This is a genomic window from Luteimonas terrae, assembly GCF_031457535.1.
Lineage (GTDB): Bacteria > Pseudomonadota > Gammaproteobacteria > Xanthomonadales > Xanthomonadaceae > Luteimonas > Luteimonas terrae_A.
Window position 1 is genome coordinate 1 of sequence record NZ_JAVDWO010000006.1, and the last position, 57671, is coordinate 57671.

Below are 57671 nucleotides of genomic sequence, written 5' to 3' on the forward strand. Positions count from 1 at the left end.
CGACGGGGCACGCAGCCCAAACTCGCTGCGCTCAGACATGGGCTGCTCTTCGACCCCGCCGCCCTGCGATGCTCGGCTCGCTTTACGGCTCGATTCAAGTCAAAAGCCAAGGCAAGAAGCAAAGGCCCGAGCCGAAGCAGAAGCCCAAACCACAGCCAGAGCTAGAGCTAGAGCGAAAGCAGAAGCCGAAAGCCGAAAGGCAACTCAGGATCCAGATGGATGTTCGACTCTCCAGACATGCGTCTGTCAAAAACCGAAGCTATGACGACAATGGATTCCCGAAGCTAAACGCAGTCGCGCGTGCCGTTAAGCCCTCGCAAAATCGAATGCAATTACATCGGCGATCCGCCCCGTCCCCGACATCGCCATCATCAGGCGATCGACTCCCAGCGCCACGCCGGCGCAATCCGGGAATCCAGAATCCAGCGCGGCCAGCAAGGCCTCATCGATTGCCGGCAACGCATCACCCCGCGACCCACGCACCGCATGATCCCGCTCGAAGCGCGCTCGCTGTTCCGCGCCGTCCGCAAGCTCGTGATAGCCGTTGGCGAGTTCCAGCGCCCCGAGATACAGCTCGAAACGCTCTGCCAGCTGTACGCCATCGCGATCGGCGATGCGCGCGAGCATGCATTGCGAGGCCGGATAGTCGTGAACGACGAGGATCCGGTCGGCGGGGTTCGCCGGCTGGATGCGATGCGTCATCAGCAGGTCCAGCCAGTCGTCGCGGGTGAGGCCGTCCGGATCGATCTGCACGCTACCCAGCGCAGCCTGCAGTTCGGTGTCGGACGCGGTCACCGGATCGAGGCCCAGCGTGTCCAGATACAGGGTGCGATACGTCGTCTGCATCACCTCCGCACGCCGGTCGACGAGCGCGAGCGCGCCCTGCACGAGGGCCACGGTTTCGTCGGCCAGTTGATGCTGGTTCCAACCGACGCGATACCACTCGAGCATCGTGAACTCGGGATTGTGGCGGCCGCCAGCCTCGCCGTCACGGAACACGCGACCGAGCTCGTAGCAGTCGCCGAAACCTGCAGCGAGCAGGCGCTTGAGCGGAAATTCCGGTGACGTGCGCAGCCAGCGTGTGCCCGGGCCGGCCGACACGTGCCCGCCGAATTCGGTACGAAAACTGGCGACATTCGGGTCGGTGTTGCCGGCCTGCGACAGCATCGGTGTCTCGACTTCGAGCACGCCCCGCTCGGCGAAAAAACCGCGCAGACTTGCGTTAAGTCGCGCGCGCAAGCGCAACGCATCAAAGCGTGCCGACGGCAGCATCGACGCGCTCACCCCTGCGACTCGAGAAACGCGAGCAGCGCCGCTTCGTCCCAGATCTCGATGCCGAGTTCCTGCGCCTTCGTCAGCTTCGAGCCGGCTGCTTCACCGGCGACGACCAGCGAGGTCTTCTTCGACACGCTGCCGGCGATCTTCGCGCCCAACGCTTCGAGCTGCTCACCCGCGGCGTCGCGGGTCATCGCCTCCAGGCTGCCGGTCAACACGATGGTCTTGCCGTCGAGCGGGCCGGTTGCCTTCATGACTTTCGCGGGTGCCGCATCCAGCAGGCGGCGCATCGCGGCATCACTGGCGCGCAACTTGGCCAATGCATCCGCATCGGCGAGGAATGCCGAGAGATTGTCCGCGCCTGCGGACGACAGGCCGGCGCCTGTCCAGCCGCTGGCGTTCGCGCGCAACAGCGCATCGAGTGTGCCGTAGGTATCGGCGAGGCGCTCGGCGCTCTTGCCACCGAGCTTGTCGACCGGCAGCGTCGACAGCAGGTGGGCAAGGCCGAGCCGCTCCCGTAGCGCCGCCGATGGCGCGGCCTCATCGGTGAATGTGATGCCTGCCGCGAGCAGCGCATCGACGACCTCGACATTGCCGGGCTGCTCGAAGAATGTCGCGATCGAGCGCGCGACTTCCCCGCCAATGTCGGGCAGCGCCTGCAGCAGCACGGCGGGCGTCGTACGCACGAAGTCGAGCGTGCCCAGCCACTGCGCGAGCGATTTGGCCGTCGTTTCGCCCAGATGCGGAATGCCGAGTGCAAACAGGAAACGCGGCAGCGTGGTCGTGCGGCTGGCGTCGATGCCGGCGACCAGGTTCTCGGCCCACTTCGTCGCGAGCTTGCCGCCGGAATCGACGGTCAGGTGGGCGCGCAGGAACGCCGCGTCCGTCCACACTGGCGCCTCCTCCACGAGCACCGCTTCGCCCTTGGCATCGAGCGCCAGGGCGCCCCTGCTGTCGGCAATCGCCTGCGTGAAGTCGGCCCCGGTCGCTGCGTCGAGCGCGGTTTTCATCCGCACCAGATCCTCGACCGTCAACGCAAACAGATCGGCCGGCGAATGCACGAAACCGAACTCGACCAGCGCTTCGGCCTGTTTGTCGCCGAGACCTTCGATGTCCATCGCGCGCCGCGATGCGAAATGGCGCACGGCTTCCTTGCGTTGCGCGGAACAGGTCAAACCGCCGGTACAGCGCCACGCGGACGCGCCCTCCTCGCGCACGAGCTCCGAGCCACAGACCGGGCACGTGGCCGGCATCATCCATTCGACCGCGCCGGCGGGCCGCCGATCCTCGATCACGCGCACGATCTCGGGAATCACGTCGCCGGCGCGGCGCACGATCACCGTGTCGCCTTCGCGCACGTCGAGACGGCGGATCTGATCTTCGTTGTGCAGCGTCGCATTGGTGACCGTGACACCGGCGACCTGCACCGGCTCCAGTCGCGCGACCGGCGTGATCGCACCGGTGCGGCCGACCTGCACTTCGATCGCACGCAGCACCGTCGACTGTTCCTGCGCCGGGAACTTGTGCGCCAGCGCCCAGCGCGGCGCGCGCGACACGAAGCCAAGATGGTCGCGCCAATCAAGTCGATCAACTTTGTAGACGACTCCGTCCACGTCGTAAGGAAGCCGGTCTCTTAACTCTAAAATTCTTCGATAGAAGGCAAGACAACCGTTAGCCCCCAAAACGACACTCGTTTCCTTAGCCACAGGGAAACTGAATCCCTTGAGAAGCTCCAGAACATCTGACTGGGTGCGGGTCAACGTCATTCGCTCAAGATCAACCCCGCCGTAGGCATAGAACTGCAAGTGACGTTTGCGGGCTTCACGGGGATCAAGCTTTCTTAGAGTCCCAGCAGCTGCGTTCCTAGGATTTGCGAGAGATCTACGCCCCTCCTTAAGCGCTTCGCGGTTGTATCCCTCAAGCTGGGAACGAGGCATGTAGATTTCTCCTCGGACTTCAACACGGCCCGGCACTGGCGTAGCTCCCCGTAGTTTCAGAGGAACTCCACGCACTCCGCGAACTGTATGGGTTACGTCCTCGCCTTCCACTCCATCGCCACGAGTCACTCCTTGGACTAGAACACCGTCTTCATAGACCAGACCAATCGCCAACCCATCAAACTTGAGCTCCGCAGAATATTGAACTAGCTCATCAGTCGACAGATCCAGTCGACTTCTAACCCGCCTGTCAAACTCAAGCAGCTCTTCTTCAGTGAAGGCGTTATTGAGCGAAAGCATTGGATAGACGTGCTTCACCGAAAGCAGTGACTTGACGGGGGCGCCCACCGTCTGAGTTGGCGATTCAGCGCAAATAAGTTCTGGGTGATCGCGCTCAACTTCCGCGAGTTCGCGCAGCAGGGCGTCGTAATCGGCGTCCGGGATCGACGGATCATCGAGCACGTAATAACGGTGATTGGCGTCTTCGATCAGCGCGCGCAGCTCGGCGACGCGCTCGGCGGGGGATGGAGTTGGCATAGTTGAATTGTAGGCTGCCAAGCTGCCGTTGCAGGCCTGCGCGGGGGCGTGGTGAGGACTTCGCTGGCGAACGAATCGCGCGCGAGCGGGCTCCTTCGGGCAGAGGCGTAGGCAGCGATCCACGATTGCGCACCTCCGCGACGGGTCATGGTCGGCTTTGCACGCCGCCCTTGTAGGAGCGCGCTGGCGCGCGATGGGGCGTTTCGCAAAGAGCCAGTCGCGCGCGAGCGCGCTCCTACAGGGCGCTGGGCGCGCGAATGCGCGCATGCAGGACCGAGGCGTAGGCGGCCAGTCGCGACGCCAGCGTCCCGGTGTGCAGTTCGAACAGATGGTTGTCGAAATCGTGGAAATACAGCGATTCGCCCTCCCCTTCGATCCGGGGACGCGGCGGGCGGATGTCGACACCGATCCGCTCGAGCCGCGCGCGGTAGTCGGGCAGGTCTCCGGCGGCGACCTGGAACGCGACGTGGCGGTAGCTGCGCTCGGCGGGCGGCTCGCCCTCCATCGTCGCGATCCACACGCCGCCGAGCACGAAGAACTTCTCGCGTGAAAGCGAATGCGGTCGATCGCCGCTATCGTAGACCTCGCGCGCGCCCAGCCCCTCGACCAGCAGGCGGGCCGTGCGGTCGAGGTCGTGGACGACGAAGGTCAGGTGGCTGATGCCGGTGATCGACATCGCGCCGACTTTACCAGCGCGGGCTGCGGGTCACCGCGGGCACGTCGTGTTCGCGGTCCCAGCTGCGCAGTTCGTCGCGCAGGCCGGCGATGCGCTGACGGCCCAGGGCGTTGCGCTGTTCGTCGAGCAGCACGCCGTCGAGCAGTTCGGCCATGCGCTCGGCGGTGGGCAGCATCGCGTCCCAGGCGTCGAGGGCGCGAACCGGCGCCGGCAGGGTCAGGAAGAACGCGATGGCCGGGGTTTCGAGGCCCTGGATCTCGCTCATGTCGAAGCTGCCGGGGCTGCGGATATTGGCGACGCTGAAGATCGGGCCGCGCTCGGGATGCCCGTCGACGAGGCGATGGAACACATTCATATGGCCGTAGGTCAGGCCAGCCTTCTCGGCGGCGACCACGATGTCCGGGCCGCGCAGCACGTTGCCAGCGCGCGCGGCGATGTAGAGCGTCACGATCTTGTCGAAATCGTCGCTGGTGCGCTTGCCGAGTTCGCTGTTTGGCGAGACGGCGCCGACCGTCTGGTCGAGCAGGTCCATCTCTGCCTGCACCGCGTCAGTGTCGCCTTCGGCACGTGGCACGCCGGCCTCGCCGAGATCCTGTTCCAGCTGCGCGCCGAGCGTGGGCTCCAGGCGCTGCTCGCGATCGTCGGTGCTGGCGACGCGGCGACCCTGCCCGTTGCGCGGGCGGGTGCCGAAATACCACATGGCGCCCATCAGCAGCAGGCCTGCGACCAGGATTCCGATACGCATCATCCAGTCGTCGGTCATTCGCGGTGTTCTCCTTCGGGGTCGTTCATTATGCGCAAGCGCCGGGCACGTTGGGCATGACGGCACATGATGACAGTCTCTAGGCGGCGCCGGCCAGTCGCGCGGCTTCGGCCAGATCGACCGAGACCAGCCGGCTCACGCCCGGCTCGCGCATGGTCACGCCGCTGAGCTGCGAAGCCGCTTCCATCGTCGCCTTGTTGTGGCTGACGAACAGGAACTGCACCTGCTCGCTCATCTCGCGCACCATCGCCGTGAAGCGGCCGACGTTGGCTTCGTCCAGCGGCGCGTCCACCTCGTCGAGCAGGCAGAACGGCGCCGGATTGAGCTGGAAGATCGAGAACACCAGCGCGACCGCGGTCATCGCCTTCTCGCCGCCGGACAGCAGCGAGATGTTCGACACACGCTTGCCGGGCGGGCGCGCCATGATCGCCACGCCGGTATCGAGCAGATCCTCGCCGGTCAGTTCCAGGTAGGCGTGACCGCCACCGAACAGGCGCGGATACAGCGCCTGCACGCCGGCGTTGACCTTGTCGAAGGTGTCCTTGAAACGGCCACGGGTCTCGCGATCGATCTTGCGGATCGCCTCTTCCAGCGTGTCGAGCGCAGAGGTGAGGTCGGCGTCCTGCGCATCGAGGTACTCCTTGCGCTGCGCAGCCTCGGCGTGTTCCGCGATCGCGGCGAGGTTGACCGGCTCCAAACGGCGCAGGCGCGCGTCGAAGTCGGTGACGATCTTTTCCCAGTCCTTCGCGTTCGCGGAATCTTCGAGACCGTTCAACACCTCGTCGACGACGAATCCGCCCTCGACCACCTGCGCGGACAGCTGGTCGGCTGCGATCACCAGCGCCTGCTGGTCGAGGCGGCGCTGGCCGATCGCTTCGCGCTGGGTCAGGGCCTGCGCGTCGCGCTGTTGGCGGACCTGCTCGAAGGTGCGCAGCTCGTTGTCCACGCCTTCGAGTGCAGAACGCGCCTCGGCCAGCGCGCGCTCGGTACGCACGCGCTCTTCCAGCGCGACCTGGCGTTGCTGCTCCAGCGTGTCCACCGGCGAATCGCCCGTCGCCAGCTGCGCCGACAGTTCGCCGAGGCGGCTGTCGATCTGGCCGCGCTGGCCGCCCATGCGCGCCAGCGCCTGGGTCAGCGAGGTGATCTGGGCGCGTTGGGATTCGATGGTCAGCGCGAGCGCATGCGCGGTATCGCGGGATTCGCGCGCGGCCGATCGCAGCTGGTCGCGGGCCTCGACCAGGCCGCGACGCTCGGCCTCGAGCGCAGCGCGCGCGGCTTCGAACTCGCCCATGCGCTCGACCGCGTCTTCGAGACGACCCCGCGCGTCGCGGGCCTGCTGGGCGGCGGTATCGATGGTTTCGTGCAGTTGGGCGAGATCGGTGTCGATGCGTTCGATGCGGTTGCGCGCGGCTTCCACCCGTCCCTGCTGGCTCTGCACCTGGCCGGCGAGTTCGGAGACGGCGCGGTGCGCGACATACAGCGCGCGCTGCGCTTCCTCGCGCTGCTGTTCGACGCCGAGCAGATGTTCGCGGCCTTGCGCGATGCGCGCTTCCAGAGCCTGCTCCTGTTCCTGCAACGTCGCGATCGTCTCGCGCAGCGTCTGGATCTCGCGCTCGCGCAGCAATGCACCCTGCTTCGCCGCGCCCGAGCGCGACACGCGCACCCAGCCCGCGCCGAGGCGCTCGCCGCTGCGGGTGATCACCGAATCGCCGTCGCTCAAGCCCACCTGCAACGCGCGCGCTTCGGCCAGCGTCTCGGCGACATGCAGGCGCGCGAGCAGCCGGCGGATCGCGAGCGGGCCCTGCACCTTCGCGGCCAGCGAGGTCGGCGCGAAGACTTCGTTGGCGGTCTCACCCGACACCAGCGCCAGACGGCTTTCGCCGAGTTCGCCCAGCGCATCCACCAGTTCGGCCGGCACACCGTCGCCGTCGACGATCACGCCTTCGATCAGCTGGCCGAGTGCGCTTTCGACCGCGAACTCCCAGCCCGAGTCCACCCGCAGCCGCTCGCCGACGCGCGCCGAAGAGTCCAGCCCACGCTGGCGCAGCCATTCGACCGCCGCGCCCTGCTCCTGGCCCAGCGCGGCGTTCTGCAGGGTTTCCAGCGACGACAGACGGCCGCGGGCTTCCTGGGCCTGCTTGCGCACGACGGACAGTTCTTCCTGCGCGCCGCGCTGCGCGTCCTGCAGATCGACCGCCGCGGCCTTGCGCGTTTCAAGATCGTCGCCGAGCGTGTCGAGCGCGGCCTTCTGCTCGTCATGGCGGATCTGCAGATCGGCGAAGGTCTCGCTCAGCGCTTCGAGATCGATGCCGCCGCGCTCGGCCTGCAACTGCTCGCGCCGGCGGTCGGCTTCGAGCGACTGCTTGTCCAGGTAATCGACGCGGGTGCGCTCGATGTCGCCTTCGCGGGCTGCCTCGCTCTGCTCGCGATTGTGGGTGTCCCAGCGCGTCTGCCAGTCGGCCAGCGCGGTCTCGGCTTCGCGCAATGTGTCCTGGCGGACCGCGTCGTCGTCCTGCAACTGGGCCAGGCGCGGCTCGGCGTCGGCGATGCTCTCGTGCAGGGTGTCGAGTCGCAGCTGGTCCTGGTCGATGTGTTCGCCGATCTCGGCCAGCTGCGCCTGCGCTTCGTCGCGTGCCTTGAGCAGGCGTGCCGACAGCTCGCGCTGGTGCTGGATCTGTTGCTCGACGCGCGCCAGTGCGCCGCTGACCTCGTAACTTTCGGCTTGCGCGCGGTTGAGGGCTTCGCTCGCCTCGTTGCGGCGCTCGCGACCGGTCTCCAGTTCGCGTTCGGCTTCGCGCTGCTCGGCGATGATCTGCTCGAGCTTGGTTTCTTCCTGCGCCAGGCCTTCGCGCAATGCGCGCAGACGCGAATCCAGCGTGCGCCATTCCAGCGCCTTCCACTCGGCGTCGCGGATCTTCCGCTCGGCCTGGATCGCGGTGTACTGCTCGGCCTGCTTGGCCTGCCGCGCCAGGTGCTGCAGTTGCTTGCCGACTTCCTCACGCAGATCGTTGAGGCGGTCGAGATTCTCGCGGGTGTGGCGGATGCGGGTCTCGGTTTCCTTGCGGCGCTCCTTGTACTTGGAGATGCCGGCGGCCTCTTCCAGATAGACGCGCAGCTCTTCGGGCTTGGCGTCGATGATCTGGCTGATCATGCCCTGCTCGATGATCGAGTAGCTGCGCGGGCCCAGACCGGTGCCGAGGAACAGATCGGTGATGTCGCGGCGGCGGCACTTGGTGCCGTTGAGGTAGTAGCCGCTCTGCCCGTCGCGGCTGACGGTGCGCTTGACCGAGATCTCGTTGAACGCGGCAAACTCGCCGGCGATCGTGTGATCGGAGTTGTCGAACACCAGTTCGACCATCGCCTGCGACACCGGCTTGCGCGCGGTGGAACCGGCGAAGATCACGTCGGTCAGCGAGTCGCCACGCAGGCGACTGGCCGAGGACTCGCCCATCACCCAGCGCACCGCGTCGATGATGTTCGACTTGCCGCACCCGTTGGGCCCCACCACGCCGGTCATGTTGGTCGGCAGGTGCAGCGTGGTCGGATCGACGAAGGATTTGAAACCGGCGAGCTTGATCGTGGACAGGCGCATGCGGGCTTTGGTGGCCTCTTGGCGCCCGTCAGGGCGCGATGGATGACGGATAGCGTGTCATGCGATACGCGAAATTTCCATCGCAAGCGGTTGATTCCACAAGCAAGGAGCGCCGCTCGCGCGCGCAAGCGGTCAGTATAGCGAGAGTTCCGGCGCGGCGATTCCCGGCCTCTGTGTCGTCGCCGAACGGGCCAGGACGGCGCGTTCCCTCGAAGACGGAAGCCGAATACCGCTTCTACAGGACAGTGGCGGCAGACCTGCTGCCCTCACCCGACGCGCGATGCGCGTCGACCTCTCCCGGAGGGAGAGGTGCAGGTCCTGCGTCGCGAAGCTCAACCCGCCTGCTGAATCAATCGCTCGCCGCTCTCGACATCGAATGCATGCACGCGGCCGACCGGAATCGTCAGCGCCAGGGTTTCCCCCGGCACCGGCACGCGGTCGGGCGGCAGACGCGCGATCAGCGTGTGGGTGCCCAGGCGCAGGTTGACGAAGACTTCGCTGCCGACCGGCTCCACCACTTCCACCACCGGCGACAGCACTGCATCCGCATCAGTCGCGGGCAGCAGGTGCTCGGGGCGGATGCCCAGATCGACGCTGCGACCGTTCCACTCGGCCGGGAAGCCGGCCTCACCCAGCGCGAGCGTGATGCCCTCGCCTGCGTCGAAGGTCCAGCCGCTCCCGCCCTGCGCCAGCGAGCCGCGCAGCACGTTCATTGCCGGGCTGCCGAGGAAGGTCGCGACAAACAGGTTCGCCGGCCGCTCGTACAACGCCATCGGCGTATCGATCTGCTGGATGTGGCCGTCCTTGAGTACGACGATGCGCTGGCCCAGCGTCATCGCCTCGATCTGGTCGTGGGTCACGTAGATCATCGTCGTGCCCAGCTTGCGGTGCAGCCGGGCGATCTCGACGCGCATGCCGCTGCGCAGTTTGGCGTCGAGATTCGACAGCGGCTCGTCGAGCAGGAACACCTGCGGCTGGCGCACCAGCGCGCGTCCCAGCGCAACACGCTGGCGCTGGCCGCCCGAGAGCTGGCCGGGCTTGCGGTCGAGCACCTGGTCGAGTTCGAGCACCTGCGCGGCTTCGTCCACGCGTGCGGCGATTTCGGTCTTGGACTGGCCGCGCAGCTTGAGACCGAACGCGAGGTTCTCGGCCACGCTCATATGCGGGTACAGGGCGTAGCTCTGGAACACCATTGCGATGTCGCGGTCCTTCGGCGCCACGTCGTTGACCACGCGCTCGCCGATGGTCAGCGTGCCGTCGCTGATCGCCTCCAGCCCCGCGACCATGCGCAGCAGCGTGGATTTGCCGCAGCCCGACGGGCCCACCAGCACCAGCAGCTCGCCGTCGGCGACCTCGAACGTCGCGCCGGCCACACCGACGAAACCGTTGGGGTAGACCTTCCGTACCGCGTCGAACCGCACCTGTGCCATGCACGCTCCCGTGAGTCGCAAACCCGTCGTGGACCGCATCGTGGCGCCGATTGCGTGAACCGCGCGCCGTGATGCATTTGCGCTATTCTGGCATGTAATCGTTTCCAATCCAGCCGGCGCACGTGTGGGAGGCACAGCGTGGTGCAACGATCGACCGGATCCACCTCCGTACGAGGCGCATTACCCGCGTCGATTGACAGCGCTGGACATCCCCGGCCTGATGCCTCGATATCGTGGACGTTGCGATCGGCACACCTCCGGCGACACACTCCGTGATTCCCTATCCCGAACCCGAGACGGACCCGGCGCCCATGCACGATTCCCTGCTGTTGTTCGGCGCCACTGGTGATCTGGCGCAACGCTACCTGTTCCCGTCCCTGCTGCATCTGCAGCGCGACCGGTTGCTGCCGGACAACTTCCGCGTGATCGCGATCGCGCGCAGCGAGCATGACGACGCCAGCTTCCACGACTGGCTGCGCGAGCGCCTCGGCGACGAGTACGACACCTCGCTGGTCGACGAGCTGCTGCGCCGGATCCAGTACGTGCCCGTGGACCTCGGTGATGCAGACGCGATGGCCGCCGCCTTGTCGCGCTTCGCCGACCGTCCGACGGTCAGCTATCTGTCGACGCCGCCGAACCTGTTCGCATCCGCCTGCCGCGGGCTCAAGGCTGCCGGCCTGCTGGAAGCGCCGTCGCGGCTGGTGCTGGAGAAGCCGATCGGCCACGACCTGGCCAGCGCGCAGGAAATCGACGCGACGCTGAAGTCGGCGCTCGACGAGTCGCGGATCTTCCGCATCGACCATTATCTGGGCAAGGCGCCGGTGCAGAACCTGCTCGCGCTGCGCCTGGGCAACACCCTGTTCGAGGCGACCTGGGAACGGCGCTGGATCGAGTCGGTCGACATCATCGTCGCCGAGACCGCCGGCGTGGACGGCCGCGAAGGCTACTACGCCGATTACGGCGCGCTGCGCGACATGGTGCAGAACCACATGCTGCAGTTGCTGGCGCTGATCGCGATGGAGCCGCCGGCGGCGATGGATACCGACAGCATCCGCGAAGAGAAGAAGAAGGTGCTGCGCGCATTGCGACCGATGACGGCCGCCGATGCCGCGGCCGACAGCGTGCGCGGCCGCTACGCGCCCGGCGTGGTCGACGGCCAGGCCGTGCAGGGCTTCAAGCATGGCGGTCATGACGACGTGGAGACCTTCGTCGGCCTGCGCGCCTGGATCGACAACTGGCGCTGGGCCGGCGTGCCGTTCCGCCTGGTCACCGGCAAGCGCATGCCCTCGCGCACCACCGAGGTCGTGGTGACGTTCAAGCCTGTCACGCACTGGCTGTTCGGCCCGGGTGAGCGCAAGCGCGCCCGCGCCAACCAGTTGCGGGTGCGCCTGCAGCCGGAAGAGACGATCGAGCTCGGCCTGATGGGCAGCCTCGCCGCGTCCGAATGGGCCGCCAACGAACTGCAGCCGATGTCGCTGGACCTGGCGATGCTGCCGCCCAAGCGCCGCATCGCCTACGAGCGCCTGATGATCGATGCGCTCAAGGGCGACCAGACGCTGTTCGTGCGCGACGACGAGGTCGAGGCTGCATGGCGCTGGATCGACAGCGTCAGCGCTGCATGGCGCGAGGCCGGCACGCCGGTGCGCGACTACCCGGCCGGTAGCTGGGGCCCGGTCGAGGCACAGCCGTTCCTGCCGCGCACGCTGACGACCCACAACGGGCGCAAATCGTGACGGCTGCGCTTGCCCTGCTCGCCGACATCGGCGGCACCAATGCGCGCTTCGCACTCGCCGATACCGCCAGCCCGACGCCGCTGCAGCTCGACACGATCCAGATCTTCCCGGTCGCCGACTTTCCGTCGCTGGCGGATGCGGCGCTGCATTACCTCCAGCAGACCGGTCACGACGGCAAGGCCGCGTTGCCGCGCGCCGTGCTCGCGGTCGCCGGTCGCGTCGATGGCGACGATGCACGCATCACCAATCACCCCTGGGTGATCTCGCGCACGCGTACCCAGCAGCGGCTCGGCATCGAAGACGTCGTGCTGACCAATGATTTCGCCGCCCAGGCAATGGCGATTCCGTTGCTGCAGCCGGGCGACTACAGCGCCATCGGCGGCGTGCCGTGGGCGGTGCCGAAGGATCCCGCCGGCCCCTGCACCTATGCGGTGATCGGTCCCGGTACCGGCCTGGGCGTCGGTGGTCTGGTGATCCGCGACGGCAGGCACTATCCGCTGGAGACCGAAGGCGGCCACGTCAGTTTTCCACCCGGCACGCCGGAGGAAACCGCGATCCTCGAACGCCTGTCGGCGCAATTCGGCCGCGTGTCCAACGAACGGCTGATCTGCGGGCCGGGGCTGGTCAACATCCACCGGGCGCTGAGCGAGATCGCTGGCGTCGATCCGGGCCCGATGCAGCCGTCCGACATCACCGCGCGTGCGAAGGATGGCGATGCCCGCTGCGCACGCGCGGTCGACGTGTTCTGCGCGGTCTTCGGTGCGATTGCAGGGGATCTCGTGCTGACGCTCGGTGCCTGGGATGGCGTGTTTCTGACCGGTGGCCTGGTGCCGAAGATGCTCGATTCGATCCGCCACTCGGGCTTCCGCCAGCGCTTCGAACACAAGGGCCGGTTCTCGCCCAACATGGGACGCGTGCCGAGCGTCGCGGTGCTGCATCCGCATGCCGGCCTGCTGGGCGCCGCCGCAATCGCCACGCGCAGGGCCGCGGCGTGACCCCCGCCTCGCCGCCGGCCTTTGGCATTGCCCGCGGAATCGGCGACGATGGGCGCATGCAGTTGCACGCCTACGAATCGGCCACCCAATGGACCTGGGGCGCCGCGATCGCGATTTCATCCGCCATTGCCCGCGACCTGGAGCAGAAGCCGCGTGCGCGGCTGCTGCTGTCGGGCGGCAAGACGCCGGGGCCGGTGTATGCGGCGCTGTCGAAATCACCGCTCGCCTGGGACCGCGTCGATGTCGCGCTGGTCGACGAACGCTGGCTGCTGCCCGACGATCCCGACAGCAACGCGCGCCTGCTGCGCGAAACGCTGATCCAGAACAAGGCGCAGAAGGCGCGGCTGGAAACCATCACCCGCGCCGGCCGTCCATTCGACGAGGCCGTCTCCACCGCCAATCTGCATGCGCGCCAGCCCGCGGGCGTGGTCGTGCTGGGCATGGGCGATGACGGCCATACCGCCTCGCTGTTCCCCGGCATGATCGATCTCGAATCCGCGCTCGCCTCCGCGTCGCCGTATGTCGGCGTCGATGCCGGCGGCAGTCCCGGTGCGGGCACGTGGCAGCGTCGCGTGAGCCTGACGCCCGCCGGCCTCGCACCCGCCCATACCCGCATCCTGCTGATCCGCGGCGAGAAGAAGCGCGCCCTGCTCGATCGACTGCTGCAGAGCGACGACGCGACCGAGTTCCCCGCACGGATCGCCTTTACGACGCCGGGCGCCACGCTGCACGTCCACTGGTGCCCGTGACGCGCGCCCTGTTCGACCGTTGCGCGCAGTGCGATCCGCGCGCCCCCGCCCATCCCCCGGGCACCCGTTCCTCTCATCGCCGCCGCCCATGAGCCTGCATCCCGTCGTCCATTCCGTTACCGAACGCATCCGCAAGCGCAGTGCGCCTTCGCGGCAGGCGTATCTCGAAGGCATTGCGCGCATGCGCGACGCAGGTCCGCTGCGCGGTCACCTGAGTTGCGCCAACTTGGCGCACGGCTTCGCCGCGTGCGGGCCGGTCGACAAGTCCCGTCTGCGCAACGGCCCGACCGCGAACCTCGGCATCGTCACCGCGTACAACGACATGCTGTCGGCGCACCAGCCCTACGAACCGTATCCGGAGTTCATCCGCGAAACCGCGCGGGCGCTGGGCCATACCGCGCAGGTCGCGGGCGGCGTGCCGGCGATGTGCGACGGCGTGACCCAGGGCCGCGCCGGCATGGAGCTGTCGCTGTTCTCGCGCGACGTCATCGCCCAGGCCACCGCCATCGCGCTGTCGCACGACATGTTCGACAGCAGCGTGTATCTGGGCATCTGCGACAAGATCGTGCCCGGCCTGCTGATCGGCGCGCTGGCCTACGGCCATCTGCCGGCGATTTTCATTCCCGGTGGCCCGATGACGCCCGGCGTACCGAACAAGACCAAGGCCGAGGTGCGCGAGCGCTACGCCGCCGGCGAGGCTACGCGCGAGGAACTTCTGGAGGTCGAATCGGCCTCCTATCACGGCCCCGGCACCTGCACCTTCTACGGCACCGCGAATTCCAACCAGACCCTGCTCGAGGCGATGGGCGTGCAGTTGCCGAGCGCGGCCTTCATCAATCCGGGCACGCCGCTGCGCGAAGCCTTCACCCGCGAAGCGGTCGAACGTGCACTGTCGATCACCGCGCTCGGCGACGACTATCGTCCTCTGGGCCAGCTGATCGACGAACGCGCGATCGTCAACGCCGTCGCGATGCTGATGGCCACCGGCGGGTCGACCAACCACACCATCCACTGGATCGCGGTCGCGCGCGCGGCCGGCATCGTACTGACCTGGGACGACATGGACCAGCTGTCGCAGACCGTGCCGCTGCTGGCGCGCGTGTATCCCAACGGCGAGGCCGACGTGAACCGCTATCACGCGGCCGGCGGCAACGCCTACGTCTTCCGCGAACTGCTCGACGCCGGCCTGATGCACGGCGATCTGCCGACGATCGTCGACGGCGGCATGGCGCGCTACGGCGAGGAACCCAAGCTTGACGGCGGCCGGATCCGCTACGAACCCGGCCCGCAGGTCAGCGGCGATGCTGGCGTGCTGCGCCCGGTGTCCGCACCGTTCGAAGCCCAGGGCGGCCTGCGGCTGCTGCGCGGCAACCTCGGGCGTTCGCTGATCAAACTGTCGGCGGTGAAGCCGGAGTTCCGCAGCATCGAAGCGCCGGCCGTCGTGGTCGACGCGCCGCAGGCACTCAACCGCCTGCATGCCGCCGGCGCACTGCCGCGCGATTTCGTCGCCGTCGTGCGCTACCAGGGGCCGAAGGCCAACGGCATGCCGGAACTGCATTCGCTGGCGCCGCTGCTGGGGATGCTGCAGAACCAGGGCCGACGCGTGGCACTGGTCACCGATGGCCGCCTGTCGGGCGCTTCGGGCAAGATTCCAGCCGCGATCCACATGACCCCCGAAGCCGCGCGCGGCGGACCGCTGGCCTTCGTGCGCGAAGGCGACATCATCCGCCTCGACGGCGAGGCCGGCACGCTCGAAGCCCTGGTCGATCCGGCCGAATGGCAGGCCCGCATCGCCGCGCCGGATACCGCGCCCGCACCCACCGACCACGGCCGCAACCTGTTCGGCTTCAACCGCGCGAACGTGTCGCCGGCCGACCAGGGCGCGCTGTCGATCTCCTGTGGCCCAGCCACCACCGACGGCAGCGCGTGGCACTACGATGCCGAATACGACCTGGGCGCTGATGCAGCAGCGCTCGACGCCCCGCACGATTCCAAGGACGCCTGACACGATGCCCAACGTTTCCACCATGTCCGAGCGCCAGCAGCGCGCCGCCGAGTTCCTGCGCAAGGCCGGCGTGCTGCCGGTGATCACCGTGCACACCCTCGACGAAGCGCGCGCGATCGCCGATGCACTGCTCGAAGGCGGCTTGAACACGCTCGAGCTCACGTTGCGTACGCCGGTCGCGATCGACGCGCTGGCGATGCTCAAGCGCGAGCGCCCGGGCATCGTCATCGGCGCCGGCACCATCCTCAACGCCGACAACATCCGCGCCTCGATCGATGCCGGCGCGGATTTTCTGGTGACCCCCGGCACGCCGCCAGCGCTGGCCGATGCCCTGGCCGAAGCCGACATTCCGGTGGTGCCCGGCGCGGCGACGCCGACCGAGTTCATGGCGCTGCGCGAGCGCGGCTTCCGCAACTGCAAGCTGTTTCCAGCCAGCGCGGTCGGTGGCCTGGCGATGCTCAAGGGCCTCGCCGGTCCATTGCACGACATGCGCTTCTGCCCCACCGGCGGCATCTCCGAATCCAACGCCGCCGAATTCCTGTCGCAGCCGAACGTGCTGTGTATCGGCGGCTCTTGGATGCTCGACAAGGGCTGGCTGGAAGTCGGCGATTACGCCCGCGTGCGCGAAACCGCGGCGCGCGCCGTGCAGATCGTGCAGGACGTCCGCAGCCACTGAGCCGCGCCTGCAGCGCCCGCACCCGGCGGGCGTTGCAGATCCATTAGGACAAGGCGGCCTGCAGTTCCTCGGCCGTGCTGCGATCGATGACGCCCGCCGCGACCGCATCGTCGAGCGAGGCACGCGTGGCATCGGCCCAGTCGCCGCCGTAGCCTGCAAGGCCCTCTACCCAGATCTCCAGCCGCCCGTCTTCGTTCAACAGACGGATCATTTCGGCGCGGTAGGCCGGGTCATCGTTGCGGATCAGCACGTTGCCTAGCGCAAGCTCATAGCTCATGTCGAAGCCGTTGCGCTCATAGTCGGCGCGCGCGTTCTCCTGTTGTTGGGCAGCATCACCGAACAGTTCGGGCGATGCGTTTTCGGCCACGGCATAGGCGCTGCCGTAGTTGCCTTCGAGATAGTCACGCAGCATGGCCTCGCGCGCCGCTGGCGAGGTTGGCAGCGCGGACTGGAGGCCGAAGATGTCCCAGGCGAAGTCCGGCTTGTCGCCCGCCATCGCATCGGCGAAGCCCTGCACCTGATCGCCGGAGATGCCGGCGGCCGCTGCGAGATCGGCGAATGCGCCCAGATGGCCGGGCGAGGCCGCCACATCCGGGTGCGCGATGACCAGCGCCTGGAACGCTTCGGCATCCAGACCCAGCGCGCCGGCGACCTCGTGGGCGGTCTCGCCGGCGTGGAGCATCGCATCGATCACGGCAGGCTCGATGCCGGCCGCTTCCATGTAGCCACGCAGTTCCTCGCGCGTCTGGTGCTTGTCGATTGCATCGCCGACGAAGCCGCCGATCGCGGAGATCACCGCGCCGATGCCGCTCACCATCGAGCCTGCCGCGGTACCCGGGCCCGGGATCAGCGCGACCGCGCTGCCGAGCATGCCGAACACATCGCCCATCGCCGCGACCGCATAACCGACGTTGCCGTCCTCGGCCGCCTTCTGCACGTTGATCGCCACGGAGGTGGCGCTTGCGAGCACGCCGAGGCCCGGCGCGAGGCGCGCCGCGAACGTCGCGAAGCGCGCGGCGTCGTCGCCGTACTGCGCCAGGCGTCCGGCGTCCGCGACGTGCTTGGCCGCACCGGCGAGCAGATTGAGGCCGCTTTCGCCCGCCGATGCAAAGCCCTGCACCGCTTCGAGGTATTCGCCTTCCTGCGTGCTCTGGCTGGCCTTGATCGCACCCATCACCACACCGACGCCGGCCATCGCGTGTGCGAACGGCGATGCCTCCCCGAACTCGTCGCCAAGTTTCTTCAAAGGGTCAAAGTCGCCGGCGGCGATGGCATCCATCATCGCCATGCCGTCCTGGAAGCTGCTGATGCCCCCCTTGACGCCGTCGAACAGCCCCTTGGCGTTCTGCAGTGGCGCGAACGCCTCCTTGAGGTCGGCCACCGCGGCCTGCAGGTCGCCGTCGTGACGGGCGACGATCTCGACCGTCGCCGCACTGGCGATGCGTTCGAACAGTTCGCCCTGCAGGGCTTCGGTGTGCGCGGAGAACGCACCCGCCAGCGCCGAATCCGGCACGCCCTGGATCTCACCCAGCAGCGCCAGCGCAAGCTCGCCATGCCCGGAATCGGCCAGCTGGCCCAGCGTGTCGACCATCTGCGCGGCGACGGCCGGATCGCGCACGGCCGCGGCGAGCAGCGTCTCCCGATTCGCCTCGACGTGGCTGGCCAGCGCCTGCCCGGCATCCGCTTCCGCGGCATAGATGTCGGCATGCCCGTCGGCGCTGCGGAATGCTTCGATGAAGTCCGCCTGCTGCTCGGGCGTCAGCGGTCCGGCGCGCAGCAGATGTGTGGCGAGCTCCTCGTTGAGTGTGTCGGCTTCGGCCTTGGCATCGTTGTAAGTGTTCTGGAGTTCTTCCAGCGCGCTCGCGGCCTCGCGCGTCTGCTGCGTGCGGCCGACATTGTCGATGCCGAGTGCACTGGCGACCTCCCGCCAGCCGGCGTTGTCTGCCGCCGAGTGACGGATCTGGCCTTCACTGAGCACGCCGCGCTCGATCGCGACGCCGAGTGCGGTGGTCAGCCCGCTGCGCGCGGAATCTGCATCTGCGCCGGCGAGCATGTAGCCGCCCTCCGCGTCACGGCTGAAGAGTCCCCAGTTCGGCGCGGTCGCCGCATCCAGCACACCCGCGTCGTTGGCCAGGCGCACCAATTCGCCGAGATAGGCGGGTTCGGTCGCGTGTTGCGAGGCCAGCGTGCCGAGCTGGTAGGGCGCGCCGAGGGCGCCACTGCCGATGTTCTGGGCGGCGAAGTCCTCCTGCGCACGCTGGACCTGCTGCGCTTCGATGCGCGCGATGTCCATCGGCGGCATCCCGGCCGGGAGTTGCGGCAGCGACGGACCGGACGGGGTCGTGCCGGTCAGCGCCTGATAGGTTTCACGCGTCTCGACGCCGCTGCGCAGCTCGACGGTATCGGCGACCGCCTCGCGACCGAAGGTCTCGTGCAGGCGCACCAGATTGCCCGCATCGAGCTTGGTCGCCAGATCGTTCAACAACGTCTGCCGGTCGCTGGCCGGCAGCGCCTGCACCTCGGCGTTGAACGCGTCCGCCTGATTGGCGTCCATCGCCGCAACCGTCGCGTTCGCTGCTTCCGGCGTCGACGTCCGCAGCGTCTCGACGCGCGGCGGCGGAGGTGGGGGCGGTGGGGTGTAATCGGACTGTCGGATCGACTGGACGGACATGCGGGCGCTGCTCCGGCTCGGATTGCGGACCCGATGACCCTAGCAGCCTCCCCGACCCGGAACAGGTGGGGCTCACCCTAGTCGTGCGCACGGCCGCGCATTCAGCGCGGCCTGCGGTTCAGTCCAGACGCCGCGCCGGCAGCGTCAACGCGGCGCGCTCGCCGGTGTCGATGGCCGACTGCCCGAGCACGACCGTGTAGTCGCCGGCGGCGATCCGCCAGCTGCGATCGTTCGGGTGGTAATCCGCGAACAGGCGCGGCGCAAGCGCGACCTCGACCTCACGTGTTTCGCCCGCGTCCAGTTCGATGCGGTCCCAACCGGCCAGTCGCAGCGGCGTTGCATGCCCCTGCGGAAGATGCACGTACAGCTGCGGCACCGCAACGCCGTCGCGCTCGCCGGTATTGCGTACCGTGAAGCGCGCGACGATCCGTTCGCCGTCCGCGCGCACCTGCAGGTCCGATGTTGCGAATGTCGTGTACGACAGACCGTGGCCGAAGGCGTAGCGCGGCGACAGACCCTTGGCCACAAACCAACGGTAGCCGACGTTGGCACCTTCGATGTCGTAGTCGATGGTGTCTTCCGGCTTCTGCGCCGGATTGAAACCCAGCCCGGGAATCGTCGGACGCGGCAGCTGCGAGACATCGACCGGCCAGGTCACCGGCAGATGCCCGGACGGATTCACCGCGCCGGTCAGCAGGCGGGCGATCGCTTCGCCACCGCGGATGCCGGGATACCAGGCCTGCAGCACGCCGGGCACCGCTTCGATCCATGGCAGTTCGACCGGCCCATTGGTCTGCAGCACGACCACGCTGCGCGGGTTGGCCGCAGCAACGGCGGCGATCAACGCGTCCTGCCCGTCGGGCAGGCGCATGTCCGGCAGATCCACCGATTCCGCGGCCCACTGCGTGGCGAAGACGATGGCGACATCGGCCTCGCGCGCGAGCCGCGCGGCGGCTGCGCGGTCGCGACCTTCGGCGTAGTCGATACGCGCATCCGGCAAAGCCTCGCGCAATGCGAGCAGCGGCGAGGACGGCTGGAACATCACCGGGCCCGGCCAGGTCGTCGGCTGCACACCGGTGACGGCACTGGTGCCGCGCGAGGTCCAACCGACCATCGACGAGCCGCCGCCCGCGATCACGCCTTTATCGGCATGCCCGCCGATCACCGCGATGCGGCGCACACCGGGCGCGAGCGGCAGTACGCCGTTCTCGTTGCGCAGCAGCACCGCGCCCGCTTCCGCCGTGCGCTGGGCGACATCGAATCCCATCGCATCGAGCGCCGCATCGACCGGCTGACGCTGCGGCGGGTGCTCGAACGCGCCGACGGCGATGAAGCTGCGCAGGATGCGGTGGACCATGTCGTCGAGCCGCGCCTGCGGCACCACGCCGGCGCCAACCGCCATGCGCAGCGGCACGTCGAAATACACGGCCTTGTCGAACACCTCGCCCGCCGACTGCTGGTCGAGGCCGGCGTTCGCCGCCTTCGACGCGCTGTGCACCCCGCCCCAGTCCGACATCACGTAGCCGGGGTAACGCCAGTCGCGCTTGAGCACGTTGTTGAGCAACTCGTCGTGTTCGCAACCGTAGGTGCCGTTGATGCGGTTGTAACTGCACATCACCGAACCGGGCTGGCCGATCTCGATCGCGACATGGAACGCGAGCAGGTCGGATTCGTGCATCGCACGGTCGCCGATCTCCGCGCTGTGCGTGTTGCGCGCGGTCTCCATGTCGTTGAGCGCATAGTGCTTCATCGTCGACAGGACATGCTGCGATTGCACGCCGCGGATGGATTCGCCGACCAGCGTGCCCGCGAGCAGCGGATCCTCACCGGCGTACTCGAAATTGCGGCCATTGCGCGGATCGCGCTGCAGGTTGACGCTGCCGGCCAGCAACACGTTGAAACCCTGCCGCCAGGCTTCTCGGCCCATGGTTTCGCCGCCCTTGAAGGCGATGTCGCGGCTCCAGGTCGACGCGGTCATCGGGCCTGACGGCATCGCCGTCGCGTGATCGCCCGTGCGTGCGCCGCCGGGATTGGTCACGCCGAGGCCGGCATCGACCAGGGTCTGGGCCGGAATGCCCAGGCGCGGAATCGGCGCCACGTAGCCGGCCGCAGTGAGCGCCTCTTCCGGCTTCTTCTCGCCGATCGCGAAGCGGCTGCGGATCAACGCGAACTTTTCGTCCTGCGTCATCGCCGCGACCAGCAGCGCGGCGCGCGCGTCCGGCGACTTGCCGGCATCCATCCAAGGCTGCGGACTGGTCGCGTCCTGCGCGAACGCCGGCGCGGCGGCCAGCAACGCGCACACCAGCATGCGCGTCGACATCTGGGTCTTCATCGAACTCCCCTCCCCTCGAAATGTTTCTGTAGGAGCGCGCTGGCGCGCGATGGAAATCCCCGCGAATGCCACATCGCGCGCCAGCGCGCTCCTACAACAATTGCCGCGAACGCTCGCGTCCGCAGGCCTCGTGTCTCAGCCCGCGCCCGCGACCCGTACCTTCGCGCCTGCACGCGTGATGCGCAGTTCGTTGCCGTCCCACTGCGCGGCCTGGCCGTCGATCGTCGTCGCGCCCGGCACGCTCTCGTACGGCCACTGCAGCACCAGGCCGCCCTTGGGCAGACCGCTGCCGGCCGCAACATCGAGCAGGAGTGCATCGCCATCGCGGCGCAGCGAATAGCCCACCGTGCCCTGCGGTGTACGCATGCCACGCAAGGCGACGCCCTCGTTCAACCACTCGGCGGGTACGCCGGCGGCCAGCACCAGGCTGTCGTCGACTTCGCGCACGTAGGCGAACATATCCAGCGCCGAGCGGACGAAATCCGACCCCACCCAGGCATGCGGCAGATCGCCGAGGAAGAACGGCGTGCGCGGCGTCGGGGTCACCACTTCGCCCCACTGGTTCCACGGCTGCGGCGCGCGATGGCCGAAGAACCACTCGCGCACCTCGTTCGCACGCTCGCGCCAGCCCAGGCGTACGAACGCGGCGACGTTGCGCCACTCGTAGGGCGTGTAGTCCTTCCACTGCTCGCGGCCGTCGCGGCGGTCGGTGAACTTGGTCCAGTAGCGCTCGAAGGTGTTGGTCAGCAGCGGCTCGGGCAGGCGGCCCTGCTCGCCACCCGGGGCCAGCGCAATGGTCGTCGAGGTCGCATCGAAATCGCCGAGCTCGGCAGCGCCCGGCAGGAAGTCGATGCCGTGCTGCTCGGCGGCGCTGCGCAGCGAGGCGTCGAGGTCGACGCGGAATTCGTCACGCGACGCGGCCATGCGCTTGGCGTCTTCCGGCTTGCCCAGCGCTTCGGCGATCTCCACCGCATCCTTGTAGCCGCGCAGCGCCCAGAAGTTGTCCCAGTACGAATGCATCGGCTTGGCCGAGTAGCCTTCGTGGCTGATCGAGGCCGGCATCATGCCGTAGAACGCCGCGTTGAGCTTGCGGTTTTCCTCGGTGCGCTCGCTGGCGCGCAGTTCTTCCATGTAGGTGTACGCGCCCAGCACGTGCGGCCACATCTTCTGCAGGAAGGCGTCGTCGCCGGTGTAGCGCCAGTACTCGGCGATGTTGAAGATCAGTTCGCCGTGGCTGTCGTTCTCCGGCACCGGATCGCTGCCGCGATCGTCGACGCAGCACGGCACCTTGCCGTTGTCGAACTGGTAGGGCGCGTACCACTCCACGTAGTCCTTGACGACTTCCGGGCGGCCCATGCGCAACAGGCCCTCGGAGATCATGGCGCCGTCGCGGATCCAGCTGCGCGCGTAGGAGCGCGTGCCCGGCTGCAGTCGCGGCCCGATGCGCGAGATCAGCATGTGCGCCAGCGACGTCCGCAGCGTGTCGGCCAGATCCTTGCCGGCGGCCGGCACATCGAAGCCCACTTCGTCGAGCTTGCCGCGCCACTCGCCCGCCACCGCGTCCTGCATCGACTGCGCGTTCCAGTTCGCCGGCGCACTCGTCATCTCGCCGGTCATCGGAATCAGCAGATCGAATTCGCGCGACTCGCCCGGCGCCAGGCGCACGGTGTAGATCAACGCGCCGGACGCGAACGCCTGCGGATCCTCGACCTCGGTCGTCGTCGGCCAGGTGCCGGTCGCCAGGTGTTCGACGTCCATGCCCGCATCGAACGTGGTCGCGAACGCGGCCTGCGCCGGCTGACGCGCGAACACGCGCGGCTTGCCGTCGACGCGCACGCCGTCGGTGGTCACGGCGAGCTGGCGCAGCGGACTGACGCCGCCGATGATGTTGAGGAACTGGGTCGGCGGATTGACCTGCATCGGGCGCACCGCGAGCGCGAGCTGGTAATCGCGCGCCTCGCCGCCGGGATTGCTGAGCCGGTAACGCGCGACCAGCTGCGAATCCTCCGGCGTGCCGCGGGCAAACCCGGTCACGCGCAGGCCCAGCGCCTCGTGACTCCAGTCGACACTGGGAATCGGCAGGTAGTCGTCCTGCAGGGTCTGCGCGGTCTGCGCGTCCGCCCAGGTCACCAGCGTATCGCCGACGCGCACGAAGGGTTCGATCGAGAACCCGCCGGCGGCGACTTCGATCGCACCGTCCTCGCCGATCAGGCCCTGCTGCAGGCCACCATCGAGTCCGAGGATCGTCCAGTAGGTCTGCTCGCCGCTGAAACCACGCGGAAACTGACCTTTGGGCCGGTCGGCCGCGACGGCTTCCAGCACGTCGTTCGGATGCTCGGACATGCCCAGCGGCTGCACCGCGACCTCCGCCAGCGCGAAACCGTCGACCGGGCCCTCGCGCAGATCAAGGCCGATGTAGCGCGCCTCGGCTTCCGGCAGCGCCAGCCAGTCGATGTCGCCATTGCCTTCGGTCACCTCGCGCATCTGGGTCCACTGCTCGCCGTCAGCGGACAGCGACACGGCGTAGCTCGACGCGTGACGACCCGGCTGCCACTGCAGGCGCAGTCCGCCGAACTCGCGCAGCGAACTGAGATCGAGCACCACGTTCTGCGGCGCCGCGGCGGTGGTCCATGCGCTCTGCGCGTTGCCGTCGACGACGTTGTCCACGCCGTCGGGCGTCGTCGTCGAGGCGGCGCTGGCCGTCAACGGCGAGGTGTCGTCGGGCGGCAGGGTCTCGAACGTGAGCTGGTCGAAGCAGACCGTGCCCTTGCCGCCGGCGTTGTTGTAGATCGTGAACTCGAGCTTCTCGCTCGCGCGCAGCGTCTTGTCCGGCTCCGGACCCCAGGCCTTGTCGATGTGGCGCTTGCGGTAGCGGATATCGGTCCATTCGCTCGGGAAATCGTACTTCGGCCGGTTGACCCACCACACGTTGTCACCGCTGGCGTCGACGACCTTGAACTGCAGATCGTTGGCCGGCGACTCGCCGCGCATGCGGAATGCGAAGCGGTAGTTCTCCGGATATTCCATCTTGAGATCGCGCTGGATGCCGACATGGCCGGACACGCCGTTGTAGTCGTAGTCCAGGCACAGCGCCTTGCCGCCGTCGACATCGACCTGGCGCAGCGTGCCGCTCACCTGGTTCGACGTCACGACGGTCCACGTCGATGGATCATCGAAGTCGTCGAGGATGCGGATGCCCTCGCCCGCTGCAGGCGCGGCGGCGTCGCCGGTCGGCGACGGAGAGACGTTGCAGGCCGCGAGCGCGGCGGTCAGCGCGGCGATGCCGGCGACGCGTGCGATGCGGGAACGGTCGGACGACGCGATGGCGACGTCAGCCAGCGTCATGTCGGTGTCGGCAGGCGCGCGCGTGGCGCGGGTGTCGAGGATCTTCATGCGGTGCGATGGCTCCGTGGTTCGATTCGGGGTTTTGTAGGAGCGCGCTCGCGCGCGATGGGAATCCTTCGGGAACGCCACATCGCGCGCGAGCGCGCTCCTACAAATTCAGCCTTTTACGCTGCCGAGCAGCAGGCCCTGGATGTAGTAACGCTGCAGCGCGAGGAACAGCAGCAGCACCGGGATCACGGTGACGACGGCGCCGGCCATCATCATCTCGACGTCCTGGATGTGTTCGCGCGACAGCGCCGCCAGCGCGACCGGCAGCGTGTAGTTGGTCTGGTCGGTCAGCACGATCAGCGGCCACATGAAGTCGTTCCACGCGGCCATGAAGGTGAAGATGGTCAGCGTGACCAGTACCGGCTTGAGCATCGGCAACACGATCTGGAAGAAGATCCGCAGCTCGCCGGCGCCATCAATGCGCGCCGCTTCGAGCAGTTCGTCGGGAATCGAACGCGCGTACTGGCGCACGAGGAAGATGCCGAACACCGTCGCCAGTCCAGGGATCACCACCGCGCCGAAACTGTTGACCAGGCCCAGGCCCTTCATCATCAGGAACAGGGGCAGCATCGCCACCTGCGCGGGGATCACCAGCGCGGCGAGCAGGATCTGGAAGATCCGCTCGCGTCCCTTGAAGCGCAGCTTGGCGAATGCGTAGCCAGCCATCGTGTTGATCAGCAGCGCGCCGAGGGTGATCGCCGCCGAGATCATCAGGCTGTTGGCGAAGTAGCGGCCCATGCCGGCGCGTGCGAACAGCTCGTGATAGTTGTCGAAAGACATCGCCGACGGCAACAGCGGCGGCGGAAATCCGCTGGCTTCGCCGGTGGGCATGAACGAGACCGATAGCATCCACGCCAGCGGCGCCAGCGCGACGATCGCCAGTGCGACCAGCGCACCGTTGACCGCCCAGGCCGACCAGCGCGTCGCGCCGACTTCCTGATACGCCGCGATCCGGCTCATACCAGCTCCCGCTTGCGCCCGAAGCGCAGCAGCAATGTGGTGACGCCGAGGATGATCAGGAACAGCATGAACGCCACTGCCGATGCGCGACCGAGGTTCCACCACATGAAACCTTCCTCATACATGAAGTACAGCACGCTGACCGTGCTCTGCAGCGGATCGCCACGCGTCATCACGTAAGGCTCGGCGAAGAGCTGGAAGTAACCCGACACGGTGATCACCGCGACGACCAGCAGCACCGGGCCGAGCATCGGCAACGTGACGTGGACGAACTGCTTCCAGCGCGAGGCGCCGTCGATACGCGCGGCCTCGTACAGGTCCTCGGGAATCGCGGCGAGGCCAGCGATGAAGATCACCATGTTGTAGCCGAAGTTCTTCCACACCGCGAACAGGATGATCGTCGGCATGGCCCACGCCGGATCGCCCAGCCAGTCGACCGGCGCGATGCCGATGTGGCTGAGTGCCCAGTTCACCAGGCCGTAGCTGGTGTGGAACAGATAGCGCCAGATCACCGCGACCGCGACCAGCGTCGTCACCACCGGCGCGAACAACGCCGTGCGGAACAGACCCTTGAAGCGCGCTGCCTTGGCGTTGAGTAGCAACGCCGCGCCCAGCGAGACGCCGATCGACAGCGGCACGCCGATGACGACGAAGTACGCCGTATTGCCGAGCGATTTCCAGAACAGCGGCGTCTGCAGCAGGTCGAAATAATTGCCGAGCGCGACGAAGCGCAGGTTCGACATGTCCGACAGCGCGTAGAGATCGAAGTCGGTCAGGCTCAGCAGCAACGCCGATGCCACCGGAATGCCGAAGAAGATGCCGAGCACGATCAGCGCCGGCCCGGCGAAAATCCAGCCTGCGGTACTAGCGCGCATGGGCGGCCCCGGAATTCGTCTGCTCTGGTGGGCGGGCGCTCGAGGCGTTCCCGGTAGAGCCGTTCGCGCGCGAGCGCGCTCCTACGGACGCACCTTCTTCTGCCTCGCGCTCACGCACCCAGCGGCGTTTCTCGAGCAGGGTGTCTACGCGCGCGTCGAGCGCCTGCAGCGCCTGGTCCTGCGCCATGCCACCGCGCACCACGCGTTCGCTCATCAGGCGCATTTCCTGCACGATCCGCTCCCACTCCAGCACCTTGGGCGTGGGCTCGACGCGTTCGAGTTGGTCGCGGAACGCCTGCGCATACGGGTCCTCGCGCAGCTGCGGAAACTCCCAGGTGCTGCGACGCGGCGGCAGGTTGCCGATCATCGCGTGGAAGCGCTGCTGGATCTCCGGCCGCGACAGGAATTCCATCAGCTGCCAGCTCGCGTTCTTGTTCGGCGAGTCGCGGAACATCACCAGCGAGGTGCCACCGGCGATCCCCGCACCCGGACCGTCCGGACCCGGCAGCGGCGCGGTGCCCCACTGGCTCTGCAGTTCGGCCGGCAGACGATCGCGGAACTCGCGGATGTTCCAGGGACCGGACACGTAGAACGAGAAGAAGCCGCGGCCGAATTCGTCCCAGACGTTGGAGATCTGGGTCTCCGACATCCGCGGCGCCCAGCCCTGCTCGAACATGTTGGTGTAGAAGCCCAGCGCGCGGGTGAAACCCGGGCTGGTGAAATTGCCGCGGCTGTCGTCATCGCGCAGCAGCGGATCGTTCTGCTGCAGGCCGAACGACAGCAGCTGTTCGAACTCGTTGAGTGGCAGCATCACCGCATAGCGGTCCGGGCCGACGTGCGCCTTGACCGCCGCCATCGCGGTTTCCCACTCCTGCCATGTGCGCGGCAGGGTCTCGACGCCAGCCGCGGCCAGGATGTCCTTGCGATAGAAGATCAAACGCGTGTCGACATACCACGGCACGCCCAGCAGCGTGTCATCGACAACATTGGTGTGCCAGATGCCGGGGAAGTAGTCGGATTCTTCGATGACATCGGACGCATCGACGCGTGACTGCAGTGGCTCCAGCGCACCCAGCACCGCGAACTCCGGCACCCAGGTGTTGCCGAGCTGGCAGATGTCGGGCAAGGCGTCGGCGGCGAATGCGGTCAGCAGCTTCTCGTGCGCGGAGGTCCAGGGAATCTGCTGGATTTCGACGCGGATGTCCGGATGCTCACGCTCGAATTCACGCACCAGCTCCGACACGACCTCGGCTTCGCGGCCCATCGCCCAGAAGCGGACGACGGTCTGCTCGTCGCGACGCGCGCATCCGGCAAGCAGCACGAGCGCGAGCAACAGGCAGACAAGCCGCACCGCCGCGGATACACGGCGGGCGACTGGATCGCGTCGGAAGGCACGCAAGGTCCTACTCCGCCGGAACCGGATCGGAAGCCCGCGCAGGGGCCGGCGCGGGCGCCCGGCCATCGCGATCAGGACGCTGGTTCGCGGCGCGCGACTCGGCAATCCCCATCGAGCGTGCCATCGCGGCCTCGGTATCCGGCGGGCCGGAATCCTTGGGCTCGTCTTCGCCGGCGAGCCAGCCGCCGGTGAAGCCCGCGCGTTCCAGACCGGCGCGGATATAGGGGTTCTTCTTCATCACGTTCCAGACGAAGTCGTTCCGGTAATTCGCGATCATCGCCAGGATCGGCCCCTGGTCGATGGCGATGTAGTCGCTGGCCACCCAGCCCTTGCCCGGCACGATGCGACCGGTCTTCAACGGCACGTCCTCGTAGGTGAAGCTCGGATTGAACGAGTCGAGAAAGCCGTAGCTCGAATACAGATAGTCGCCATAGCGACGATGCATCTCCTCGGTTGCCGGAATCACGATCTCCGGCGCGAACGCGATCGACGCGACGGCGGCGGTCGGGGCGATGGTGCCGTCGTCGAACGCGACATCGAGACCTGCGCCACGGGCGCTGTAGTGACGGAACTCGCGCTGCTCGCCGTTGAAGTCCTGGTCGGTACGCTGCGGTCCGTCGCTGGCGGTCAGACCCCAGACGTTCTCGCCGTACTCCTTCCAGCCCATCGGATTGTCGATCGCGTACTGGCGCTGCGCATACGTCGCGCGTCGGCTGTTCTCGAAGTAGTCGATGCCACGGCGGCGCATGTAATCGTCACGGATGCCGCGGAAATCCACCCACACGTGCGTGTACTGGTGGCCGAAGTGCGGCGCGAAGCTCAGGTATTCCTGGCCGCGGAACACGCCCCAGGACTTGTCGTAAGTGCGCGTCCACACTTCCCAGGCTTCGGGACCGACCGGATGCGTCGGCGAGCCCAGGGCCAGGATGTAAACCAGCATCGCTTCGTCGTAGCCGGTCCAGTCGTGCTCGATGAAGCCGCTCTCGGGATACCAGCCCATCGAGATCAGCGGCGCGCGCTGCTGCAGGAACGGCCACCGCACGTTGCGGTAAAGCTGGTCGGCGAGCTTGCGGATCTCAGCTTCGCGCGGATCGTCGCGGTCGTAATACGACTGCGCGAACAGCACGCCCATCATCATCAGGCCGGTGTCGACGCTCGACAGTTCGACCCACGGCTCGAAGCGATGGCCGTCCTGCATATCGATGAAGTGATAGAAAAAGCCCTGGTGCCCACCGGTGCCGGTGGCCTGCGGCCCCATCTTCACGTCCCGGAAGAATTTCAAGGTGGTCAGCGTGCGATCCACCGCCTGCGTGCGGCTGACCCATCCGCGCTCGATGCCGATCGGATACGCGGTCAGCGCGTAGCCCACCGCGGCAACGCTGGAGAACGGACGCGACGGGAAGCGGTCGGGCGTCAAACCGTTGACCTCGTTGGTCGTGTCCCAGAAATACTGGAACGTGCGGCGCTCGATGTCGGCGAACAGCGGCGGCAGCTCGGGCGGTCCCTTCACCTCTTCCTCCACCGGTGCAACCACCTCTGGCACCTGCGCGATGGGGCCGGGTTTCGGCGGCGGCACATCGGGCTCGGCAGGTGCCTGCTCGCCGCAGCCAGCCAGGAACAACGCGGCAAGCGCGACGAGAATCAGGAGTTGGAACGCACGGAGACGGGATTGCATCGTGAAGGAAACCTCGCGCTGAAATCGTTTACAGGGGACAGTATAAAACTGCCGGTACCCCGAAAGGGACCGGCAGCGGGTTTTACCAGTCGATACCGAAGGACAGCTTGAACGTACGCGTCGGCAGCAGGATCTCGTTGCCGCTACGGGTGCCGAAGTCTTCGTTCACGTCCAAAGCGGGGTCGTCCGCGCCCCAGCCGCCGCGGTTCAGGTCGTACTGGTTCCAGTTTCGCCAGTTGAACGCGTTGAGCACGTCGGCCCGCACCTTGAACGAAAGATCGGTGCCGGTATCCCAACGCCGCTCGAGCGAGAAGTCGAACTGCTTGAAGCCGAACGTGCCGTCCGGCGTGTAGGGGTCGGAGAAGCAGTAAGGATTGCCCGGTGCCGGATCGGCGACGCAGTTGGTCGCCGCGCGCGGTGTCGGACTGGCCACGATGAGCTTTGCACTGAACGTGGTCTGCCAAGGCAGCTCGTAGATGCCCGACAGCACCAGACGATGCTTGGCTAGACCGGTCGAACGGTAGAAGCGCTGGTTGACACGCGAGCCGTCGAAATAGAACGACTCGCCGTTCGATGCATCGGAGCGGTTCTCCTTGGCGTCGCTGAAGGTGTAGGCGACGTTGAAGCCCCAGCCGGAATCTTCGGTGTACGGCTTGTCGAACGACAGCAGCAAAGAATTGAGGTCGTACTCGATGCCGTTGTCGCCAAGAATCAAGTTGCCGTAGCCGGGGATCGGCTGACCGAACGGCACCCCGCCCGATATCGCATCCGGCGCACCCTCGACATCGTGGAAGCTGCCGTCTTCATACCGGTTACCGAGACGGAAATAGATGCCGTCGCGGCTGCGGATGTGCGCGACCGTCGCCGACGTACTCCAGTTGTGACCCATCACCATCCACTGGCTGCGTATGCCGAGGCTGAACTGGTCGGAATATGGCGTCTTCAGGTCGTTGTTGAGCGCGTACACCTCACCACCCGAGCGCGGATTCGCGGCGACATAAGCATCGACACCTTCCTGTGTCAGCAGGGCCGGGTCGAATGGCACGCAGTTCGAGGCTGTCGCAGGATCGCATTGGTGGATAGGTGTGTTGAACAGGACTTCATAACTGGTGAACGCACCACCGTAGTACTCGCGCGCCATCTGATCGAAGATGTTCCGGTCGTACGCCCGGCCGGCACCACCAAAGAGCACGTGGGTCTCGTCGCCGCTGAGGTCATAGGAGAAGCCGAGGCGCGGCTGCCAGGCGTTCTTCTGGTTCTTGCGGTTCTGGCCGTTGCTGATGAAGTCTTCGACGTTGTAATCGGCGTTGTCCAGATTGCTCCAGCCGCGCAGTGCAGCGGCGACGCCCGGATCCATCACGTTGTCGGTATAGCTCGGATTGTCTTCGTAGTCCCAGCGCAGGCCGAGGTTGAGCGTCAGGCGGTCATTGACCTCCCAATCGTCCTGAATGTAGATGCCGAACTGCTTGTTGTTCGACTCCACGTTCGGGTTGCGGCCCTCGAGAGGTGCGGAGAACGTGATGCGGTACGGCTGCGCAAGATTCTCGTTGACGTCATAGAAGTACTGCGGGAACGGCGGATTCTGCTGGAATGCGTTGAGATCCACCTGCTTGTACTTCACGCCCATCTTGACGGTGTGGCCTTCCCAGCCGAAGAACGTCAGGTCGTTCTGTAAGCCGATCCCGCGCTGCCCCTTGTCCTGGAAGCTCGGGCCGCCTCCCACGTTGAGCACACCCAGGCGCAGGTTCGCCGGGTTGTTGGGATCCACGATCGTGTACCGCTGGCCAGGTGCCGCGGTCACCGGCACCGGATTGTAGGCGGCGTCTTCGAACGTGACGTGTGCGTCGTTCAACCAATCGGTCGCGCTGAACTGATACCGCAGATCGACGCGCGTTTCGTCATTGGTGATGTTGGTTGCGAACGACGGCGTGCTGATGTCGTCGCCTGGATTGATCTGGTCTTCTGATCGCTGGCGCACCGACAGTTCGATCAGATGCGCCTCGGCCAACTGCAGGCTGAGCTTGCCGAAGTAGAGATCCTGATTGAACGGCACGCTGTAGCCGCCGTAAAGGCTGGCAAGATCGGCTGGCAGCAGTGACGGATCGAACACTGTCGGCGGCCGCGTGTCTTTCGGCACGACGAAATCCTTGGCGTCATAGGCCACGAAGAAATGCAGGCGGTCCTGGATGATCGGACCTCCTAGCGTGATGCCGTACTGCTCGGTCACCTGCTTCTGCTGGACGCCGTCCTCGATCTCGCGCGGTGTGCGTGCCGACCATTCGTTCGCAGTGCGGTCGTAGAAGAAGCTGCCGCTGAAGTCGTTGGTGCCCGACTTGGTGACCGCGGTCACCGCTGCACTGCTGATCTGGTCGTACTCGGCCTTGTAGTTCGACGTGATAACCTTGTACTCGCCGATCGCCGACTGCGGAAACGGGTTGCCGCGGCTGTCGTCCTGCCCCGTGATGCCACCTGGCGTCACGTAGTTTTTCTGGCCTACGCCATCGATGAATACGTTGATGTTGGTCGAGCCCTGGGCGCCGCTGCGCAGCTGCGACTCGGTTCCGTTGGGCGAGTTGACGAACTGCATGCCTGGCACGGTGTCGGCGAAGGCAAGAAAGTTGCGCGAGTTCTGCGGCAGGGATTCGATCTGCTTCTGCGACACGTAGGTCGCGATTTCCGACGTCTTGGTTTCCACCAGCACGTCAGCGGTGACGGTCACCGCATCGAAATCGGTGGCTTCGCCCGCCGGCGCCGCTTCGGCGACACCACCCACGCCCAGATTAAGCGTGGCGGTCTGGCCGATCGCGACAACCACCGTCTGCGATGTGCTCTGCCCATTTGCTTCGACCTGCAGCCGATAGGTGCCCGGCGGCAGACCCGCGAGGTTGTAGCTGCCATTCGCGCTCACACCGACACTGCGGGTAAAGCCAGTGCCCGTGTTCACCGCGGTGATACGCGCTTCGGTGGCCGGCACGGAGTCCACCATCACCTGGCCGCGGATCGTGGCCGATGTCGACTGCGCCATCAGCGCAGGTGCCGCCATCGCCAGGCAGCCGCCCAGCGCGAGACTGAGGAGTGAGCGCGAGAAGGCGCGCGGCCGGGTGTCGGTGTGTGTCATGTCGTCGGTCTCTATCAGGGAATATCGATTCGAACGGCGTGCCCGTCGTCCTGCGTGCTGCACAGCAGCGATGTCACCTCGAACGTCCCTCGGACAGACCCACGACACGTTCGCCAACATGCAACGTCACCCGTGCGCCCCTGCACACACGGTGATGCGTCGGTATCGGACTTGATGTCATGCAACCCCTCCCAAGGCGCTGACGTCGACCGGTCATGACCGGGGCGACGGCTCTCCACTGGACGATGCCGCAGCGGCAGTGCCGCTCGAATCACGGATCACGAGTGCGGGTTCGAGCAGCGCGGTATGCACCCCGGTCTGCGTCGCCCCTGCGCCCTCGATTTCCAGCAACGCTTTCAATGCGCGCGCGCCCAGTTCAGCGATGTCGACGCGCATCGTCGTTAGCGATGGGTGAACGTAGCGTGCAAGCGGAATATCGTCGAAGCCAACAATTGCGATCTCCGAGGGCGTGCGTACGCCGCCACGCCCCAGGGCATACAGACATCCGATCGCCATCATGTCGTTGGCCGCAAATATCGCGTCTGGACGCGTATCGAGCGCGAGCAAGGCCTGCCCCGCCCGATGCCCGGAGTCCTCGTCGAACTGGCCCGGCAATTCCCACGGGGTGTAGGCATCGCCCGCGGCGACCAGTGCATCGCGATAGCCGCGCTTGCGTTCGCGCGCATCGTCGTTGTCCTCGGGACCATCGATGAAGGCAATGCGCTTGTAACCCGCGTCGACCAGATGCGCGACCATCGCCCGCGCCCCACCGTAATTGTCGATACCGACCGACAGCTGCGGGCGGCCCTGGGCGGCGTTGATCAGCACGATCGGCAGGCTGGCATCGACGTTGCGCTCGAGGAAATCGACGTCATGCACGTATGGCGACATCAGGAGCAGACCGTCGACACGGCCGCGCATCGCACGCAGCGCGGCGCCCTGCTCTTCGGGATTGCCGTGGTAGCTCGATACCAGCAGATGCTGGCCGCGCGTGCGCGCCACCTGGTCGATGCCGCGCATCAATTCGGAGAAGAATTCGCCGTGCAGGTCTGGCAATACGACGCCCACGGTCTGGGTCTTGCGGCTGCTGAGGCTGCGTGCGGCGTGATGCGGGCTGTAGCGAAGTTCCGCAGCGACAGCGAGCACCCGCTCGCGCACCGCTTCGGCAACGTTCTGATGGCCATTGAGCGCGCGCGAAACCGTCGCAACCGACACGCCGGCAGCTTTCGCCACATCCTTGATCGTTACGCTCAAACCGCTCCCTCCCGCTCCCGCGATGGGCCGGACTGTAAGCGTTTCCACAAGGCCGTGTAAACGAATTTGGGCCGGAATCGATGCTGCACTGCACTATATCTGCAGCGATCTACTGACTATTCCGCTGATCGTGTACAAACTTCTTACGGCAGCACTTGCCGAAACGGCCGCACCTCGACGCGCGCATACACGCCTGCATCCACATACGGATCGGCATCCGCCCAGGCGCGCGCGTCGGCCAGCGAATCGAATTCGGCGATGACGATGCTGCCGCTGAACCCTGCTGGGCCCGGGTCCTCGGCGTCGATCGCGGGACACGGACCTGCCACCAGCAGCCGCCCCGCATCACGCAAAGCGTGCAGGCGCGCGAGATGTGCGGGTCGCGCTTGCGCGCGGCGTGCGAGCACGTCCTCGCCGTCATAGCCTTCAATCGCGTACCACATGGGCATCCCCTCCGTTCGTGAGGCGCGCAGTGTAGCGAGCGCACCCGCTGGACAGGTCCGGCAGGCACCGCGTACTCTGTGCACCAGCATCCGGCCAGTTCGCCGCCCGTCACGTCTCCAGACGCTGCCGCACGCGGTCGCCCCACCGGCCCGGTCCAACGCCCTTCCGATCTCCGCGCCTGCCCTGCCTGCAGACGCGCTTCGCGCTTGGCGACGACCGACCCAGACGAAGATGTGCCGCACTACCGTTGTCCCGCGCCGGCCCGAGCCGCGCAACCGACCGGACCCGCTTGCCGCGGACCACCGAGCCGTCGCCCCGCCCTGCCAAGCGATCCACCGCCCGTGATCCATTTTCCGCGCCCGAGCGCCCCGCCGCTGTTGCCTATCGAATGACACAGCCTGCATCCGACGCAAAGGCGTCCGCCATCGCCGCCCAGCCGCAGCAGCAGGAGTTCCCGCTGGCGCTGGTGCATGGCCAGCCGGTGTTGCAGATCCCGCAGGATCTGTACATTCCGCCGGATGCGCTGGAAGTCATCCTCGATGCGTTCGAGGGCCCGCTCGACCTGTTGCTCTACCTGATCCGCCGCCAGAACCTCGACATCCTCGACATCCCGGTTGCCGACATCACCCGGCAGTACGTCGCCTATATCGGCGTGATGCAGGAGTTGCGCTTCGAGCTCGCCGCCGAATATCTGGTGATGGCCGCGATCCTGGCCGAGATCAAATCGCGGATGCTGCTGCCGCGGCCGCCGGTCGCCGAACTCGACGAAGGCGATCCGCGCGCCGAGCTGGTACGCCGGCTGCAGGAGTACGAACGTTTCAAGCAGGCGGCCGAGGACATCGACCGGTTGCCGCGCCAGGATCGCGACACCGCGCCGGCGCAGGCCACATTGCCCGATCGTCCGATCAACCGCGATCCGCCGCCAGTCGATCTGCGCGAGATGCTGCTGGCGCTGCACGATGTGCTCAAGCGCGCCGAGCTCTTCACCGGCCATGCGATCCGTCGCGACGCGCTGAGCGTGCGCCAGCGCATGGGCGAAGTGCTGACCCGGCTCACCGGTGGTCATTTCCACCGCTTCGAGTCGCTGTTCGAACCCGAGGAAGGCCGGCTGGGCGTCGTGGTGACGTTCCTGTCGATCCTCGAGCTCACCAAGGAACGCCTGCTCGACATCGTGCAGGAGGCGCCGCTGGCGCCGATCTACATCAAGTCGCTGGCCGATGCCGACGGCGCAGCGCCGCCCACCACCTTCTCCAGCGAGTTCGACGATGACGTCCCCGAACCCGCGCAGTCCTGACCTCCGACCGGATCTCCACAACGTCCCGATGGACCAGACCTTCATCAACCGCATCGTCGAAGCGGCCCTGCTCGCCTCCTCGCAGCCGCTCACCGTGGCGCAGCTTGAAACGCTGTTCACGCTCGACGAGCCCGCGCCCGAGGGCAGCCTCAAGCAGGCGCTCGTCGACCTGCAGGCGGCCTGCGCCGAGCGCGGCGTGGAACTCGTCGAGCTGGCGTCGGGCTGGCGCTACCAGGTGCGCGGCGAGGTATACGGCTGGGTGTCCCGGCTGTGGACCGAGCGCCAGACCAAGTACACGCGCGCCACGCTGGAAACCCTTGCATTGATCGCCTATCGCCAGCCGATCACCCGCGGCGAGATCGAGCAGGTGCGCGGCGTGGCGACCAACAGCAACATCATCAAGGCGCTCGAGGAGCGCGAGTGGATCCGCGTCGTCGGCCACCGCGACATGCCGGGGCGTCCGGAACTGCTCGGCACCACCAAGGGATTCCTCGATTATTTCGGCCTGCGGCGTCTCGACGACCTGCCGCCGCTGTCGGAGCTCAAGGATTTTGCCGAGCTCGATCCGCAGTTGCGCTTCGCCGGCACCGAGACTGCCGACCGCACGGTGGGCGGTCTCGCATCGGCGGATGACGCCGCGGCGAACGATGCGGCGGATGTTGCCGATATCGATCCGGAAGCCACAGATGACACACCCCACGACTCGGACGACGGCAGCGCCGACGACGACGACGTTCCGCACGACGTGCAGGACGCCGAAGCAGCACCCGGAGACGACGACGGCGAGACCGCCGGCGACGCATCCGATGACGCCACCCAGACCCCGTCGGACATCCCGTCCGACGACGACACCGCAACACCCAACGCACAAGACGCCCTCGCCGTAGACGGCGACAGCGACCGGAGCCATTCATGACGCAACAACGCAATCCCGACAAACCCGCCCGTTCCCCGCTGTCGCTCAAGCGCGGCGAAGTCCCGGCCGCGGATGCCGCGCCCAAGCTCGAGGAACGCCTGCACAAGGTGCTGGCGCAGGCCGGTCTCGGCTCGCGCCGCGCGCTCGAGCAGCGCATCGCCGACGGCCTGGTCAAGGTCAACGGTGAAGTCGCCCAGACCGGCATGTCGATCAAGGGCAGTGACCGCATCGAGCTCGACGGCAAGGTGTTCGTCGCCAGTGCGCTGACCGAACCGGCGCGCGTGCTGATCTACAACAAGCCCGAAGGCGAAGTCACCACACGCGAAGATCCCGAAGGTCGCCCGACGATCTTCGAGGCTCTGCCCGCGCTCAAGGGTGCGCGCTGGATCGCGGTCGGCCGCCTCGACATCAACACCACAGGCCTGCTGCTGCTGACCACCGACGGCGAACTCGCGAACGCGATGATGCATCCGTCGTATGAAGTCGAACGCGAGTACGTGTGCCGCGTGCGTGCGCCCGAGGGTGAAGAAACGGTGTCGGACAAGCTCGTCGACCGCCTCAAGCGCGGTGTCGCGCTGGAAGACGGTCCGGCCAAGTTCGACGAGATCGAACGCATCGGCGGCACCGATTCGCACGACTGGTTCCAGGTGCTGCTCAAGGAAGGCCGCAACCGCGAAGTGCGCCGCCTGTGGGAATCCCAGGGGTGCCAGGTCAGCCGCCTCAAACGCGTGCGCTACGGCAAGGTGACGCTGCCGCAGCCGCTGCTGCGCGGCCAGTCGCAGGAACTTCCAGAGTCGCAGGTCGAAGCGCTGCGCAAAGAGCTCAAGCTCGAGGAAGGCCCGCCGCCGGCGCTGACGCTGCAGCCGGTCATCGGCCAGCGCAAGGCCACGAAGGCGACCGTGCACCTGGGCAAGGGCGCAGGCAAGGCCTATGTCAACGGTCAGAACAGCGGCGCGGACGAAGGACGCGAGCTGCGTCGCTTCGACAACGTCCGCGAAGACCGCGGCCGTGGTCGTGGTGGTCCGCGCAAGCCGCACGGCGGCCTGACGGTCAGCGGCGACGCCGCGGCCAAGCAGTCGCAGAAGCCGTTCAAGCAGCGCGCTGACAAGGGCTCGCGCGCGCTGCCCGAAGGCAACCCTGCCGCGTTCCGCAGCTGGTACGTGCCGGATGGCGTGGAGACCGGCCCGACCGGGCATCGCAATGCGGACGGCCGCGGCCCCAAGAAGCCCTACGGCGGCGCAGGCGGTCCCGGCGGCGCGAAGAAGCGCGGCCCGGGGGGTCCTGGCGGCGGTGGACCGCGTGGTCCGGGCGGTGGCGGCGGACAGGGTCCGTGGGCCTCGCGTCCTGCCGGCGGCGGTGGTGGTGGTCCGGGTCGCCCGCGTGCGCCCTACGGTCATCCCGACAGCGCACCGAGCTTTCCGTCCGACCATGCCAACCCCGGCAGCTTCAATCCCAATGCCGGTCCGCGCGGTCCGCGTCCAGGCGGTGGCAACCGTGGCCCGAAGGGTCCGGGTGGTCCAGGTGCGCGTGGCCCCGGCGGTCCCGGCGGCGGCAACCGTGGCCCGGGTGGACGCCCGCCGGGCGGTGGCAACCGCGGCCCACGCAGCGGCGGTGGCGGCGGTCGCTGATCGCACGCTCATCTTGATGCGTTGACGCACGGGGCCTTCGGGCCCCGTGTTCGTTTGTAGGTGCACCGATTCTGTAGGAGCGCGCTTGCGCGCGATGGGCTTTGCCGGGAAAGCTGAATCGCCTGGTAGAGCCCCATCGCGCGCAAGCGCGCTCCTACACTCTTTGCTCCCCATGGCCATCTGATCCGCGCGCACGCGCCGGCGATGCACGCCAGGCTGGCGCCGGCGTGCCTGCTCGACATGCAGGGGGTTTCATCGTCGCCGCGCTCGACAACACGCTCGGGCCGTTCTCGTGTCTGATCGCAACACCCAGCGTGGCGGCCGGTCGCGTCGGACACGCCGCACATCATCTGCGAAGCGCGCCTGGTCGCCCGCACGCGCAATGTGCTGCACCTCGCGGCGGAAGCACGCAGCGAAGACGGCAACGTGTTCGGGCTCTGCCAGGCCACGCAGCAGATCCTGCCGCCGCGCAGCGCCTGAGACTTCATACCCGCTTCACCGCGGCGCCATCGGTGCTCCATCCGTGCGGCCGACACTGGCGCATCGCTCGCGGATGGAGGCACCAGGTTTGGACGATTACGCACGATTCGATTGGGACCTCGTGGTGGTGGGCGCGAGCTTCGCCGGCGCAGCATGCGCGCTCGCCGCGCGCGAGGCAGGCCTGCGGGTGTGTGTGCTCGAGCGCAAGCACGATCCCGGCATCCGCCTGCACACGACCGGCATCATCGTCGCCGAAGCGTTCTCGCAGACGCGGCTCGGTCGCATGCCGCCGGCGCTGTATCGCAACGTGCCGCGCGTCCGTGTGTATGCGCCGAGTCTGGACAGCCTGCAATTGCAGGCCGACGACTACGCGTTCCTGACTACCGATACGCCGAATGTCCTGCGCTGGCTGGCAGAGGAGATGCGTGAGGCCGGCGTCGACCTGCGACTGATGCAGTCGTTCACCGATGCGCGCCGCGACGGCACCGGCTGGCAGATCGCGGGGCTCGGCAGTACGCGCTGGCTGGTCGGCGCCGACGGCGCGAAATCACGCGTGGCGCAGCGCGCCGGTCTCGGTCTGGTCGACGCGTTTCTGTATGGCGTCGAGCATGAGTTCCACGGCGTGACCCTGGCCGAGCCCGATGCCCTGCACTGCTTCATCAGCCGCACGCTGGCGCCCGGCTACATCGGCTGGGCGGCGCAGTCGCCGACGGGCGTGCAGCTGGGACTCGCATTCCGGCACCGCCCGGATCGCCACGGCGTGCCGGATATCGCAGGCTTGCGCGCACGCATCGGCGAACGCCTCGGGTTGCCGTCGGCACTGCAGCCCGATGCCACGCGCGCGGGCCTGATTCCCTGCGGCGGTCCGGTCCAGCGCCTCGCCGCGCCGGGCGTGATCCTCACCGGCGATGCGGCCGGCATCGTCTCGCCGCTAACCGCTGGCGGCATCCATTCGGCCTGGGCGCATGGCGAAGCGATCGGCCTTGCGATCGCGCAGCACCGGATCGGCGCCGATATCGCGCCGGAACAGATGGCCGAGCGCGCAGCGCCGCGCTTCCGCGCGAAGCGCTGCCTGCGCTGGGCCTTCGATCATCTGCAGATGAACTGGCCAGTGAACCTGCTGCTGCACTCACGGCTGCTGCGTCGCGCGGCCGAGCAGGTGTACTTCCATCGCCGTGGTCGACGCCGCACATCGGTCTGAGTCGCCCGAGATGCACATACGAAAACGCGCCCGCCGGAGCGGACGCGTTTCGAGGGCTGCAAGGCGCGGCTTGGTCGCGCGCTGCAGCGATGGATCAGGCAGCCTGCAACTCGCCCGACGGCACGCGACGGCGCGGACGGCTCGGGAACGCGTGGCGCAGGATGCGCCAGGTGACTTCGCCGAACTGGCGCGGCAGCGAACCCGTGTTGTACGGCTGGCCGTAGCGCTTGCAGATCTCGCGCACTTCGACCGAGAGCGCGGCGTAGCGATGCGCCGGCACGTCGGGAAAGAAGTGATGCTCGATCTGGTGGCTCAGGTTGCCGGTCAGCAGGTTCATGACCTTGCCGCCGCCGATGTTCGACGAACCGCGCAGCTGACGCATATACCAGTGGCCGCGCGACTCGTTGCGGATGCTGTCCTTCGGGAAGGTCTCGACATCGGCGGTGAAGTGGCCACAGAAGATCACAACGTACGTCCACACGTTGCGGATGCCGTTGGCGGCCAGATTACCCAGCAGCACCGGCAGAAAGAACGGACCGGCCAGCAGCGGGAAGATCACATAGTCCCGCAGCATCAGGCGCCCCATCTTGCGACCGACCGGCGCGAAGTCGCGCGCCAGCTTGCCTTTGGGCATTTTGCCGGCGAAGAAACGGCCCAGCTTGAGCTCCTGGATCGCCACGCCCCACTGGAAATACAGCGCGAACACCACCGCGATCACCGGCTGCATCAGATAGAACGGACGCCAGCGCTGCTCGGGAAAGATGCGCAGCAGGCCGTAGCCGATGTCGTCGTCCATGCCGCGGACGTTGGTGTAGGTGTGGTGGCGGAAATTATGCGAATGGCGCCAGTTGTCGCCGGTCGCGACGATGTCCCACTCGTACTTGTTGCTGTCGAGTTCGGGATCGTGCATCCAGTCGTACTGGCCGTGCATGACGTTGTGGCCGACTTCCATGTTCTCGAGGATCTTGGCCAGCGCCAGGAACACCACGCCGGCGATACACGCCGGCCACAGCAGCCACGGCACGAACGCGCCGCCGATCGCACCGACGAACAACAGGCCACGACCGAGCACCGCGCAGTAGCGGACCCAGCGCACGACACGGCGGATATAGGCAGCGTCGACTTTGCCGACTTGCGCCATCGTGCGCGTGTGCAACGCATCGAGCTCGGCGCCGAAGGCATCGAGTTCCTGCGAGGAGAGGCGGCGCGTGGCAGTGAGCTTGGACATGACGGCTCCGGTATTGGAAGCGGGGTGTTTCGAAACGGTGTGGTTCAAAGATCGAGCACGAGGTCGGACACAGCGCTGCTGATGCACAGCTTCAGCGCGGCCGTCGCCTCGGTGTTGGCGGCGCCGGTGCGCAGATCGCGCGTGGCGCCGGACGCCTTGCCGCAGGCGCAGGTGTTGCAGATGCCCATGCGGCACCCGTACTTCGGCTTCAGACCTTCGGCCTCCAGCGCCTGCAGCAGCGGTACGCCGCGCTGCAGTTGCAGTGCGCGGCCGCTGCGCGCGAGACGCACTTCGACCGTGCCGCTGTCGTCGGTCTGCGGACGCGGCGGCGGGGTGAACGCCTCGGTACGCAGCAGGGGGACGCGGCTTTCGACGAGCTCGGTCGCAGTCGTCACGAAACCGCCAGGGCCGCAGGCGAATACCTGGCGCATGGCGAGATCAGGCACCAGCGCGTCGAGCAGTCCGGCATCGATACGACCGGCAGCTTCGTCGTCTGCCACCGCGGCCTCGCGTGTCAGCACGAAACGCACATCGAAACCGGCATGGCGCGCGGCCAGCGCGCGCAGTTCTTCGACAAAACACAGTTCGGCGCGGGTGCGCGCCCAGTAGACCAGCGTCACCGGCACCGGCATGCCCTGCCCGGCCAGCTGGCGGACCAGCGCCATCAGCGGCGTGACACCACTGCCGGCGGCGAGAAACAGCCAGGCGCCATCAACCTTCGCCGGCAACACCAGATCGCCGAACGCCGGACCGATGTCGAACACGTCACCACGGCGCGCAGAGGCCAGCAGATGGCGGCTCATGCGGCCCTCGTCGACGCCCTTGACCGTCACCGTGATGCGGCCGTCGGCAGCGACCGGCGCATCGAGGCTGTAGCTGCGCGTGATCCGAACGCCATCGATATCTGCAGTCAGATTCACGTGCTGGCCCGCCTGCGCGCCCGTCCAGTGGCGGTTCGGCTTCAGCGTCAGGGTGACCGCATTCGCCGCGGCCGGCGCGTGTGCCACCACGCGGGCCAGCGGGCGTTCCCAGCTCCACGTCGGATGCAGGCGCTGCGCCCAGAAATCGAACACGGGCGGCACGACGAACGGCGTGGCGAGCCTGCGCAGGCGGCTTCGGCGGGACGGCTTCATGGGGTGGACTGTCGACATGAGAGGCACTGTACACCCATCCGCACATCCGTGTATACAGTTGTACATTAATGGTGACTGGTATGCTGGCAGCCCATCTTTCGACGGCCACCCGTGACCGCCTCCACCCTCGCACCAGACAGCGGCGACTCCGGCCCGAGCGCATCGGACAGCCAGGCCGGCCGCAAGCCGACGATCGTCCGCGAGGATCTGATCGCCGCTGCCCTGCGCTTGACCGGCGCCCACCGCAGCGTCTCGACCCTGAGCCTGCGTGAAGTGGCCCGCGAGGCCGGCATCGCGCCGAACAGCTTCTATCGCCAGTTCCACGACATGGACGAGCTCGCGGTCGCTCTGATCGAGCTGGCGGGTGAATCCCTTCGCAATATCGTGGGCGACGCCCGCAAGCGTGCAGTCGCCGGCCGCAGCATCGTCCGCGGGTCACTCGAGGCGTTCATGGAGCGCCTGCGCGCCGACGACAAGCTGCTGCACGTGCTGCTGCGCGAAGGCACGGTCGGCTCGGACGCGTTCAAACGCGCCGTCGACCGCCAGCTGCAGTTCTTCGAAGTCGAACTGCGCGCGGACCTGGTGCGCATCGCCGCGGCCCAGGGGATCGTCTTCCACGAGCCCGGTCTGGTCGCGCGCGCGATCACCCGCCTGGTGTTCGCCATGGGCGGTACGGCGCTCGATTCCCCGCCCGAACGCGACGATGCGCTGGTGGACGAGCTCTCGCACATGATCCGCATGCTGCTGCGCGGTGCGCATGCGATGGGGAAGGTGAAGGGCGCGCGGTGAAGTTCGGTCGTTGATCCGTCTTTGTGTCCAGAGACTCTGAAGCGCGGGATCAGCTGTCAGAGGCGGCACCGTCGTCCCAGCGCACGCTGGAAACGCTTTTGGATGGCTAGCTGCCATTTTGATCTTCGTGCCATTCGCGGGCGCCCCGTCAATTCGACCGTCGCCCCGGCGCAGGCCGGGGCCCAGTGACTTTCGATGTGGGACACGGACAACTTCCGTGATAGGCACGCTGCGCGGAAGTCAAAATGGGTCCCAGCTTGACCAGAGGTTTGTCTGTTGAAAGCCGCTGCGTCGACGGATTTCTGGGTCTGGCAATCTCACTCGAAGTCACTGGGCCCCGGCCTGCGCGGGGGCGACGGCAGTCAATCTCCCCGTGAGCGATTAGAAAAGAGCGGCCTCAAAGGATCTCGAACCTGTCCGCATCCAGCATCGCCGGGAAATGGTCCCGGTGCGCCTGCAGCTGTTCTGCCGACAGCGTGGTCGTCGAGACCACTTCCTCGTCCATCGATTCGCTCAGCGGCTGGCCCAGCATGTCCAGCACCGCGCTGTCGCCCGAATACGCCAGCCCGTTGCCATCCGTGCCCACGCGATTGACGCCGACGACGTAAGACAGGTTTTCAATTGCCCGCGCGCGCAGCAGCGTCTTCCATGCGTAGGCGCGCGCGGCAGGCCAGTTAGCGACGAACAGTTGCAGATCGAAATCCAGCCCGCCCGGACGTTCGACGTCGAAGCGGTTGCGGCAGAACACCGGAAAGCGCAGGTCGTAGCAGACCTGCGGGTTGATCCGCCAGCCCTTCCATTCGACCGTCAATCGATCACGACCGGCAGCGTAGCGCTTGTGCTCGTTCGCGTAGCGGAACAGATGGCGCTTGTCGTAGTGCTGCAGATCGCCATCCGGCGTCGCCCACAGCATGCGGTTGTAGACGCCGTCGCCGTCGCGCAGCTGCACGCTGCCGGTCACTGCGGCATCGAGCGCAACCGCCTGCTCGCGCATCCAGGCGACGGTTGGGCCATCCATGTCTTCGGCGCGATCGATCGCATCATTACTGAAGCCGCTGGTGAAGGTTTCGGGCAGCACGACCAGATCGGTGCGGCCGTGCAGCGGCGCAATGAGATCACCGTAGTAGGCGCGATTGCCCGCAGGGTCGTGCCAGACGGTGGCGCCCTGGACGGTGGAGACGCGAAGGTTCTGCATGGCGGCTTCCTGTGGATCGCGCGTGCGCGACCGATGTCGTGATTCTCGGTGTTGCCCGCTGCCCGCTCAAGCGCAGGGGTGCCACGTAGACGTGTGAACACGGACTCCACCCGCCACGGCCTAACGTGCGCGAGCCGCCTGCCCCGGAGTCCGCCATGCCCGAAACCATCTACGACGCCCTGCGCGAAAGCCACGAACGGCAGCGCTCGCTGTGCCGCAAGCTGCTGCGCGCGCCACCGCATACGGCGCGCCGCGTCGAACTGTTTACCGACCTTCGCATCGAGCTCGCCGCGCATGCTGCCGCCGAAGAACGCTTCCTCTACGCGCCGATCCTGATGCACGACGCCGGTCTCGATGCGTCGCGGCACGCGCTGCACGAGCACCACGAGATGGACGAACTCGTCGAGGACCTGCAGACCCGCGACCACGCCGGCGCGGCATGGATGGCGAAAGCGAAACAGCTGTCGGAGAAGGTGCACCACCACCTGCGCGAGGAAGAGCGCAAGTTCTTCCAGGTTTCGGGCAAGCTGCTGACCGACGCCCAGAAGACCCGAGCGGCGCAGCGCTATCGCCGCGACCACGCGCGCATGGAGAAGAAATTGCGCGAGGCGTGATCTCTACGCCCTCAACAGGGCCTCTTGTCACGCCGGCGCGCTCGAGGACACGTTCTTGTCGAGACGTCGATGCCTGGCCAGGCAGAACGTCAGTTCTGTGCCCTGCCCGCCGCCTTCTGCTCGGCGATGAATCGCCGCACTTCTTCTTCCAGCACCGGCAACGGCACCGAGCCCAGATTGAGGATGGTGTCGTGGAAGGGGCGCTGATCGAACGCCGGGCCGAGTTCGCGTTCGGCTTCGGCACGCAGGTCGAGGATGGTCTTGTAGCCGATGTAATACGACAGCGCCTGGCCCGGCCAGGAGATGTAGCGGTCGATCTCGGTGACTACATCATGGCGTGCGAGCGCGGTGTGGCTGGCGAGGTAGTCGATCGCCTGGTCCCGCGTCCAGCCGTATTCGTGCAGGCCGGTATCGATGACCAGTCTTGCAGCCCGCCACATTTCGAAGGTCAGCCGGCCGAACTCCTCGTACGGCGTTTCGTAGATGCCCATGCGCGTGCCGAGCCACTCGGTGTACAGGCCCCAGCCTTCGCCGTATCCCGAGAAATAGGTCTGCTGGCGGAAGTCCGGGCGCGCCGGTGCTTCGAGCGCCAGTGCGGCCTGGAAGCTGTGGCCGGGCGCGCACTCGTGCAGCACTAGCGCCGGCAGGTTGTACAGCGGGCGCGACGGCAGGTCGTAGGTATTGAAGAAACACGCCTCCAGGCCGCCGCGGCCCGAGGTGTAGATCGGGGCGATGTCGTCGGCGACCGGCAGGATCGTGAAACGGTAGCGCGGCAGCGTGCCCACCACGTACTGCAGCTGGCCGTCGATCTTCTTGGCGATCAGTGAGGCCTCGCCCAGCAGTTCGCGCGGGGTCTTGGCGTAGAACTTCGGATCTGTGCGCAGGTAGTCGATGAAGGCCGGCAGGTCGCCTTCGAAGCCGGCACGGCCCATCACTTCGCGCATCTCCGCAGTGATGCGTTCGACCTCGGCCAGACCGAAATCGTGGATCTCGCGCGCGGTCATGTCGCGGGTGACGTACTCGCGGATCTGGGTCTGGTAGAACGCACGGCCGTCAGGCAGATCGCTGGCGGCGATGGTCGTGCGCGTACGGGGCAGGTACTCGCTGCGGATGAAGGTCAACAGCTTCGCGTAGGCGGGAATCGTCTGCTCCAGCACGACGCGCCGACCTTCCTCGCGCAACTGTGTGCGCACGGGTTCGGGAATGGTATTGGGAATGCGGTCGAAGGTGACCAGCAGCGGATTCGTCTCACCGGTCAGCACATAGGACTCGAGCGTCTTGTCGCGGCCTTCCAGCGTTGCGCGCGGCACGCTCCAGCCACGTTCGAGGCCTGTCTCCATGTTGGCGATCTGCTCATCGAAGTAGCGCGGCACGTCGGACAGGCGACCGATGAAGCGGCGCCAGTCGGCCTCGGTCTGGAAGGGCTGGCGCGGACTGATGCCGCCCCAGAAGAAGCTGTCGCTGTTGAACGGCGCTTCAAAGGTGCGCCAACGTGCGCTGGCCTCGCTGGCCTCGATCGAAGTGCGGAATACGGCCGCGTTGATGCGCTCCTCGCGGCCCAGCTGGTCGAGCGGGATGGCGTCGAGCGCGTCGAGCGCCGCCTTCCAGTAGTCCGCGCGCCGCGCCCAGGCCTCAGGCGTCACCGACGGCAGCTTGTCACTGCTCTGCCAGCGCCCGTCGACCTTCTCGCGTACGAACTCGCCCTGTCGCCACTCCCACTCGCGGGTGTAGAGATCGCGCAGCGCGGTCTCGGCGGCATTCGCCGGCGGCGCAAGCACCGGCTCGGGCGATTCCTGGGCGAGCACGGGCGATGCGATGCCGAGCGCGAGCGACACGGACAGCACGAGGCGGGACAGCGTCATATGGCGACGCGCGGCGAAGGACATCAGCGACTCCTGGAAAGCGGTGGTGGTCGTACCAGCCCGGGAGAGACGCGGGCGATCCTGCAAGCATGCCGGGAATGGCTTTGGCGTGCATGGGATGGGCTGTGCGGGATGTGGTGGATGCGATGCGGAGAGCTGCCCTCACCCCTACCCCGCTCCCGGAGGGAGAGGGGCTCGATACCGGATGCTCGTCGTCCGCCGCAAACGCCCTGATCGCATTGACCGAGCCCCTCTCCCCCAGGGGCTACGTGCCCGCCGGGGTAAAGGGTTGGCTTGAGGGCGAGCGCCGACGGATCACCCACACCACGCGCCATCCAGTCCACACAGCACTCACGACCCACCACACACTCTTTCACCGAACCGTCCGGAATCTTCAATGGCCAGCCCCACGCCAGTCACGCCCCTGCGCCTGGCGAACATCACCACCGCCTTCGACACCCGCTGATGGCACAGATCCCCTCTCCCGCCGCCGCGCGCTTCGCCGAAGGCAATCCCGGCGCCGTGCTGCAGGCCGCATGCGATGCGTTGTCCGCAGGCCGCGCGCCGGTGCTCGCGCTCGTCGTCGACACCGAAGGCTCGACCTATGCATCGCCCGGCGCGCTCGCGCTGTTCGGCGATGGCGCGCATATCGGGTGGATCAGTGGCGGCTGTCTGGAGCCGGAGATCGAACGCGTCGCCTCGATTGCCGGCGATACCGGTCGCATCGAATGGCTGGAGATCGACACCACCGATGACGCCGCCCTGTTCTCAGGCAGCGCGGTGGGTTGCCGCGGTCGGCAGGTGCTCGCGCTGCTGCCGATGGCCGCGTTGCATGACGTAGCGGAGGCGATCTCGGCCTGGCTCGCGGGCGGCCAGGCGCTGAAGATCACCCTCGCGCGCGACGGCCGCCTCGCCGTCCGTCTGGACGGTCGTGCGTGGTCGTGGACGCTGCCGGTCGGCGAGGCACCGCCCGGGGCTTCGAAGGAGTGGACGCTGACCCTGCATCGCGCGCCCGAGGCGCTGATCCTCGGCGCTGGGCCGGAAACCCCGACCCTGGTGCCGTTGCTGCGATCGCTGGGCTGGCGCGTGACGCTCGCCGAGCGTCGTGCGCGTTGGCGCGATGCAGCCGCGCTGGGCGCCGACCTGCAGGACCTGCACCCGGGGGACGCGGTGGCCGCCCATCCCCATGCCGATGTCGCGCTGGTCATGCACCACGGCTTCGAGTCCGACCGCGACGCACTGGCAGCGCTGGCCGGTTCGCGGATTCCCTTCATCGGCCTGCTCGGCCCCGAGCGCCGCCGCGACGACCTGTTCAAGCTGCTGCGCGCGTCCGAGCGTGACGCCCTGTCGGACCGCCTGCATTCTCCGGTCGGCATTCCGCAATGCGGGCGTGGCCCAGAAGCCATCGCATTGAGCATCGCCACCCAACTGCAGCAGTGGCGCGGCACCCGCCACCGGTGAAATGCGTCTGTGTGTAGGCGCGCGCTTGCGCGCGATGCCGTTGTCACTACTCGCAGATTCGCGCGCAAGCGCGCTCCTACAAAACAGCACCCGCATTCATTGACTGCACCACAACATGCGCGCCCGCATGATTTATCGGCGCCTGTCCGCGTACACCCGCCCACATCCAGCCAGCCCATCGAGCCAGCCAGAGGAATGTCCATGTCTCCCCTCACCCGCCGGGAACTGTTGAAGGCCGGCGCCGCGTCGGCCGGCGCAGTCGCCATGCCCGCCGTCGCGCAAGCCGCCAACGCCGCGACCACGCCCACGCCATTGCGCCCGCCTGTCCGCCAGCGCCTCTCCATCGAGGTCAACGGCGAGCGCATCGAGCGCGATGTCGACACGCGCACCACGCTGCTCGATTTCCTGCGCGAGGAACTGCACCTCACCGGCACCAAGAAGGGCTGCGATCACGGCCAGTGCGGCGCCTGTACGGCGATCGTCGATGGCCGTCGCATCAACACTTGTCTGAGCCTGGCGGTGATGAATACCGGTGCGAAGGTCACGACCATCGAGGGCCTCGGCACGCCCGACAAGCTGCATCCGATGCAGGCGGCGTTCGTCAAGCACGACGGCTTCCAGTGCGGCTACTGCACGCCGGGTCAGATCTGCTCGGCGGTTGCAGTGCTGGGTGAGATCCGCGACGGCATTCCGAGCCACGTCACCGCCGATCTCACCGCCCGCCCTGCGGTCAGCGGCGACGAGATCCGCGAGCGCATGAGCGGCAACCTGTGCCGCTGCGGCGCCTACGCCAACATCCTCGATGCGATCGAAGACGTGGCCGGCACGTCGGGAGCACGCGCATGAAGGCCTTCGAATTCGAACGCGCGGAATCGCCCGCTGCAGCCGCCGCAGCCGCGGCGCGCAATCCCGGCGCGAAGTTCATCGCCGGTGGCACCAACCTGCTCGACCTGATGAAGCTGGAGATCGAAACGCCAACGCATCTGGTCGACGTCAACGGGCTGTCGCTCGACACGATCGAAGAAAGCGACGAGGGCGGCCTGCGGATCGGCGCACTCGTGCGCAATACCGACCTCGCCGCCGACCGCCGGGTGCGCAAGGATTACCCGCTGCTGTCGCGCGCCCTGCTCGCCGGCGCCTCCGGCCAGTTGCGCAACCGGGCGACGACGGCCGGCAACCTGCTGCAACGCACGCGCTGTCCCTATTTCTACGACACCGACCAGGCCTGCAACAAACGCCTGCCGGGCAGCGGCTGCGGCGCGATTGAAGGCTACAGCCGGCAGCTCGCGGTCATCGGCGGCAGCGCCGATTGCATCGCCACCCACCCCGGCGACATGGCGGTCGCCATGCGCGCCCTCGATGCCGTGGTCGAAACCGTCAAGCCCGACGGCCAGACGCGTCGCATCGCACTCGATGATTTCTATCTCGCGCCCGGCAACACGCCGCAGCGCGAGACGGTGCTCGAAGCCGGCGAACTGATCACCGCGGTCGTACTTCCGCCGCCAGTGGGTGGCCGCCAGATCTATCGCAAGGTCCGCGATCGCGCCTCCTATGCGTTCGCATTGGTGTCGGTCGCCGCCATCGTCCAGCGCGACGGCAGCGGACGCGTCGTCGTCGGCGGTGTCGCCCACAAGCCCTGGCACAGCGATGCCGCCGATGCCGAGCTGCCGCGGGGTGCCAAGGCGGTCGCGGCGCGTCTGTTCGAAGGCGCCGCGCCGACGGAAGACAGCATGTTCAAGCTGATGCTCGCCGAGCGCACGATCGCTGCGGCCCTGGCCGAAGCACAGGAGGCCACGTCATGAAGTTCGACACGCCCGCAGGCCAGAACCCGATCGATGCGATGCGCGTCGTCGGCCAGCCGCTCGACCGCATCGACGGTCCGCACAAGGTCACCGGCACCGCGCATTACGCCTACGAATGGCACGACGTCACCGAACGCGCCGCCTACGGCCACGTCATCGGCGCCGGCATCGCGAAGGGCCGCATCGCCTCGATCGATACCAGCGCCGCGGAACGCGCGCCGGGCGTCCTCGCGGTCGTCACCGCGCAGAACGCCGGCAAGCTGGGCCAGGGCCGCATGAACACCGCGAAGCTGCTCGGTGGTCCCGAGATCCAGCACTACCACCAGGCCATCGCGCTGGTCGTCGCCGACACCTTCGAGCAGGCCCGCGCTGCAGCATCGCTGGTGCGCGTGGCGTACACCCGCAGCCGTGGGCGCTTCTCGCTGGAAACCGAAAAAGACAACGCGGTGAAGCCGCAAGGCGGCGACACCCCGGCCGATACCGCCGTCGGCGATTTCGATGCCGCGTTCGCATCCGCCGAAGTCACGCTCGACGAGACCTATTCCACGCCCGACCAGTCGCACGCGATGATGGAGCCGATGGCCTCGCTCGCCGAATGGGATGGCGACAAGGTCACGATCTGGACCTCGAACCAGATGATCGCCTGGGGCAAGGGCGACGTCGCCCGTACCCTCGGCATCACGCCGGACAAGGTGCGCCTGGTGTCGCCGTACATCGGCGGCGGGTTCGGCGGCAAGCTCTTCGTGCGCGCCGATGCCGTGCTCGCCGCGCTCGGAGCGAAGGCCGCCAAACGCGCGGTCAAGGTCGCCCTGCAGCGCCCGCTGATCGCCAACAACACGACGCACCGCCCTGCCACGCTGCAACGCATCCGCATCGGCGCGAACAAGGACGGTCGGATCACCGCGATGGGTCACGAGAGCTGGTCCGGTGATCTGGAAGGCGGCGGCCCCGAAGTCGCCGTGCAGCAGACGCGTCTGCTCTACGCCGGCGAACACCGCATGAGCAAGATGCGCCTCGCCACGCTCGACCTGCCCGAGGGCAATGCCATGCGCGCGCCCGGTGAGACGCCCGGCATGATGGCGCTGGAAATCGCGATGGACGAGATGGCCGAGAAGCTCGGCATGGATCCGGTCGAGTTCCGCATCCGCAACGACACTCAGGTCGATCCCGAAAAGCCGGAACGTCCGTTCTCGCAGCGACAGCTCGTCGAGTGCCTGCGCCAGGGCGCCGAGAAGTTCGGCTGGGCGTCGCGCCAAGCCAATGGCAGCGTGCGTGACGGCCGCTGGCTCGTCGGCATGGGCATGGCGGCCGGCTTCCGCGGCGCGCCGGTGATGAAGTCCGGTGCGCGCGTACGACTTGATGGCGACGGCCGCGTCACCGTCGAAACCGACATGACCGACATCGGCACCGGCAGCTACACGATCATCGCGCAGACAGCGGCCGAGACGCTGGGCCTGCCGATCGAAGCGATCGAGGTGAAGCTCGGCGATTCCGATTTCCCTGCATCTGCCGGCTCCGGTGGCCAGTGGGGCGCGAACAGCGCGACCGCCGGCGTCTACGCCGCCTGCATGAAGCTGCGCGAGGTGGTCGCGACCAAGCTCGAGTTCGATCCCGCGACGGCCGAATTCGCCGACGGCAAGGTGAGCGCCGGCGGCAAGTCGGTCGCGCTCGCAGACGCCGCGGGCGATGGGCAGCTGGTGGTCGAAGACGCGATCGAGTTCGGCGATCTTGACAAGCAGAAGGTGCTCGGCACGTTCGCTGCGCATTTCGCCGAAGTCGGCGTCGACATGCACACCGGCGAAACCCGCGTGCGTCGCATGCTCTCTGTGGCCGCGGCCGGCCGCATCCTTAATCCGAAGCAGGCGCGCAGCCAGATGATCGGTGCGATGACGATGGGCGTCGGCGGCGCACTCAGCGAGGAACTGGCGGTCGATACGACCATGGGCTTCTTCGTCAACCACGACCTCGCCGGCTACGAAGTGCCGGTGCATGCGGATATCCCGCTGCAGGAGGTCGTGTTCCTGGACGAGGCAGACGCCGACAGCTCCCCGATGAAGGCCAAGGGTGTAGGTGAGCTGGGCCTGTGCGGCGTGCCGGCGGCGATCGCCAATGCGATCCACAACGCCACCGGCGTGCGGGTACGCGAGTATCCGATCACGCTGGAAAAGGTGATTGGCGGTCTGCCGGACATCGCGTGATCTGAGCCCTTTCTCGAAGCCCCTCTTCCCCTTGGGAGAGGGGTTGAGGTGACGCCGGAAGTCGCGGGGGCACCGATCTATTTTCGGAATTGCGCCTACCGAAACGGTGCTCGCATGACCGGTGCATGCGCTTCCATCAGTTCGACCATCCAGTCGATGAACACCCGCAGCTTGGCACTCACGTGCCGGTTCGGTGGGAACGCGATATGCATCGGCATCGGATCGAGCGTCCAGTCCTCGAACAGCGTCACCAGCTCGCCGCTCGCGACATGCGGCTTGGCCATGTAGGCCGGCAGCCACAGCACGCCCATGCCCGCGAGCCCGGCAGCGAGGTAGGCATTGCCGTCATCCAGCGCCACCACGTAGCGCCCCTGCGCCTGCACGCGCTCATCGCCTCGATGCATCGCATACGGCAAGGGCTTGCCGGTGCGGGCCCACAGGAAACCGACGATGCGGTGGGCGGTATCGTCCAGTTCGCGCGGGTGCACCGGCGTGCCCATGCGCTGCAGATACCGAGGCGATGCATACACGCCCAATTGCAGGTCGCCGACATGCCGCGCGATCAGCGACTGGTCGGTGATAGAGCCCCCGCGCACCACGCAGTCCACGTTCTCGCCGATCAGATCCACGCGCCGGTCGCTGACGCCCAGATCCAGCTGGATGTCGGGATAGCGCGCGTGGAAGTCCGGCAGTGCCGGCACCAGGATCATCCGCGCGAACGGGCTGGGCACATCCACGCGCAGCCGGCCACGCGGCGCGGCCGACGCGCTCGACAGGCTGGTCTCGGCATCGTCCATGTCGGCCAGCAGGCGTACCACGCGCTCGTAGTACGCCGCGCCGTCGGCGGTCACGTTGACCTGCCGCGTCGTGCGGTTGAGCAGCCTCACCCGCAGCCGCGCCTCGAGCTGCTGCACCAACTGCGTCACCGTGGTCCGGCTCATGTGCAGTGTCTCGGCCGCCTTGGTGAGCTGCCCGCCTCCACCACGCGCGCGAACGCCTGCATCGCATCGAAACGGTCCATCGGCGGTCCAATTGCGAAAGATTGTTTGGATTCTACGAACAGTGCTGGACAGCGCTGCATGTTTATCGCGTGGGGGCGTGTCCCCAGACTGGAACCATCACAGACATCCGGGGCTGCTCGCCCCACTGGAGAGTTTCATGGTCACACGTGACGTCGTCTTCCCCGCCGGTCGCCATGCGCTGTACGAGAAGCACCGCTACTCGCCTGCCGTCCGCTCGAATGGCTTGCTGTTTGTCTCCGGGCAGGTCGGCAGCCGCGAGGATGGCTCGCCCGAGCCGGACTTCGACCAGCAGGTGCGCCGCGCGTTCGACAACCTCAACGCCGTGCTGGCCGCAGCAGGCGCCACGTTCGACGACGTGGTCGACGTGACGTTCTTCATCGTCGACCCGGCGCACCGCTTCGAACGCGCATGGAACATCGTGCCCGAGTACTGGGGCGAGGCGCCGTTTCCGACCGCGACGGTGGTTGGCGTGACGTGGCTGGCCGGCTTCGATTTCGAGATCAAGGTGGTGGCGAAGCTGCCGGAACGTACTGCTGGGTGACCGGCGTGGTAGGCCGGGCGCAGAACTCGGGCGGACATTGCACCTGCCTTGCCGTCATCCCCGAGCCGGAAGTGCTTCGCGACAGCGGGTGCCGCTGGTCATCCAGCGACTGCGCTTGCAGATGCAAAAATCGCCTTGATGATTCTGCTCGTCGATTGATGCGTGCAGAGGCACTGGAGCCCGGCCTTCGCCGGGATGACGCGCAAGCATGGCGTGCCTTCCTGTTGCGCATCGAAGTCTGCAAAACAAAGGGCCCTTTCGGGCCCTTTGTCATTCACAGCATGACGAACGCACTCAACCCGCGGGCGGCGTCGCTCCCGACGGAGCCGGCGCTGCCGCAGGTGCGGGCGCAGTCTCGGTCGTCGCCGGCGTGGCCGGTGCCGCAGGCGCGCCCGGTGCGCCACCCGTCGGCGTGATGCGCCAGATGGTGTTGGCCAGATCATCCGCCACCAGCAACGCGCCGCGCGGATCAACCGTCACGCCGACCGGGCGACCACGTGCCTTGCCGTCTTCGCCGAGGAAGCCTGTCGCGAAGTCGATCGCTTCACCCGACGGCTTGCCGTCGCGGAACGGCACAAACGAGACCTTGTAGCCCACCGGAGGATTGCGGTTCCAGCTGCCGTGCTGGCCGACGAACACGCCGTTGGCGAACTGCGCGCCCATCGCAGGCGTCGAGAACGCGACGCCCAGCGCGGCGACGTGCGAGCCCAGCGCAAAGTCCGGCGTGATCGCCGAGGCAACCTTCTCCGGCTTCTGCGGACGCACGCGTTCATCGACATTCTGACCCCAGTAGCTGTAAGGCCAGCCGTAGAAGCCGCCCGGTCGCACGCTGGTCAGATAGTCGGGCACCAGCTCGTCGCCGATCTCGTCACGTTCGTTGACCACCGCCCATAACTGGTCCATGCCCGGCTGCATCGCCAGCGCGGTCGGATTGCGCAGACCGGTTGCAAAAACGCGGTGGAAACCCGTCTGGGCGTCCACCTGCCAGACCATTGCGCGGCTCTCTTCGACCGCCAGGCCACGCTCGGTGATGTTGCTGTCCGAGCCGATGCCGACGAAGAGATAGCGGCCGTCGGCACTGATCGTCAGCGCCTTGGTCCAGTGGTGATTGATCGCCGCCGGCAGCTTGGTGATCTCCTGCGGCGCGGCGCCCGCGTTGACTGCACCTTCGGTGTAGGCAAAGCGCAACAGCGCGTCTTGGGTGGCGACATAGATCGAATCGTTGCCGAAGGCCAGGCCATAGGGCGCGTCGAGATTATCGGCGAACACCGAACGGTTCTCGTACGTGCCATCGCCGTCGGTGTCGCGCAGCAGCGTCAGACGATTGCCGCTCTCGACCTGGGTATTGCCGCGCGACTTGATGAAGCCGGCGATGATGTCTTTCGGCGTGAGCTTCGGCGCGCGGCCGCCGCGGCCTTCGGCCACCAGAATGTCGCCATTGGGCAGCACCAGCATCTGACGCGGGATCAGCAGGTTGTCGGCGATCGGCGCGATCTCGTAGCCCTCCGGCACCGTCGGCAGTTCGTCACCCCACTCGGCTGGCAGCGAGATCTTCAATGTCGGAAACAGGCCGCGCTGCGGCTTGGGCAGATCCGGCGACGGTCCGACATAGGTTTCGTCCGGCGTACCGCCACATGCGACCAGGGCAAGCGCCAGCGCGGGCACCAGGGCGCGCGTCAGCAGCGCGGACTTCGTGCGCTTCGAATGCAGACGGTTCATGGCAGCACCTCCGGGCGACGCAAGGTGCCGCCAAGCGCGAACCACAGACTCGCCCCGATCGACACGACGCACAGCACCGACCACACCAGCGCCTGCGGCATCTTCTGCCAGGCATCCATGGCGTGGACCAGCGAATTGAGGAAGCCGAGCAGACAGGTCAGGGCCAGCAGTCCCACGTAGATGAAACGGGTGCGCGTACGCGCCGTTGGCGTGAGCAGCGACACCAGCGCCCAAACCAGCGCGATCACGGCGAACACCAGCGCTCCGACCAGCAGCCAGGACGCGAAGTTGGTCCACTGGATCTCATACGACCGCGCGTATGCGATATCGGCGATCAGCGCGCCCAGAAACAGCGGGAATGCACTGCCGGCGAGCAACAGGTGCAACGGGTGCAGCGGCCGGTACGGCTGCGTCACGATTACGGGGTGGGTATCCATCGGAAGTCTCGTTGTAGGCAAGGGACCAGGCGCGCCGATCGACGGCGTGGTGCACCCGCAACCCTCGTGCATCGGAGCGCAAGGCGTAGTGAATGCGCCGCGTCGAGATGCCCCCGGGCGTTGAATTGCGTCCTGAGAACGCGTGCCCCATTCGCGGGCTGGCGCGCGGAATCAGAAGTCCTTCCGGCAGCGGGCGTTGCGCGATTCGGGTTGGAGACTCGCGACAACCCACCATTCCAGGATGCCCCTCCCATCACCGGGCGATCTGCCTTCTTGCAGCCCTGCGCTGCGCCGAAACCAAGAGCCGCCCTCATTCCGACCCTTCTTCCAGGGGGAGAAGGGCTGGAAGCGGCCTGCTGCCCTCGGCTTGTTCGACAATCCAGAGAAGCCGGTGCATGGATTTCAGGCCTGGCGTCGAGAGCCCCTCTCCCGCTGGGAGAGGGGTTGGGTGAGGGTCGCCCTCGCGGCAATCCTCAACCCGGGCGCAGCCCCTCAAGCGCCCTCAGATCGCCTGCCCGCCCGACACTTCGATCCGCTGCGCATTGACCCAGCGATTCGCATCTCCGAGCAGCGAGGCGATCATCGGCCCGATGTCGTCCGCCACGCCGACGCGGCCCAATGCAGTGATGCCCGCCAGGTGCGCATTGATCTGCGGGTTGTCGCGCACGGCGCCGCCGCCGAAGTCGGTCTCGATCGCACCCGGCGCCACCGTGTTCACCGCGATGCCGCGCGCACCGAATTCCTTGGCCATGTAGACACTCAGCGTTTCCACCGCCGCCTTGGTCGCCGCGTATGCCGCATAGCCGGGATAGGCGAAGCGCGTGAGCCCGGTCGAGATGTTGACGATGCGTCCGCCGTCGTTGATCAGCGGCAGCAACGCCTGGGTCAGGAAGAACACACCCTTGAAGTGCACGTCCACCAGCCGGTCGAACTGCGCAGGCGTGGTGTCGGCGATCGGCGCGGTGTCGCCATGGCCGGCGTTGTTGATCAGATGGTCGAAGGCCTCGCGCTGCCAGCGCTCGCGCAACGCAGTACGCAGGTGTTCGACGAACCCCGGAAACGCGTGCACGTCGCCGGTATCGAGCTGCAGCGCTACTGCCATGCGGCCCAGCGCTTCGATCTCGGCGACGACGCCCTGCGCCTCGTCGGCCTTGCTGCGGTAGGTCATCACCACATCGCCGCCGCCCCGTGCGATGGCAAGGGCGGTATTGCGGCCCAGGCCGCGGCTGGCGCCGGTGACGAGAGAAATTGTGGTCATCGAGAGCTCCTGTAACGGTTGGAAGACGACGCACAGGCTGCGCCCCGCACCGCCTGGGGCGTTGCCGGAACCTCCGCAACCCTTGCCCATTCCTGCCGCACCTCGACCGCCCCGCCCGCGCGAACGCTACGATCCCCGCATGTCCTCGTTGCTCGAAGCTGTCCGCCGCCACGCCGATGCCCATGCAGGCGCCGCTGGCCTGGCCCCCTCGCCGATTCCCGGGCTGATGGCCGTGCGCGCGCTTGCGCCCAGCGAGCTCATGCACGACGTGCAGCGCCCGCTGCTGTGTCTGGTGCAACAGGGTGGCAAGCGCGTCACCTTCGGCACCCGCGCCTTCGAGTTCGCGGCCGGCCATTCGCTGCTGATCAGCGCCGACATTCCCACCGTCAGCCAGATCACCCGTGCCA

39 protein-coding genes and 2 pseudogenes (1 of these 41 running past the window's edge) are annotated in these 57671 nt (G+C 67.2%); 17 read left to right on the forward strand and 24 right to left on the reverse strand.

Features of this window, described 5'->3' with window-relative positions:
- Positions 1–306 precede the first annotated feature (306 nt).
- The 6 genes from epmA to J2W68_RS08250 form a co-directional block, all read right to left on the reverse strand.
- A complete protein-coding gene (gene epmA, locus J2W68_RS08225) occupies positions 307–1272 on the reverse strand; it encodes an EF-P lysine aminoacylase EpmA (protein ID WP_430539699.1) in 966 nt (321 codons plus the stop codon).
- An 8-nt stretch (positions 1273–1280) separates the two neighbouring features.
- Positions 1281–3749, reverse strand: a complete 2469-nt coding sequence (ligA, locus tag J2W68_RS08230; protein WP_310234495.1) for an NAD-dependent DNA ligase LigA — start codon at positions 3747–3749, stop codon at positions 1281–1283.
- A 235-nt stretch (positions 3750–3984) separates the two neighbouring features.
- On the reverse strand, positions 3985–4425 hold the full coding sequence (fosX, locus tag J2W68_RS08235; protein WP_310234498.1) for a FosX/FosE/FosI family fosfomycin resistance hydrolase: 441 nt from the start codon (positions 4423–4425) through the stop codon (positions 3985–3987).
- A gap of 10 nt (positions 4426–4435) precedes the next feature.
- Positions 4436–5188 (reverse strand): cell division protein ZipA, encoded by a 753-nt coding sequence (zipA, locus tag J2W68_RS08240; RefSeq protein WP_310234501.1) that lies wholly within the window; start codon positions 5186–5188, stop codon positions 4436–4438.
- A gap of 79 nt (positions 5189–5267) precedes the next feature.
- Positions 5268–8780, reverse strand: a complete 3513-nt coding sequence (gene smc / locus J2W68_RS08245) for a chromosome segregation protein SMC (protein WP_310234504.1) — start codon at positions 8778–8780, stop codon at positions 5268–5270.
- Between the two features lie 332 nt (positions 8781–9112).
- Positions 9113–10210 (reverse strand): ABC transporter ATP-binding protein, encoded by a 1098-nt coding sequence (locus J2W68_RS08250; RefSeq protein ID WP_310234507.1) that lies wholly within the window; start codon positions 10208–10210, stop codon positions 9113–9115.
- 311 nt (positions 10211–10521) lie between these two features.
- Here J2W68_RS08250 and zwf point away from each other — a divergent pair, with 311 nt between their 5' ends.
- The 5 genes from zwf (at position 10522) to J2W68_RS08275 (ending at position 16368) form a co-directional block, all read left to right on the forward strand.
- Positions 10522–11943 carry a glucose-6-phosphate dehydrogenase gene (zwf, locus tag J2W68_RS08255; protein ID WP_310234509.1) on the forward strand — a complete coding sequence of 474 codons (1422 nt, stop codon included), beginning with the start codon at positions 10522–10524 and terminating at the stop codon, positions 11941–11943.
- Positions 11940–12938 carry a glucokinase gene (gene glk, locus J2W68_RS08260; RefSeq protein ID WP_310234512.1) on the forward strand — a complete coding sequence of 333 codons (999 nt, stop codon included), beginning with the start codon at positions 11940–11942 and terminating at the stop codon, positions 12936–12938. Before zwf ends, glk begins: the two co-directional genes overlap by 4 nt.
- On the forward strand, positions 12935–13687 hold the full coding sequence (gene pgl, locus J2W68_RS08265; RefSeq protein ID WP_310234514.1) for a 6-phosphogluconolactonase: 753 nt from the start codon (positions 12935–12937) through the stop codon (positions 13685–13687). Before glk ends, pgl begins: the two co-directional genes overlap by 4 nt.
- Positions 13688–13775: 88 nt before the next feature.
- Complete coding sequence (edd, locus tag J2W68_RS08270; protein ID WP_310234516.1) at positions 13776–15692, forward strand: phosphogluconate dehydratase; 1917 nt, start codon at positions 13776–13778, stop codon at positions 15690–15692.
- A gap of 4 nt (positions 15693–15696) precedes the next feature.
- The gene (locus J2W68_RS08275; RefSeq protein ID WP_310234519.1) at positions 15697–16368 is read left to right on the forward strand and encodes a bifunctional 4-hydroxy-2-oxoglutarate aldolase/2-dehydro-3-deoxy-phosphogluconate aldolase; all 672 of its coding nucleotides are present in this window, start codon (positions 15697–15699) and stop codon (positions 16366–16368) included.
- Between the two features lie 43 nt (positions 16369–16411).
- On the opposite strand, the gene J2W68_RS08280 is transcribed toward J2W68_RS08275, so the two are convergent.
- The 10 genes from J2W68_RS08280 to J2W68_RS08325 form a co-directional block, all read right to left on the reverse strand.
- The gene (locus tag J2W68_RS08280) at positions 16412–19039 is read right to left on the reverse strand and encodes a hypothetical protein (protein WP_310234521.1); all 2628 of its coding nucleotides are present in this window, start codon (positions 19037–19039) and stop codon (positions 16412–16414) included.
- 118 nt (positions 19040–19157) lie between these two features.
- A complete protein-coding gene (locus tag J2W68_RS08285; protein WP_310234949.1) occupies positions 19158–21347 on the reverse strand; it encodes a beta-glucosidase family protein in 2190 nt (729 codons plus the stop codon).
- Between the two features lie 159 nt (positions 21348–21506).
- Entirely contained in the window at positions 21507–24764 is a 3258-nt protein-coding gene (locus J2W68_RS08290) for a discoidin domain-containing protein (protein ID WP_310234523.1), read from the reverse strand.
- Between the two features lie 108 nt (positions 24765–24872).
- On the reverse strand, positions 24873–25724 hold the full coding sequence (locus tag J2W68_RS08295) for a carbohydrate ABC transporter permease (protein ID WP_310234525.1): 852 nt from the start codon (positions 25722–25724) through the stop codon (positions 24873–24875).
- Positions 25721–26599 (reverse strand): carbohydrate ABC transporter permease, encoded by an 879-nt coding sequence (locus J2W68_RS08300; protein ID WP_310234528.1) that lies wholly within the window; start codon positions 26597–26599, stop codon positions 25721–25723. Before J2W68_RS08300 ends, J2W68_RS08295 begins: the two co-directional genes overlap by 4 nt.
- A complete protein-coding gene (locus J2W68_RS08305) occupies positions 26589–27950 on the reverse strand; it encodes a sugar ABC transporter substrate-binding protein (protein ID WP_310234952.1) in 1362 nt (453 codons plus the stop codon). The genes J2W68_RS08300 and J2W68_RS08305 overlap by 11 nt, the downstream gene beginning before the upstream one ends.
- A 52-nt stretch (positions 27951–28002) precedes the next feature.
- A complete protein-coding gene (locus tag J2W68_RS08310; RefSeq protein WP_310234532.1) occupies positions 28003–29670 on the reverse strand; it encodes a glucoamylase family protein in 1668 nt (555 codons plus the stop codon).
- 82 nt (positions 29671–29752) lie between these two features.
- Positions 29753–32788, reverse strand: a complete 3036-nt coding sequence (locus tag J2W68_RS08315; protein ID WP_310234535.1) for a TonB-dependent receptor — start codon at positions 32786–32788, stop codon at positions 29753–29755.
- A gap of 213 nt (positions 32789–33001) precedes the next feature.
- Positions 33002–34066, reverse strand: coding sequence for a LacI family DNA-binding transcriptional regulator (locus tag J2W68_RS08320; protein WP_430539700.1), 1065 nt, complete (start codon positions 34064–34066; stop codon positions 33002–33004).
- A gap of 119 nt (positions 34067–34185) precedes the next feature.
- The gene (locus J2W68_RS08325) at positions 34186–34485 is read right to left on the reverse strand and encodes a YciI family protein (protein ID WP_310234540.1); all 300 of its coding nucleotides are present in this window, start codon (positions 34483–34485) and stop codon (positions 34186–34188) included.
- Between the two features lie 389 nt (positions 34486–34874).
- Between J2W68_RS08325 and J2W68_RS08330 the strand changes: the two genes are divergently transcribed.
- The 4 genes and pseudogenes from J2W68_RS08330 to J2W68_RS08345 all read left to right on the forward strand — a co-directional run bounded on the left by J2W68_RS08330 (position 34875) and on the right by J2W68_RS08345 (position 40005).
- Complete coding sequence (locus J2W68_RS08330) at positions 34875–35780, forward strand: segregation and condensation protein A (RefSeq protein ID WP_310234543.1); 906 nt, start codon at positions 34875–34877, stop codon at positions 35778–35780.
- Positions 35781–35808: 28 nt separating this feature from the next.
- A pseudogene (gene scpB / locus J2W68_RS18020) lies at positions 35809–36684 on the forward strand (SMC-Scp complex subunit ScpB); the annotation flags it as partial.
- 8 nt (positions 36685–36692) lie between these two features.
- Complete coding sequence (locus J2W68_RS08340; RefSeq protein ID WP_310234546.1) at positions 36693–38324, forward strand: pseudouridine synthase; 1632 nt, start codon at positions 36693–36695, stop codon at positions 38322–38324.
- Between the two features lie 568 nt (positions 38325–38892).
- Positions 38893–40005: an NAD(P)/FAD-dependent oxidoreductase gene (locus tag J2W68_RS08345; protein ID WP_310234550.1), complete on the forward strand. Its 1113-nt coding sequence runs from the start codon at positions 38893–38895 to the stop codon at positions 40003–40005.
- A gap of 94 nt (positions 40006–40099) precedes the next feature.
- Here the strand turns inward: J2W68_RS08345 and J2W68_RS08350 are convergent, their stop codons facing one another.
- On the reverse strand, positions 40100–41233 hold the full coding sequence (locus tag J2W68_RS08350) for a fatty acid desaturase family protein (protein WP_310234552.1): 1134 nt from the start codon (positions 41231–41233) through the stop codon (positions 40100–40102).
- A 44-nt stretch (positions 41234–41277) separates the two neighbouring features.
- A complete protein-coding gene (locus tag J2W68_RS08355) occupies positions 41278–42366 on the reverse strand; it encodes a ferredoxin reductase (RefSeq protein ID WP_310234554.1) in 1089 nt (362 codons plus the stop codon).
- 111 nt (positions 42367–42477) lie between these two features.
- Between J2W68_RS08355 and fabR the strand changes: the two genes are divergently transcribed.
- Positions 42478–43155 (forward strand): HTH-type transcriptional repressor FabR, encoded by a 678-nt coding sequence (fabR, locus tag J2W68_RS08360; RefSeq protein ID WP_430539694.1) that lies wholly within the window; start codon positions 42478–42480, stop codon positions 43153–43155.
- A 397-nt stretch (positions 43156–43552) separates the two neighbouring features.
- Here fabR and J2W68_RS08365 read toward each other — a convergent pair whose 3' ends face one another.
- Entirely contained in the window at positions 43553–44350 is a 798-nt protein-coding gene (locus J2W68_RS08365; RefSeq protein WP_310234557.1) for an amidohydrolase, read from the reverse strand.
- A gap of 155 nt (positions 44351–44505) precedes the next feature.
- On the opposite strand from J2W68_RS08365, the gene J2W68_RS08370 reads away from it, so the two are divergent.
- The gene (locus J2W68_RS08370) at positions 44506–44964 is read left to right on the forward strand and encodes a hemerythrin domain-containing protein (RefSeq protein WP_310234559.1); all 459 of its coding nucleotides are present in this window, start codon (positions 44506–44508) and stop codon (positions 44962–44964) included.
- An 89-nt stretch (positions 44965–45053) separates the two neighbouring features.
- On the opposite strand, the gene J2W68_RS08375 is transcribed toward J2W68_RS08370, so the two are convergent.
- Positions 45054–46850, reverse strand: a complete 1797-nt coding sequence (locus J2W68_RS08375) for a DUF885 domain-containing protein (protein WP_430539695.1) — start codon at positions 46848–46850, stop codon at positions 45054–45056.
- Positions 46851–47291: 441 nt separating this feature from the next.
- On the opposite strand from J2W68_RS08375, the gene J2W68_RS08380 reads away from it, so the two are divergent.
- From J2W68_RS08380 to paoC, 4 genes are all read left to right on the forward strand, one after another.
- Positions 47292–48287 (forward strand): XdhC family protein, encoded by a 996-nt coding sequence (locus J2W68_RS08380; RefSeq protein ID WP_310234561.1) that lies wholly within the window; start codon positions 47292–47294, stop codon positions 48285–48287.
- Between the two features lie 195 nt (positions 48288–48482).
- Positions 48483–49133 carry an aldehyde dehydrogenase iron-sulfur subunit PaoA gene (gene paoA / locus J2W68_RS08385; RefSeq protein ID WP_430539696.1) on the forward strand — a complete coding sequence of 217 codons (651 nt, stop codon included), beginning with the start codon at positions 48483–48485 and terminating at the stop codon, positions 49131–49133.
- Positions 49130–50089 (forward strand): FAD binding domain-containing protein, encoded by a 960-nt coding sequence (locus tag J2W68_RS08390; protein WP_310234566.1) that lies wholly within the window; start codon positions 49130–49132, stop codon positions 50087–50089. The genes paoA and J2W68_RS08390 overlap by 4 nt, the downstream gene beginning before the upstream one ends.
- Positions 50086–52287, forward strand: coding sequence for an aldehyde oxidoreductase molybdenum-binding subunit PaoC (gene paoC, locus J2W68_RS08395; RefSeq protein ID WP_310234569.1), 2202 nt, complete (start codon positions 50086–50088; stop codon positions 52285–52287). The genes J2W68_RS08390 and paoC overlap by 4 nt, the downstream gene beginning before the upstream one ends.
- 95 nt (positions 52288–52382) lie before the next feature.
- Here the strand turns inward: paoC and J2W68_RS08400 are convergent.
- Positions 52383–53308 (reverse strand): annotated as a pseudogene (locus tag J2W68_RS08400) (LysR substrate-binding domain-containing protein).
- Positions 53309–53445: 137 nt separating this feature from the next.
- On the opposite strand from J2W68_RS08400, the gene J2W68_RS08405 reads away from it, so the two are divergent.
- Positions 53446–53850 carry a RidA family protein gene (locus J2W68_RS08405; RefSeq protein ID WP_310234572.1) on the forward strand — a complete coding sequence of 135 codons (405 nt, stop codon included), beginning with the start codon at positions 53446–53448 and terminating at the stop codon, positions 53848–53850.
- A gap of 294 nt (positions 53851–54144) precedes the next feature.
- Here the strand turns inward: J2W68_RS08405 and J2W68_RS08410 are convergent, their stop codons facing one another.
- From J2W68_RS08410 to J2W68_RS08420, 3 genes are all read right to left on the reverse strand, one after another.
- Entirely contained in the window at positions 54145–55569 is a 1425-nt protein-coding gene (locus tag J2W68_RS08410; protein ID WP_310234575.1) for a PQQ-dependent sugar dehydrogenase, read from the reverse strand.
- Positions 55566–56006, reverse strand: coding sequence for a DUF2231 domain-containing protein (locus tag J2W68_RS08415; RefSeq protein WP_310234578.1), 441 nt, complete (start codon positions 56004–56006; stop codon positions 55566–55568). Before J2W68_RS08415 ends, J2W68_RS08410 begins: the two co-directional genes overlap by 4 nt.
- 502 nt (positions 56007–56508) lie before the next feature.
- The gene (locus J2W68_RS08420) at positions 56509–57264 is read right to left on the reverse strand and encodes an SDR family oxidoreductase (protein ID WP_310234581.1); all 756 of its coding nucleotides are present in this window, start codon (positions 57262–57264) and stop codon (positions 56509–56511) included.
- 139 nt (positions 57265–57403) lie between these two features.
- Here J2W68_RS08420 and J2W68_RS08425 point away from each other — a divergent pair, with 139 nt between their 5' ends.
- Positions 57404–57671: the start of an AraC family transcriptional regulator gene (locus J2W68_RS08425; protein WP_310234583.1), read on the forward strand. It continues 605 nt past the right edge of the window; only the first 268 of its 873 coding nucleotides appear in the window; the start codon lies at positions 57404–57406; its stop codon lies off the right edge, out of view.

Excerpts from the sequence above, each read along its gene's own strand:
- epmA (WP_430539699.1), bottom strand. The coding sequence starts at position 1,272 with ATGCTGCCGTCGGCACGCTTTGATGCGTTGCGCTTGCGCGCGCGACTT.
- ligA (WP_310234495.1), bottom strand. The coding sequence starts at position 3,749 with ATGCCAACTCCATCCCCCGCCGAGCGCGTCGCCGAGCTGCGCGCGCTG.
- fosX (WP_310234498.1), bottom strand. The coding sequence starts at position 4,425 with ATGTCGATCACCGGCATCAGCCACCTGACCTTCGTCGTCCACGACCTC.
- zipA (WP_310234501.1), bottom strand. The coding sequence starts at position 5,188 with ATGACCGACGACTGGATGATGCGTATCGGAATCCTGGTCGCAGGCCTG.
- smc (WP_310234504.1), bottom strand. The coding sequence starts at position 8,780 with ATGCGCCTGTCCACGATCAAGCTCGCCGGTTTCAAATCCTTCGTCGAT.
- J2W68_RS08250 (WP_310234507.1), bottom strand. The coding sequence starts at position 10,210 with ATGGCACAGGTGCGGTTCGACGCGGTACGGAAGGTCTACCCCAACGGT.
- zwf (WP_310234509.1), top strand. The coding sequence starts at position 10,522 with ATGCACGATTCCCTGCTGTTGTTCGGCGCCACTGGTGATCTGGCGCAA.
- edd (WP_310234516.1), top strand. The coding sequence starts at position 13,776 with ATGAGCCTGCATCCCGTCGTCCATTCCGTTACCGAACGCATCCGCAAG.
- J2W68_RS08275 (WP_310234519.1), top strand. The coding sequence starts at position 15,697 with ATGCCCAACGTTTCCACCATGTCCGAGCGCCAGCAGCGCGCCGCCGAG.
- J2W68_RS08280 (WP_310234521.1), bottom strand. The coding sequence starts at position 19,039 with ATGTCCGTCCAGTCGATCCGACAGTCCGATTACACCCCACCGCCCCCA.
- J2W68_RS08285 (WP_310234949.1), bottom strand. The coding sequence starts at position 21,347 with ATGCTGGTGTGCGCGTTGCTGGCCGCCGCGCCGGCGTTCGCGCAGGAC.
- J2W68_RS08290 (WP_310234523.1), bottom strand. The coding sequence starts at position 24,764 with ATGAAGATCCTCGACACCCGCGCCACGCGCGCGCCTGCCGACACCGAC.
- J2W68_RS08295 (WP_310234525.1), bottom strand. The coding sequence starts at position 25,724 with ATGAGCCGGATCGCGGCGTATCAGGAAGTCGGCGCGACGCGCTGGTCG.
- J2W68_RS08300 (WP_310234528.1), bottom strand. The coding sequence starts at position 26,599 with ATGCGCGCTAGTACCGCAGGCTGGATTTTCGCCGGGCCGGCGCTGATC.
- J2W68_RS08310 (WP_310234532.1), bottom strand. The coding sequence starts at position 29,670 with ATGCAATCCCGTCTCCGTGCGTTCCAACTCCTGATTCTCGTCGCGCTT.
- J2W68_RS08315 (WP_310234535.1), bottom strand. The coding sequence starts at position 32,788 with ATGACACACACCGACACCCGGCCGCGCGCCTTCTCGCGCTCACTCCTC.
- J2W68_RS08325 (WP_310234540.1), bottom strand. The coding sequence starts at position 34,485 with ATGTGGTACGCGATTGAAGGCTATGACGGCGAGGACGTGCTCGCACGC.
- J2W68_RS08330 (WP_310234543.1), top strand. The coding sequence starts at position 34,875 with ATGACACAGCCTGCATCCGACGCAAAGGCGTCCGCCATCGCCGCCCAG.
- J2W68_RS08340 (WP_310234546.1), top strand. The coding sequence starts at position 36,693 with ATGACGCAACAACGCAATCCCGACAAACCCGCCCGTTCCCCGCTGTCG.
- J2W68_RS08350 (WP_310234552.1), bottom strand. The coding sequence starts at position 41,233 with ATGTCCAAGCTCACTGCCACGCGCCGCCTCTCCTCGCAGGAACTCGAT.
- J2W68_RS08355 (WP_310234554.1), bottom strand. The coding sequence starts at position 42,366 with ATGAAGCCGTCCCGCCGAAGCCGCCTGCGCAGGCTCGCCACGCCGTTC.
- J2W68_RS08365 (WP_310234557.1), bottom strand. The coding sequence starts at position 44,350 with ATGCAGAACCTTCGCGTCTCCACCGTCCAGGGCGCCACCGTCTGGCAC.
- J2W68_RS08370 (WP_310234559.1), top strand. The coding sequence starts at position 44,506 with ATGCCCGAAACCATCTACGACGCCCTGCGCGAAAGCCACGAACGGCAG.
- J2W68_RS08375 (WP_430539695.1), bottom strand. The coding sequence starts at position 46,850 with ATGTCCTTCGCCGCGCGTCGCCATATGACGCTGTCCCGCCTCGTGCTG.
- J2W68_RS08380 (WP_310234561.1), top strand. The coding sequence starts at position 47,292 with ATGGCACAGATCCCCTCTCCCGCCGCCGCGCGCTTCGCCGAAGGCAAT.
- paoA (WP_430539696.1), top strand. The coding sequence starts at position 48,483 with ATGTCCATGTCTCCCCTCACCCGCCGGGAACTGTTGAAGGCCGGCGCC.
- J2W68_RS08390 (WP_310234566.1), top strand. The coding sequence starts at position 49,130 with ATGAAGGCCTTCGAATTCGAACGCGCGGAATCGCCCGCTGCAGCCGCC.
- paoC (WP_310234569.1), top strand. The coding sequence starts at position 50,086 with ATGAAGTTCGACACGCCCGCAGGCCAGAACCCGATCGATGCGATGCGC.
- J2W68_RS08405 (WP_310234572.1), top strand. The coding sequence starts at position 53,446 with ATGGTCACACGTGACGTCGTCTTCCCCGCCGGTCGCCATGCGCTGTAC.
- J2W68_RS08410 (WP_310234575.1), bottom strand. The coding sequence starts at position 55,569 with ATGAACCGTCTGCATTCGAAGCGCACGAAGTCCGCGCTGCTGACGCGC.
- J2W68_RS08415 (WP_310234578.1), bottom strand. The coding sequence starts at position 56,006 with ATGGATACCCACCCCGTAATCGTGACGCAGCCGTACCGGCCGCTGCAC.
- J2W68_RS08420 (WP_310234581.1), bottom strand. The coding sequence starts at position 57,264 with ATGACCACAATTTCTCTCGTCACCGGCGCCAGCCGCGGCCTGGGCCGC.